This window comes from Roseofilum sp. Guam (assembly GCF_017746735.1).
GTDB lineage: Bacteria > Cyanobacteriota > Cyanobacteriia > Cyanobacteriales > Desertifilaceae > Roseofilum > Roseofilum reptotaenium.
On sequence record NZ_JAGHZN010000033.1, the window covers coordinates 1 to 55,000 of the forward strand.

General features: G+C 44.8%; 44 protein-coding genes and 2 pseudogenes. 31 read left to right on the forward strand and 15 right to left on the reverse strand.

Annotated features, from left to right (window positions below):
* The first annotated feature begins 31 nt into the window (after positions 1-31).
* Positions 32-2,299, forward strand: a complete 2,268-nt coding sequence (locus tag J7529_RS14355) for a hypothetical protein (protein ID WP_318729531.1) — start codon at positions 32-34, stop codon at positions 2,297-2,299.
* 250 nt (positions 2,300-2,549) lie between these two features.
* On the opposite strand, the gene recJ is transcribed toward J7529_RS14355, so the two are convergent.
* Complete coding sequence (gene recJ, locus J7529_RS14360) at positions 2,550-4,865, reverse strand: single-stranded-DNA-specific exonuclease RecJ (protein WP_318729532.1); 2,316 nt, start codon at positions 4,863-4,865, stop codon at positions 2,550-2,552.
* A 292-nt stretch (positions 4,866-5,157) separates the two neighbouring features.
* Positions 5,158-6,981 (reverse strand): threonine--tRNA ligase, encoded by a 1,824-nt coding sequence (thrS, locus tag J7529_RS14365; RefSeq protein ID WP_318729533.1) that lies wholly within the window; start codon positions 6,979-6,981, stop codon positions 5,158-5,160.
* Between the two features lie 345 nt (positions 6,982-7,326).
* On the opposite strand from thrS, the gene J7529_RS14370 reads away from it, so the two are divergent.
* A complete protein-coding gene (locus J7529_RS14370) occupies positions 7,327-7,647 on the forward strand; it encodes a DUF2973 domain-containing protein (protein ID WP_318729534.1) in 321 nt (106 codons plus the stop codon).
* A 181-nt stretch (positions 7,648-7,828) separates the two neighbouring features.
* Here the strand turns inward: J7529_RS14370 and J7529_RS14375 are convergent, their stop codons facing one another.
* Entirely contained in the window at positions 7,829-8,608 is a 780-nt protein-coding gene (locus tag J7529_RS14375; protein WP_318729535.1) for a hypothetical protein, read from the reverse strand.
* Positions 8,609-9,137: 529 nt separating this feature from the next.
* On the opposite strand from J7529_RS14375, the gene J7529_RS14380 reads away from it, so the two are divergent.
* Entirely contained in the window at positions 9,138-10,760 is a 1,623-nt protein-coding gene (locus J7529_RS14380; RefSeq protein ID WP_318729536.1) for an NAD(P)H-quinone oxidoreductase subunit 4, read from the forward strand.
* Here the strand turns inward: J7529_RS14380 and J7529_RS14385 are convergent.
* Positions 10,757-11,446 (reverse strand): response regulator, encoded by a 690-nt coding sequence (locus J7529_RS14385; protein ID WP_318729537.1) that lies wholly within the window; start codon positions 11,444-11,446, stop codon positions 10,757-10,759. The two genes, J7529_RS14380 and J7529_RS14385, sit on opposite strands and share 4 nt — an antisense overlap.
* Before the next feature lie 295 nt (positions 11,447-11,741).
* Positions 11,742-12,335 carry an RNA polymerase sigma factor gene (locus J7529_RS14390; RefSeq protein ID WP_271943455.1) on the reverse strand — a complete coding sequence of 198 codons (594 nt, stop codon included), beginning with the start codon at positions 12,333-12,335 and terminating at the stop codon, positions 11,742-11,744.
* Between the two features lie 689 nt (positions 12,336-13,024).
* On the opposite strand from J7529_RS14390, the gene J7529_RS14395 reads away from it, so the two are divergent.
* From J7529_RS14395 to J7529_RS14485, 19 genes are all read left to right on the forward strand, one after another.
* Positions 13,025-13,309 (forward strand): hypothetical protein, encoded by a 285-nt coding sequence (locus J7529_RS14395; protein ID WP_318729538.1) that lies wholly within the window; start codon positions 13,025-13,027, stop codon positions 13,307-13,309.
* A gap of 4 nt (positions 13,310-13,313) precedes the next feature.
* Positions 13,314-13,772, forward strand: coding sequence for a hypothetical protein (locus J7529_RS14400; protein WP_271943450.1), 459 nt, complete (start codon positions 13,314-13,316; stop codon positions 13,770-13,772).
* Positions 13,773-13,843: 71 nt separating this feature from the next.
* Positions 13,844-15,205, forward strand: a complete 1,362-nt coding sequence (locus tag J7529_RS14405; RefSeq protein WP_318729539.1) for a C39 family peptidase — start codon at positions 13,844-13,846, stop codon at positions 15,203-15,205.
* Positions 15,206-15,330: 125 nt separating this feature from the next.
* Positions 15,331-15,780: a helix-turn-helix domain-containing protein gene (locus J7529_RS14410; RefSeq protein ID WP_318729540.1), complete on the forward strand. Its 450-nt coding sequence runs from the start codon at positions 15,331-15,333 to the stop codon at positions 15,778-15,780.
* 2 nt (positions 15,781-15,782) lie between these two features.
* A complete protein-coding gene (locus tag J7529_RS14415; RefSeq protein WP_318729541.1) occupies positions 15,783-16,592 on the forward strand; it encodes an RNA polymerase sigma factor in 810 nt (269 codons plus the stop codon).
* On the forward strand, positions 16,559-17,254 hold the full coding sequence (locus tag J7529_RS14420) for a tetratricopeptide repeat protein (protein ID WP_318729542.1): 696 nt from the start codon (positions 16,559-16,561) through the stop codon (positions 17,252-17,254). The genes J7529_RS14415 and J7529_RS14420 overlap by 34 nt, the downstream gene beginning before the upstream one ends.
* 143 nt (positions 17,255-17,397) lie before the next feature.
* Positions 17,398-18,465 (forward strand): hypothetical protein, encoded by a 1,068-nt coding sequence (locus J7529_RS14425; RefSeq protein WP_318729544.1) that lies wholly within the window; start codon positions 17,398-17,400, stop codon positions 18,463-18,465.
* Between the two features lie 227 nt (positions 18,466-18,692).
* On the forward strand, positions 18,693-19,358 hold the full coding sequence (locus tag J7529_RS14430) for a hypothetical protein (RefSeq protein WP_318729545.1): 666 nt from the start codon (positions 18,693-18,695) through the stop codon (positions 19,356-19,358).
* A gap of 228 nt (positions 19,359-19,586) precedes the next feature.
* Positions 19,587-21,584, forward strand: a complete 1,998-nt coding sequence (locus J7529_RS14435) for a PatA/PatG family cyanobactin maturation protease (protein WP_318729546.1) — start codon at positions 19,587-19,589, stop codon at positions 21,582-21,584.
* Between the two features lie 49 nt (positions 21,585-21,633).
* Positions 21,634-21,786: a hypothetical protein gene (locus tag J7529_RS14440; RefSeq protein ID WP_318729548.1), complete on the forward strand. Its 153-nt coding sequence runs from the start codon at positions 21,634-21,636 to the stop codon at positions 21,784-21,786.
* Positions 21,787-21,942: 156 nt separating this feature from the next.
* Entirely contained in the window at positions 21,943-22,107 is a 165-nt protein-coding gene (locus J7529_RS14445; RefSeq protein ID WP_318729549.1) for a hypothetical protein, read from the forward strand.
* Positions 22,108-22,207: 100 nt separating this feature from the next.
* Complete coding sequence (locus tag J7529_RS14450) at positions 22,208-22,375, forward strand: hypothetical protein (protein WP_318729550.1); 168 nt, start codon at positions 22,208-22,210, stop codon at positions 22,373-22,375.
* A gap of 159 nt (positions 22,376-22,534) precedes the next feature.
* Positions 22,535-23,392: an SAM-dependent methyltransferase gene (locus J7529_RS14455; RefSeq protein WP_318729551.1), complete on the forward strand. Its 858-nt coding sequence runs from the start codon at positions 22,535-22,537 to the stop codon at positions 23,390-23,392.
* 39 nt (positions 23,393-23,431) lie between these two features.
* Positions 23,432-23,668: a hypothetical protein gene (locus J7529_RS14460; protein ID WP_271943430.1), complete on the forward strand. Its 237-nt coding sequence runs from the start codon at positions 23,432-23,434 to the stop codon at positions 23,666-23,668.
* A 378-nt stretch (positions 23,669-24,046) separates the two neighbouring features.
* On the forward strand, positions 24,047-25,201 hold the full coding sequence (locus J7529_RS14465; RefSeq protein WP_318729552.1) for a patatin-like phospholipase family protein: 1,155 nt from the start codon (positions 24,047-24,049) through the stop codon (positions 25,199-25,201).
* 220 nt (positions 25,202-25,421) lie between these two features.
* On the forward strand, positions 25,422-26,252 hold the full coding sequence (locus J7529_RS14470) for a dienelactone hydrolase family protein (protein ID WP_271943424.1): 831 nt from the start codon (positions 25,422-25,424) through the stop codon (positions 26,250-26,252).
* Positions 26,249-27,082, forward strand: a complete 834-nt coding sequence (gene surE, locus J7529_RS14475) for a 5'/3'-nucleotidase SurE (RefSeq protein ID WP_271943421.1) — start codon at positions 26,249-26,251, stop codon at positions 27,080-27,082. Before J7529_RS14470 ends, surE begins: the two co-directional genes overlap by 4 nt.
* 117 nt (positions 27,083-27,199) lie before the next feature.
* Positions 27,200-28,087, forward strand: coding sequence for an MBL fold metallo-hydrolase (locus tag J7529_RS14480; protein WP_318729554.1), 888 nt, complete (start codon positions 27,200-27,202; stop codon positions 28,085-28,087).
* A 59-nt stretch (positions 28,088-28,146) separates the two neighbouring features.
* Complete coding sequence (locus J7529_RS14485) at positions 28,147-29,082, forward strand: bifunctional riboflavin kinase/FAD synthetase (RefSeq protein WP_318729555.1); 936 nt, start codon at positions 28,147-28,149, stop codon at positions 29,080-29,082.
* A gap of 76 nt (positions 29,083-29,158) precedes the next feature.
* Here the strand turns inward: J7529_RS14485 and J7529_RS14490 are convergent, their stop codons facing one another.
* Entirely contained in the window at positions 29,159-30,583 is a 1,425-nt protein-coding gene (locus tag J7529_RS14490) for a B12-binding domain-containing radical SAM protein (RefSeq protein ID WP_318729556.1), read from the reverse strand.
* Positions 30,584-30,831: 248 nt separating this feature from the next.
* On the opposite strand from J7529_RS14490, the gene J7529_RS14495 reads away from it, so the two are divergent.
* Entirely contained in the window at positions 30,832-31,647 is an 816-nt protein-coding gene (locus J7529_RS14495) for a 3D domain-containing protein (RefSeq protein WP_318729558.1), read from the forward strand.
* A 457-nt stretch (positions 31,648-32,104) separates the two neighbouring features.
* On the opposite strand, the pseudogene J7529_RS14500 reads toward J7529_RS14495, so the two are convergent.
* Positions 32,105-32,450: pseudogene (locus J7529_RS14500) on the reverse strand (transposase).
* A gap of 167 nt (positions 32,451-32,617) precedes the next feature.
* Between J7529_RS14500 and J7529_RS14505 the strand changes: the two are divergent.
* The 3 genes and pseudogenes from J7529_RS14505 to J7529_RS14515 all read left to right on the forward strand — a co-directional run.
* Positions 32,618-33,013, forward strand: a pseudogene (locus J7529_RS14505) (zinc ribbon domain-containing protein); the annotation flags it as partial.
* A gap of 235 nt (positions 33,014-33,248) precedes the next feature.
* Positions 33,249-33,449, forward strand: a complete 201-nt coding sequence (locus J7529_RS14510) for a hypothetical protein (RefSeq protein WP_271943402.1) — start codon at positions 33,249-33,251, stop codon at positions 33,447-33,449.
* Positions 33,450-33,580: 131 nt separating this feature from the next.
* A complete protein-coding gene (locus J7529_RS14515) occupies positions 33,581-34,816 on the forward strand; it encodes an MFS transporter (RefSeq protein ID WP_271943399.1) in 1,236 nt (411 codons plus the stop codon).
* Positions 34,817-34,926: 110 nt separating this feature from the next.
* On the opposite strand, the gene J7529_RS14520 is transcribed toward J7529_RS14515, so the two are convergent.
* The 4 genes from J7529_RS14520 to J7529_RS14535 form a co-directional block, all read right to left on the reverse strand.
* On the reverse strand, positions 34,927-35,595 hold the full coding sequence (locus J7529_RS14520) for a PEP-CTERM sorting domain-containing protein (protein WP_318729560.1): 669 nt from the start codon (positions 35,593-35,595) through the stop codon (positions 34,927-34,929).
* A 288-nt stretch (positions 35,596-35,883) separates the two neighbouring features.
* Positions 35,884-38,964, reverse strand: coding sequence for a 5'-nucleotidase C-terminal domain-containing protein (locus J7529_RS14525; RefSeq protein ID WP_318729573.1), 3,081 nt, complete (start codon positions 38,962-38,964; stop codon positions 35,884-35,886).
* A gap of 386 nt (positions 38,965-39,350) precedes the next feature.
* On the reverse strand, positions 39,351-41,939 hold the full coding sequence (locus tag J7529_RS14530; RefSeq protein ID WP_318729561.1) for a CHAT domain-containing protein: 2,589 nt from the start codon (positions 41,937-41,939) through the stop codon (positions 39,351-39,353).
* Positions 41,940-41,958: 19 nt separating this feature from the next.
* Positions 41,959-42,492 (reverse strand): hypothetical protein, encoded by a 534-nt coding sequence (locus tag J7529_RS14535; RefSeq protein WP_318729562.1) that lies wholly within the window; start codon positions 42,490-42,492, stop codon positions 41,959-41,961.
* 156 nt (positions 42,493-42,648) lie between these two features.
* On the opposite strand from J7529_RS14535, the gene J7529_RS14540 reads away from it, so the two are divergent.
* Positions 42,649-42,879, forward strand: a complete 231-nt coding sequence (locus tag J7529_RS14540) for a DUF433 domain-containing protein (RefSeq protein WP_271943384.1) — start codon at positions 42,649-42,651, stop codon at positions 42,877-42,879.
* A gap of 5 nt (positions 42,880-42,884) precedes the next feature.
* A complete protein-coding gene (locus J7529_RS14545; protein WP_318729563.1) occupies positions 42,885-43,337 on the forward strand; it encodes a DUF5615 family PIN-like protein in 453 nt (150 codons plus the stop codon).
* 1 nt (position 43,338) lies between these two features.
* On the opposite strand, the gene J7529_RS14550 is transcribed toward J7529_RS14545, so the two are convergent.
* A complete protein-coding gene (locus tag J7529_RS14550) occupies positions 43,339-43,554 on the reverse strand; it encodes a hypothetical protein (protein WP_318729564.1) in 216 nt (71 codons plus the stop codon).
* 352 nt (positions 43,555-43,906) lie between these two features.
* Between J7529_RS14550 and J7529_RS14555 the strand changes: the two genes are divergently transcribed.
* Together J7529_RS14555 and J7529_RS14560 are read left to right on the forward strand one after the other, a co-directional pair.
* Complete coding sequence (locus tag J7529_RS14555; protein ID WP_318729565.1) at positions 43,907-44,749, forward strand: PP2C family serine/threonine-protein phosphatase; 843 nt, start codon at positions 43,907-43,909, stop codon at positions 44,747-44,749.
* Positions 44,750-44,794: 45 nt separating this feature from the next.
* Positions 44,795-47,197 carry a protein kinase domain-containing protein gene (locus J7529_RS14560; RefSeq protein WP_318729566.1) on the forward strand — a complete coding sequence of 801 codons (2,403 nt, stop codon included), beginning with the start codon at positions 44,795-44,797 and terminating at the stop codon, positions 47,195-47,197.
* 108 nt (positions 47,198-47,305) lie between these two features.
* Here the strand turns inward: J7529_RS14560 and J7529_RS14565 are convergent, their stop codons facing one another.
* Positions 47,306-50,881 (reverse strand): hypothetical protein, encoded by a 3,576-nt coding sequence (locus tag J7529_RS14565; protein WP_318729567.1) that lies wholly within the window; start codon positions 50,879-50,881, stop codon positions 47,306-47,308.
* A gap of 39 nt (positions 50,882-50,920) precedes the next feature.
* On the opposite strand from J7529_RS14565, the gene J7529_RS14570 reads away from it, so the two are divergent.
* Positions 50,921-51,940, forward strand: a complete 1,020-nt coding sequence (locus tag J7529_RS14570) for an Hpt domain-containing protein (RefSeq protein ID WP_318729569.1) — start codon at positions 50,921-50,923, stop codon at positions 51,938-51,940.
* Positions 51,941-52,227: 287 nt separating this feature from the next.
* On the opposite strand, the gene argS is transcribed toward J7529_RS14570, so the two are convergent.
* Together argS and nadC are read right to left on the reverse strand one after the other, a co-directional pair.
* A complete protein-coding gene (gene argS / locus J7529_RS14575; RefSeq protein WP_318729571.1) occupies positions 52,228-53,985 on the reverse strand; it encodes an arginine--tRNA ligase in 1,758 nt (585 codons plus the stop codon).
* 30 nt (positions 53,986-54,015) lie between these two features.
* Positions 54,016-54,879 (reverse strand): carboxylating nicotinate-nucleotide diphosphorylase, encoded by an 864-nt coding sequence (gene nadC, locus J7529_RS14580; RefSeq protein ID WP_318729572.1) that lies wholly within the window; start codon positions 54,877-54,879, stop codon positions 54,016-54,018.
* Positions 54,880-55,000 lie beyond the last annotated feature (121 nt).

Genomic DNA, 55,000 nt, shown 5'->3' on the forward strand with positions numbered 1-55,000 from the left:
CTCAAGCATCTGTATCCTGTTTTTGAGATGGATGACGAGTTCGATTCTATTGCCTCATTTTAGCTGTGTCAAGGCACTAGATGCAGGAATTGTGCAACAACCTCAAAATCCGGGTATCGAGATTGAGAAGTCAACCAACGGCGTAGATGCTGATACTCCAGAGGAGGCGGTAGAAATTACTGCTGGTGAGGCGGTGACTTGGACTTATGAAGTGACGAATACGGGTGATGTGTCCTTCGATGAGAGTGAAGTTGTTGTCACTGATGACCAAGAAGGCGCAATTACCAATATTGTTGACCAAGGAGATGGAGATAATATCTTGGCTCCTGGTGAGACCTGGATTTACGAACAGACGGGAGTTGCTCAACAACTAACTGGGTCAGGAGGAGCTGCTTATACCTTTGATTTCGGTGGCTCTAGTGGCTTAGATGGCCCAAATGGTAATGTTCGCACGTTTAATTCTGGTGCTCTCTCTGTTAACGCTAGTGCATTCAGCCGCGATCAGAATGGCAATTGGGATGAAGTCTTTTTGGGTAGTTTCTCTAGTGGTCTGGGAGTCACGGATAACTCAGAAGGTAATGGAGGCAATGGAACGCATCGGGTTGACAATGTAAGTGAAAAGAACTACATCCTATTTGAGTTCTCGGAAGAGGTTGTGGTCGATCGCGCTTTCATGAATTCTGTAATCAACGATAGTGATATCACTTATTGGGTGGGAACTCAGGATAATGCGTTCAATAATCACAATGTCCTCAGTGATAACTTCTTGAGCAATCTGGCATTTACAGAAGATAATTACACCAATAGTTCAAGTTCACGGTGGGCAGATATTAATGCTGGTGAGGTAAGTGGCAATGTTCTGGTTATTGCTGCTGCCACCTCTGACCCAACTCCGGAAGATCGCTTTAAGCTCGACAAGCTTGATGTGCAGACCGTAGGGGAGAGTGGCATTTACCAGAATATTGGTACTGTTGTTGCTGATGGTGTGGAAGATTCCGATCCGAGCCACTATGTTAATGGTGAGCCTGAACCTCAAAATCCGGGTATCAAGATTGAGAAGTCTACCAATGGAGTTGATGCTGACACTCTAGCCGAATCGGTTGAAATTGCTGCTGGTGAGACGGTAACTTGGACTTATGAAGTGACGAATACGGGTGATGTCTCTTTTGATAAAGCTGAGATTGAGGTAACTGATGACCAAGAAGGTACCATTAGCAATATCTCTGATCAAGGAGATGGAGATATCTCGCTTTTGAATAGCAGTATCTTGAACAGCTTCACCAAGGAAAATAACTATGGTGGTTCCTCTCATCGCTGGGCTGACATTAATGCTAATCAGTTAACGGGTAACACCTTGGTGATTGCTGCCCATAACGATCAAAGTGACGATTCCTTCAAGTTGGAAAAACTGGATATTTCTGTACCTGGTGACACAACGGTTGGTAATTATGTCAATATCGGGACGGTAACTGCGGGTTCTGTTAGCGATCAAGACCAGAGTAGTTACACCAATCCGGCTAGTACTGAACCTGAACCTCAACCTGAGCCTGAACCGAGTCAACATTCCTTGCTGTTCAGTCTCAAGCATCACGACACCCTAGATGGAATTAGTGTTGATTCAGCGGACATTATTGAATATAACCCAGGTGACCAGAGCTTCAGTAAATTCTTTGATGGTTCGGATGTGGGACTTTGGTATTCTACGATTGATGCTTTTGAGGCGATCAGCGATAATGAAATTCTACTATCCTTCGAGTCTGCTCAATATATCGATGGCATCTATGTAGACGATTCGGACCTCGTTAAATTCACAGCTTCATCCCTTGGAAACCACACCAGCGGTTCTTTCTCGTTATACTTCGATGGTTCAGATGTTGGCTTAACTGAACATGGCGAAGATATTGATGGTTTGAGTGTTGACCCAGTTACAGGGGATCTTCTCATTTCCACCAAGGGAAATGTTCATGTATCAGGAATTGACCGTAACGATGAAGATATCCTGCGTTTCAATCCTCATAGCTTAGGTTGGCACACCCGTGGAACTTGGTCGGTTGAATTTGATGGCAGTGATGTAGGGCTTAATAGCCATGATGAAGACCTGGATGCGATCGCCATTAAGCAAGAGCAATTGCTTCTGTCTACCAAAGGGAACTTCCATGTATCGGGTGCATCAGGTACGAATGAGGATATATTTGGCTTTAATCCGAATAGCCTTGGAATTCAAACCTCCGGTACATTTGAACCGTTCTTCAATGAGTTGAATGGCAATAATATCTCTGGTGTTGATCTCCTTGCATAGACTGTTTAGACCCTGACTCGAGCCAATTGAGCGGTTATGTAGCAGTGAATCAGTGGGTTAGGACAGTTAGGCTAGTGTTTAAGGCAATAGGCACGAATAGCAACACAAAATGTCCTAATCCCTCCTTTCACTGCTAGAAGCCATTTGAGGTCTTTTGCATGATAGGAAAATACAAGGAGCAGTCTATTCCAAAGCCAATGACCTAGTCAATCATGAAGCTTCCTTGTCACCCCTTAAGCTTTCCTATTATCTAGCGCAAAGCACTTGAGGTTCCCTGTTGCAGGGTTTCGAGGGAGATTTGGGCAAAATATTGGCGGCGAAACTGTTCTTCTTGCACAGCAGAGAGAAAGGTATAGATGAGGCTAACATCAGAGAACTTAGTTCTAGAATTGTAGCTCATATTTAAGCATTGTTCTTGTCGAGTAATACTAAACCCAATCTGAGATAAAGCATTTAATCCCAACTGCAAAGCTCTTTCCGTTACTTGAAGCCGATCTTGCAGAAAATTGAGAGATATGGACTCTTGAGTCCGACTTAAATATTTGGCAATACCGACTAACTTTTTCCAGACTTCAAGGGGGTTATGGGGCGTAAAAGAGTCATAGGCGATCGCGACCGGTTTTTGCTGTTGATTGGCTTGCTCTAACCATCCCTCAATTTCTTGCCAACTGACTGGATTTTCAGTAATTACCCAAGGATCAGACTCAGTAATCTTTTCCGGTTCATCAAGTTTCTGGGTACGCCAATCTAGAATCGGTGTTGATTCAGGGTTAGCTGTGGATAATGGCTCTTGTTTGGCGGGAACTAAATCAATGATGCGCACATGATATTTCTGATAGTCATTAAAATCCAACTCAACCACCACATGAGATTCACCAGGAGGAATATCTTCTTGATAATGTCCCCACCACAATCCCGGAATTCCCTGATTGCTGCTGGAGTCAGTTAAAATAAACTGGGTTTTAATATATTTAATCTTATTGCCTTTATTGTCTTTAATATTGGCATTAAACGTATTGGTAAACCGACAATTCTTAAGCAAAATGCGCGGTACGGGATTGCCCATGCCACAGGGTTCTAGAAATTTGAGTTCTTGAAAGAGTTCCTTGCCTAGATCGGCAACCGTTAATTCGAGGTTAATATCGAGAATGGGGGAGCGATCGCCAGATGCTAAGGTACGATTGAGTTCTTGATTAATGCCTTCCGTAAATAGAGGTAAATTTTCTAGGGGTAAGCTTAAACCGGCGGCGAAGGGATGACCGCCAAATCGATGCAGCAAATGGGATTGACTATTGACTAATTGATACAGGTCAATCTGGGCGACAGAACGAGCCGATCCTTGGGCAAATTTAGACCCAGCTTCACTACTTAATAAAATCGTCGGTTTATGGTATTCTTGGGCAATTTGAGAGGCGACTAAACCGAGTACACCAGCCGGCCATTCAGGTTTGTGTAGGACAATGGCTTGAGTTGTCGATAGATCTAATTTCGAGACTTCAAAGATGGCATCTTGAACAACACTCTGCTGAATTTCTTTGCGTCGAGTATTCGCCAGTTCAGCAGATTCGGCTAACTGATGGCAGGTTTTTAAGTCTCGATTGGTCAGCAATTCAACGCAAAAACTGGCATCACCATAAATGCGACTGACGGCGTTAATTCTAGGCCCAATACCAAAAGAAATATCCGTGGGGCGATCGCCCGTTTTTTTGCACAAGTCCAATAAACGCCCAATTCCAGGACGACGACGGGCTTCAGGAGGACGCAGATAATCGCGCTGTAAGCACTCAATTCCCCGTTGGGCTAAATAGCGACAATCTCCTTTAAGCTGGACTAAATCAGCGATTAATCCGATCGCCACTAAATCAAGCAGCTCATCTAAGGGAGATTGCGGAATATCAGGAAACTGTTGATATAGAGCTTCCACCAATTTATAAGCCACCGCTACCCCAGATAAATGGAACAGGGGATGATCGTCAGCCAGATAGCGGGGGTTAATAATGGCAGTAACAGGAGGACGCAGCACTGGTAAAGTATGATGATCGGTGATCATCACATCAATGCCTAAACGTTGCGCTAATTCCACTTCCACTAAATTCGTACTTCCCGTATCGCAAGTGACAATCAGTTGGGTTCCTTGCTCTGCCAAGCGTTCGATTCCAGGAGCATTTAAGCCATGGGATTCAGTTAAGCGATTCGGAATATAATAGTCTAAGTTTGCCGCCGCGAAAAATTGCCCCAAGCCGTCGAGTAAAACAGCAGTAGAAGTCACTCCATCTGCATCAAAATCTCCCCAAATAGTAACGTTTTCTCCCTGAATTCTTGCTTGTTCTAACCGCGCAACGGCTTGTTGCATTTCTTCGCCAAATTCAAACGGGCTAGTCGGGATATACTGCCCAGCAGAGAGGAAATGAGCTAAAGTCTCACGGTTTTGAATTCCCCGTTGCCACAAAATTTGTGCCAAGTGATGACATCGGGAAAGTTGGGGGGTGAACTGGGCAATTTCCTGCACAAACCAGTTGGGAAGCTGAAATTTAGGAGCAAGTTGCCACGTTGCAGTCGGTTTCATAGACATGGGAGGCTTAAAATCAAGATACGCCAGGGATTAACCTATAGCGCAAAGCGCTAGGGAATAGGGAATATAGCAGAGAAAAGGAGAGTTAGGACGTGTTCTATTGCCATTCGTGCCTCTTGCCTATTGCCTCAAACCATAACCTACTATTCTAACTAACGCCTTCTCTGCTATACCCTTTCTTGCTAAGGTTGTCACCCATCAATCTTCGCCAGGCAAGGGACTGGATACCCCTGATTCAGCGCCCTTGAGGATTTCAGTCTATAAACAGAAACAGGGGACAGGGTTTTTAAAAATCGTCTTTAGAGGCGATCGCCTCCACCATCCTCTGAATCACTTCTTTTACGGACATTTCACCCAATTCTCCCTTGGCGCGAGTGCGAATATTGAGGCTCTCAGCTTCCATTTCCTTCGCACCAACAACACTCATAATGGGAACCTTTTCTTTCTCTGCATTGCGAATTTGTTTACCCAACCGCTCTCCACTGCGATCCACTTCCACCCGGATATTGTAACTGAGCATTTGCTCGGCAACCTTTTGGGCAAAGGGGACTTGAGTTTCGCTCACCGGTAACAACCGAATCTGCACCGGAGCTAACCAGAGGGGAAAATCGCCTGCATATTCCTCAATTAAAATTCCCACTAAGCGCTCCAAAGAGCCAAAGGGAGCGCGGTGAATCATCACCGGACGTTCGCGAACCCCTTCCTCCGAAACATAGGTCAGATCGAAGCGTTCTGGTAAATTATAATCCACTTGCACCGTTCCCAACTGCCATTCCCGGTCTAGGGCATCTCGGAAAATAAAATCGAGTTTTGGCCCATAAAAGGCCGCTTCCCCAATGCCTTCAAAATGCTCCATCCCCAAGGTTTCTACTGCACGACGGATAGCATTTTGGGATTTTTCCCAAGCTTCGTCTGAACCAATATATTTATCTAAACTGGGATCGCGAAAACTTAACCTAGCTCTGAAATTGCTTAACCGCAAGGTCTTAAACACAGTTAGAGTTAAATCTACCACATTTAAGAATTCCCGATCCAACTGCTCCGGAGTCACAAATAAGTGCGAGTCATCTTGAGTAAATCCGCGCACCCTGGTCAGTCCGCCCAGTTCTCCCGATTGTTCATAGCGATAAACCGTGCCAAATTCAGCTAATCGAATCGGTAGTTCTCGGTAAGAGTGGAGCTGACTTTTATAGATTTGGATATGGAAGGGGCAGTTCATGGCTTTGAGCACAAAGCCTTCTGCTTCCGATTCTCCCATCATCGGGAACAAGTCATCTTTGTATTTTTGCCAATGACCGGAGGTTTTAAACAGGTCTACTCGCCCAATGTGGGGGGTAACCACTTGTTGATAGCCCCGTTTGAGTTGTTCTTGTTTGAGGAAGTCTTCGAGTAAGCTGCGAACGGTTGCACCTTTCGGTGTCCACAGGGGTAAACCCGGGCCAACTTGATCGGAAAAAATAAATAATCCCAGTTCTTTACCCAGTTTTCGGTGGTCTCGTCTGAGGGCTTCTGCTTTACGTCGTTGATATTCGGCCAGTTGTTCTGGGTTTTCCCAAGCCGTACCATAAATACGCTGAAGCTGGGCTTTGTTGGCATCGCCGCGCCAATAGGCTCCTGCAACACTTTCCAGGGCGATCGCCTTCGGGTTAATGTCTCCTGTATTCTCTACATGGGGCCCAGCGCATAAATCCCACCATTGATCGGCTAAATGATAGATCGTAATCGGTTCCGTTTGGATATCGTCAAGGATTTCCAGTTTGTAGGGTTCTTGCAGTTGTTCGATTCGCGCCTTTGCTTCTTCGCGACTCACCTCTTCCCGAAGTACAGGGAGTTTGCGGTTGATGATCTTGATCATCTCTTTTTTAATCGCCTTCAGGTCTTTTTCCGTAAAGGGTTCTGGACAATCAAAGTCGTAATAAAATCCATTTTCGATCCAAGGCCCAATCGTAACTTGGGCTTTGGGAAAAAGTTTCTGTACCGCCATTGCCATGATGTGGGAGGTCGTATGGCGGATTTTCTTTAAAGTTTCCGATTCACTGGTGCGAGGTAGATGGATTTGAGGCGCTTCTTGTTCCATAGGTTGGGCTAGTTTGGAGTCTTCTGGAGGCATGGGTCTACTAATCTATATCAATTATGTAGGGTTAATGCTCAATGTCAGAGCCATTGGATAATATCTAGAGTCAGGCGTTGATGGAAGCCATTCGCTTTCGCGATTCTTTTGGGAATCGGCCTCCATTTTACGAGAAAATGGCCCTTCTTGAGGGTCAAGAGTCTCACCGTGGAGTGAAACAATCTTAAGTTAAGCTTAAATTTCTAAATGTAAAGAAACGTAACTTACGTTAAGCTTATGATAGAGATGATCGATCAATACTGGATTGATGGTGATACGGGTCGGCCCCTTGCACCTGGATTTAATACCCCTTTTGATTAAAACTCAATTTGGAGATCTGTAATAATGCTACATCTGGTTTATGTCTTTGCGTTCACTACCTTAGCCTTTATCGCTGTTGGTAATTTAATCCGCAACTTGATGGTACTCGGTTCTGAAAGCACTCGCACCTATCCCCCAAAGTTAACGGATATTCCGGTAGAACCCAATCGCATCTCGTCCACTCAGGTTCCCCATCCTGAGTTTTTAGATGACACGGGAACCTTAATCAAAGAACCCTTATTAGTGATGCGATCGATTACGGTAGAAGATGCTCGCGAAAAGTTAGATGCCCTGTATAATTCTTCTCCTGAATCTTCCGCTAAAGACGATCGAGGAGAGGCTTAAAATTCTAGCACTACCTGCTGGTAATCGGCATGGAAGTTGCGATGGTTGAGATAAAATTCTTTATCGACGTAAACATAGGGTTAAGTTCCTGTGGAGCTTTATTGTGACTGAACTTAACCCCAATTCATCTCTGTATCAGTGGACTGAATTAACTCCATTTAGCTTCAATGTTTAACGGGGACTAAGCTAGTCGGAATTGGGGATAAAGCTTGAGTTCATCGGAATTAAAGGTTCTAGCCCAGTTGATCAGCTCTTCGGTAATCTGATAGAAATTCTCAGGTTTGAGCAACAGAGCAATATATTGATCTTTCTGTTTAACCACAATTGCCCGATATTTTTCAGAACAGGTGCTAGCGTAGTGAAATCCATCGAGTTGCAAAGAGGACATCAATAGCGATCGCAGTCCCAAAGCCTGAAACACCGTTTGTACCCAACTGACGTTATCCACTTCATCCGTCACTAAATATTCACGGGGTAAACCACTCAAGTCAAACACTGCTGCACCGACTACTGACGCTAAGTATAGGTCTTGTTTAGACAAATCATGGGACTCAGAGGGTGTAGGCTGAGAATCAGGAGTCATTGGAGACTGGCTTACTTGACATGAATGAGTAGAAAAACACGCTTTGGAAACATTCGGGTATTCATATACCCAATTGCAACTAGAAAGCTCCGCTTCTGTTTTCCCCAATACTATAATCCTTAGTTGTGGATAAAGGTCTTGCAATCGCCAGCAAAAACGCTGAGTTTGATGGGGGATGAAAAGAATATCTAAAATCAGCAGATCGGGCGCTTGCTGCCGCACACTGTGTAATAACTCTTGGGTATTACGGCAAATCTGGGTATGTCCTTCTTGGCGATCAATGAATTGACTGACACAAGTTTTTGCAAACCGAGTTGAAGCCAAGATAATATTTAGGGTTTGCTGTTCAAAAGTTGGAGTGATGAGAGATAGTTGCATATTTTCTCCTGTTCAGTTGATTTAAACGAATTAAGCTGGTTTTATTAAATGGATCTTCCTTAAAAAAAATAGACGGATTCCTACTAGGGGTCGCTTTTTTGACTATGTTTAACCGTAATCCTTAATTAAATTATATAGCGCTTTGGGCTAAGGGGATGTAAAAGACAATAGGCAATAGCTCATAGGGAAAAACCGGATATAGCCTGTAATACGACTAACATTAACTCTCCCTTCACTGTAATCATTTCGGGCTATACAACATTCGTGCTGTTATGAAATCCAGTAGATCTCTTCCATAAGTGAGCAGAAAATGAATTGCAATGCAGTAACTGTAAATTGTTATCCTTATTGCCTATTATCTTGTGCCTAGTGTCTTTTGCCTAACTCGGTTCAGGTTCCAGGGGTGAGCCACAATCCATAGACTATTATCTATGGATATGTCCGATAAATATAAGGCAATTCATTGTTTACAAATATTAACTAAAGTACATACAATGAAAGAGCAGGTAATGAGTATTTATTCTCAATCATGTTTGGCAATTCATTTCCTTGGTTAAGTGCAATCATAATTTTTCCCCTTGTGGCGGCTCTAGCCATTCCCCTAATTGGCGATCGCCAGATCAAGCTCGTTCGTTGGTATGCCCTAGGCGTAGGTTTAGTAGACCTCGTAATGACGCTCTACGCGTTCGGCTCCCACTATAACTTTCAACAATCCACCATTCAACTGACCGAAACCTATCCCTGGATACCCCAGCTCGGCCTCAACTGGTCTTTAGCTGTAGATGGCTTGTCCATGCCCCTGATCGCTCTGAGTGCCCTAGTCACTACCGTGGCGATCGCCGCATCCTGGAACGTCAACCACCGCCCCAGACTGTTCTTCAGCCTACTGCTGATCATGTACAGTGCCCAAATTGCGGTATTTGCAGCTCAAGATCTACTTTTATTCTTCCTGACCTGGGAGCTAGAACTCGTCCCCGTCTACCTTCTGATCTCCATCTGGGGTGGACAAAAGCGCCTCTACGCTGCCACTAAATTTATTCTCTATACTGCTTTAGCCTCCATTTTCATCCTGGTTGCGGCCTTAGCAATGGCCTTCTACGGCGACACCGTGACCTTTGATATGACCGCTTTAGCGAACAAACACTATCCCAGAGCCTTCGAGCTACTCGCCTACGCTGCCTTCATCATCGGTTTCGGCGTTAAACTACCTATCTTCCCTCTACACACTTGGCTTCCTGATGCCCACTCCCAAGCCTCCGCTCCTGTCTCCATGATTCTGGCTGGAGTGCTGCTGAAAATGGGAGGTTACGGCATCATCCGTCTAAACTTGGAAGCTCTACCCCATGCCCACGCTTACTTTGCTCCCGTCCTGGTTATCCTGGGAATTGTTAACATTGTTTACGGTGCATTTAATGCCTTTGCTCAAGGCGACCTCAAGCGCCGCCTAGCTTGTTCTTCTATCTCTCACATGGGCTTTGTTCTCATCGGTATTGCCTCCTTCGACGAACTGGGCTTAAACGGAGCCATGCTACAAATGCTCTCCCACGGGCTAATTGCAGCCGCTCTATTCTTCCTGGCTGGAGTAACCTACGAACGCACTCATACATTAGCTTTGGCAAAAATGAGCGGACTGGCTCAAACGATGCCCAAACTGTTCGCCCTATTCACTGCTGCATCCATGGCTTCCTTGGCTCTTCCAGGAATGAGTGGATTTGTGGGAGAACTGAGTGTCTTCCTGGGTGTCACCACCAGTGATGTTTATTCCTCTGGCTTCAAAGTGGTTGTCATTGGTTTAGCTGCTGTGGGTTTAATTCTGACTCCTATCTATCTGCTCTCCATGATGCGCGATATCTTCTACGGTGAAGAAACAGGGGTTGTCGTTGATGACTGGATGGATGCGAAACCTCGCGAAGTGGCGATCGCCTTCTGCCTCCTACTCCCCATCATCGGTATCGGTCTCTATCCTAAAATCGCCACCCAAACCTACGACATTAAAACCACGGCGATCGCCGAAGAAACCCGCGAAGTTCTCACCGTGGTTGCTCAAGAGCGCTCGCGCTTGTACTCTGGAAACTTCTATATTCCCAATGTTCCTGCGGCTAAAGCGCCTCCTCTGTTAGGCATTATGGAAAACATCTCCGGTTCTGCCTAAGCGACATTACTCGAACAGTGGTACTTAGATTCCCAATCTCGACAACAGTCCGATTTAGGACCATGAGGGTGAATCGCACAAACCAATAAATTGCCACCGGGACTCCCGCCATAGTAGTAGCGACAAGCGTCACAATGGCGGGATTTTTCGACTTCTCCCAAGGCTACAGCCTTGAGTTTTCCCGCTAGATCATGGTTCGGTTCGAGGGCTAAGGCCTTTTCAAAGGCTTGCACTGCCCATTCTTGATTCTCAAAATCCTGCAACCACATTAACCCCGCTTCAGTCCAATCATCGGCTGGGGTAGGATGAAAACAGGATTTTCCTTGTTTTAGGAGTTTGCTAATCAAGGTTTCTACCAGTTCCGGAGGTTGGAACGGTTTGGCAATATAACCATCGGCAATAGTGAGTGCTCGCACTCGATCGAGTTCATCATTTTTGACGCTGCAAAAAATAACCGGAATATGGCGAGTTTTGGGGTCTCGTTTCAGAGCTAAACAGAGTTGATAGCCATTGAGATGGGGAGAGATAATATCGGCAACCACCACATCAGGCAAATGCTGGCGGATTTGGCTTAATGCATCAAGTCCATCTCCAGCTTCTAAAATCTCAAAACCAACCGATCGCAGTAATTGGGCGATCGCTGCTCTTTGGGCGCTGCTATCCTCAAAAACAAATACGGTACTCATAAAAGGGGTTTATCCGTTGATTTAAGGGTGTTCCAATGGGTTTAAAATACCCCACTTGGATGACAAACCCATCAACCTCAATCGAAAGTCCGCAGCTCTACGGTTGACAAGATACATGAAACCTGATAAGAATCATCAATGAATGGCAATATGAAAGAGAAATAGTATTATTCATTGGAGTGGTCATTGCAATCAGAATGAAGCAATCACTAGGATGAGCGAAGTTGTCGAGCTTGCTTCATTCCACTGCTTTCCATTTGCAATGACCTCTTCTAACTGGTGGATCTTCTATCGATCAATCGAGAAAATAACCTCTCAATTCTGCCTTCAAGATCGAGCGTGCCTGAGAAATACGTTTGCGGACATTCGCATAGGAAATATTTTGTTCCTCTGCAATCTCCTGATAAGACATTTCAGCATAGTAATGCAAGATAAAAGTGTGATGAATCCGAGGAGGCAACTTTGCAATTGCACCTTCGATAACTTTCATTTCTTCATCTTTTTCAAGATGAATTTTAATATCTTGTTGAATTGGGTATAGCATCTTCGTTTCTACACCACTATACCAGTATGATAGCTTGCCTTGTATCCGGTTGTTTTTGCGCTGGATATCAATACATAAATGATATGTCAGCTTGTATAACCAAGCCTTAAAGTTATAGAAATTACCAGTATGATTTGCAGTCTTTTCCCAAGCTTTAAGCATAGATTGGGAGAGTAAATCTTCAGCATCCATAACATTACCCCTCATCCATTTGAGGCAACAAAAATACAGATAAGATTGATGTTTCTGCCATTGATTCCAAAACTCTATTTCTGTATCTACAGAGTGATTTGATTGCGAAAATTTTTCAGCCCAGTTAACGGCTAAATCCTGTGGTGTCTTCATGATTTATACCAAAAGCAACTTCATGTAATCAATGGATGCGATCCCACTGAATTGGAGAATTTTTTTTTGAATGTAGTAGTTAATTATTCAGTGCTTGATCAACACCATTTCGTCGATCCTTAAAAAATCATACCAAAAAATAATTGTTACAAGTATTACAATAATTTATACATATTTTATAACGTTCATTGGTTTAGAAGGGAGATATAGAAACATATAAGTTTTTAAAATGTTTATCAGGAAATCATAAATAAAATACTGTAGATTTCGTTGTTATGAGGTGCAATAAAATCCTGAAATATGTAGAAAAATAATACCTTTTATCAGAACGAAATATCAAGACTTGCAAATAGTATCGGAACATTATTTGAGTTTTGTTAGTAGATTGAGTGTTGTACTTCATAACAGAAAAAAATATTGAATTTCACAAATATATCTAGAATATCGTCTTGTAAGAATGAGCAATAGAATTTATGGAGTATCTCATAGGAGGAGAAAAAAGATTTCACAAATTAGGCTAAAGTATCGTCTTTATAAATAGCAATGCAATTTCCGAGTGATCAATCAAAAAACGTAGATTTTTAAGGTTTTTCCTTAAAAACGGATAATTCATGGCATCTCAGGATTAGCAAATATTGAAAAATATTAATTCTATGAAAAATCTAAAAAAATGGATCAAGAGTAGTCGAATGAGCACAACTTGGTATATGGTTCTCACAACCTATTTACTTTTATTTACCTTGATTGGATATACAACCTTCTTTTATAATAATGATTTCACGACTAGCCCTGAAAATTTCGAGAAAATAGTTAAAGATTATGGTAATAATGAAAAGCAAAAGCTGGTAAAAAGATTACTAAAAAGCGATGCTGAATCTTCTCAATTTTCAAATTCCCTAAGCTCCCAGTCATTTAATCTCCTTTTGGGTGCAATTGTTTCTTTCTTATCTTCAACTTTGATGTCTAAGAGGTAAAAAAGTGATCTCGGAAAACCAATCTAACGAGCCATCTACTCGTCCACCAACCGATACAGAACATGAAGATGAATATTCTAATAACCTAATCAACGAAGTCAAAACAAAGGCAGCAATAGATCCAAATATAGTTGGCCAACCGATTTGGTATATCATTCTATCTATTTATGCATTTTTGTTGACTTCCACTGGATTTGTAACATTTTTTCAGAACAATAACTTTTCCTCTCGGAATGAACATATTGAACAATTGAATCAGATCGAGACAAGTGAAGAATTACAGATATATGAGGAGATGATACTGGCCGAAGTGCAAAATATAAAAGAGGTCAACAATATAGCTAATCAAGCATTTAATGTTGTTCTCGGATCATTGTTAGGATTTTTGTCGGGAACGTTGACGACCTTAGATGCTGATGAAGAGCTTGATTCTTCTAGATCTATAAATATTCAAAAAGAATAAAACTGCTAGTTATTTTTCACAACTTATAGTATGAATTCGTTTAACTCTTAAGTTATTTGCACGACTCAAAAATGAAAAAAATCACGGCAAAAGTAAATACAAAGCTCAAAAAAAATCCGGCAGCTTCTTCTCACTTAGGCCCAGGACAGATGATCGATGTTCTGGCAGGCAAGTCCTATGGATATGAATGCCTTGAACCATCAGACAATGGATATCTTAAAGTCACCTTAGCCGCTAATTCTGGAACATTTTATGTTTTTGCAAAGCATTGGGAAGGATGGGTTGACAATTCTATTAAAGAGGCTACTGTATCCAGTTCTTATTCTACTTCAAATGGCGATCAAGTCCCGATCAGGAAAGAAGAAGCTGACAGTTTTTTTGGCAATTCTATCTACCTCCAAGAACTTCAAGATCTCAATGATTGCTTGAAGCTTTATCAAATTAATACGCCAGAGCGGATTAATCACTTTCTCAGCCAAGTTGCCCACGAGTCGGGTGGTCTTCAATGGTTAAAAGAACTTGATGATGGCTCATATTTAGAAGGAAGGGGTGATTTAGGGAATGTTCAGCCAGGAGATGGGCCAAAATATAAAGGTGCTGGTGTTATCCAATTAACGGGACGGAGTAACTATCAAGCTTTTTCTGATGCCATCGGCGATGCCAAAGTTATGGAGGGTTGTGATTATGTAGCTCAGACTTATCCATTTACCAGTGCTGGTTTTTGGTGGCACAATAACCGTATGAATGAATTGTGCGATCGCGGCGCAACAGTTGAAGAAATTACACGGGTTGTTAATGGGGGCTACAATGGTTTAGAAGATCGAAAAAACTACTATCAAAAAGCTAAGAAGATTTTCTCGGATTTAAAAGTCATCTCTACCCATTCTTCAGTCGGCTCTAAAAAAATCTCACTGGATGTTCCTTGGTTCCCTCAAACGGATAACTATCGAGATGCTCAACGGACCTGTAATTCTTCTTCCTGTGCCATGTGCTTAGAATATTTTCGGCCAGGAACTTTACCTGGGAAAAATGGAGATGATATCTATATCAAAGTTGTTTTTGAATATGGAGATACCACTGATCACACAGTTCAAGAGCAAGCTTTGTCCAGTTTCGGTCTCTCTAGCACTTGGAATACCAATCTAGATTTTGATGATGTGTATCGAGAACTCGCAGCTAGCCGTCCAATGGTACTGGGTATTTTGCATAGAGGGACAACTAAAAATCCTGCGGGTGGAGGACATATGATTGTGGTACGGGGATGCACTGAAAATGGTGATTTTATTGTTAATGATCCTTATGGTTCTCTAAATGATAATTATACCGGCCCAGTTAACAATGGCCATGGTGCTATCTACAGTAAGTATGAAATGGAACATCGCTGGACAGTTGAGGGCCAAGGAAGTGGTTGGGGCAGATTCTTTCAACCGTAAAAATTGAGTGCAGAAGACTGGAGATCAAGTCCAGTCTTGTTTGATTCTAGACTGTCACATTTATTGTTGTGATGTACAATGCCCAGTATAATACAACAACAAAACCGAATTAAAATTTATCACCAATGAAAGCTTATTCAGTGGATCTACGAGAAAAAATTGTCAAAGCTCACTTGGTAGAAAAAAGCTCAATTAGAGAAGTTGCTGCCAGATTTTCCGTTAGTAGAAGTCTCGTTCAAAAATTGGTCAAGCAACAAAAAACAGAAGGAAATGTAGATCCCAAACCCAGAGGAAAACCCCAATTCAGTTATCTCAGCAATGCTGAGGCTCAAGAACAAGTCAAAGATCTAGTTGCAAAACATCAAGATGCTACCTTGGTCGAGCTATGCGAATTATTTACACAGACTACAGGAAATGGGGTGAGTCCTACCGCTATGTGCCGCTGTTTACAAAAATTGGGGTTATCTCGTCGCCAAAGATTGCGTATTACAGCAGCAAAGCGACGACGAAAAGAGTTCAAAACGCAATCGTCAAGCAAAAAAAATCATGCAGTTCAACTCGAACTTGGTTTATAGTAATGCAGAGAAAAAGACTAATTCCCAACACATTTTCTGGGTCTAGAAGTGGAAATAAGGTTCTGGATAGTGTAGAAGAAAAAAAGCTGTTACAGAATCTTTCTGAAGGCGATATGAATGCCTTTTGGCCGCTCTGGCAAAGTCATCAAGAGTATCTTTATTTTCACTGTCTGCGTTGGCTAAACAATGATCGTCATGAAGCAGAAGATGCGCTCAGTTTAGCGATGCTCAAAGCGAGAAAGACATTGCCCGATTACGCCCATAAAATCACGAATCTCCAGGCTTGGTTAACTCGCTTAACTCATAATCTTTGTATAGATAAGTATCGACAAGCTCGTCGTAGAGCAATAGGTGTGGAGAATATTGATGAGATCGCAACAATTTCTCTGGACTCTCTTCTCATCAGTTATACTTCTCCAGAATCTACCCTGCTCTCTGAAGAGCTATCCCGGTCAATTGTTCAGGCAATCAATATGCTTCCTGAGCGACTGCGCCAGCTTTTTATTTTGCGTTACTACCACCAGGTTTCCTGTGCTGATATTGCTCAAGATTTGGGCATTTCTCAGGATAATGCGTACAAACGGATTCAGGAGGCTAAGGAGTGTCTTAAGAAACGTTTAAAGCATTATTTATCTGGGCAAAAGTATTCTGTGTTGCATTCTTCCAGAGATGGGGTAAATCATCAGACTTCGGTCGATAAATGTAGTTTGTCTGATGCTTCGAGTGCCAACAGTGTCAAATCTATTAATCCACCCATTAGTTATCATCTTACTGCCACATGCCTCGTCAAAGTGTCTCATCTGTCGCTGTAATTTCTCAGCCTTCGGGAATGGAGACTCCAGTTTATTTAGTTTTGGAGAAAAAGCCCATCCGAATTAACCAGAAACTGAAGACGTTAAGTCAGTATATTGAGAAATATCCATCAGGATGGAAAAAGCGATTAAAATTAGCTAATTTGCTCTATGAAACGGGAAGTTGGCAGCAGGCAATTGAGCAATATCGACGGGTTATTGAGCGACAACCTCAAGTGGTTGAGGTGTATTTGAGGTTGGGGAAAATCTTGCAGTTGATGGCACAACCTGTAGAGGCGGCAAGGGTTTACGAGCAGGGATTATCCCATGTTCGCGATAAACCGACGCAAGGGCATATTCGCGGATTGATTGCGGTGTGTAATCAGGATCTGGAGGGGGCAGTGAGGTTCCTCGAGTCAGCCGCTGCTTTGGAGCCGGAAAACCCATCTCACTGGCTGGCACTGGGGCGAGTGCAGATGGAGAGAAACCTTGCTGAGATGGCTTTGCAAGCCTACGATCGCATTTTGGCACGCTATCCTGACGATATTGTAGCGGCGATCGAGCGTTACGATACCCTGATAGCTTTGGGTAATGTCGGGGAAGCACGCTCGCAGTTAAACCAACTCATCGAACTTGCTCCTTATGATGTTCGAGTGCTGCAGCGACAGGACGAACTTCACTAGTCAATAGAGTAATCCAATCCCTAAATGCAAAAATTCAAAGATCTAACCTGAGAATCGTTTTAATAGCAGAGAAGCGAAAGCAATCAATTATTTTCCCTTCTCTACTATTACCAACAATTTTAATCGTAGAGGTAAAAGTTAAAATGGAAAGGATCTTGGTATGGTTCTGTGGTACAGGAACAAAAGAAAGCGAGCAAAAAAAAGAATTTGGAGATACTATTGATGGCTATAGTACATCATTTTTTATATCTGGAGTTGGCACCGATGAAATGAAAAATGATGTACTAGAACTAAACGATGAGAGCGGTTTTTTTGAAAGCATAAATCCCTGGAGGAAAACCAGACTCAGTACGACTGCTATGATAAAAGGCTATCAAGAAGAGGAGCATCTGATAGGTTCTCTCACTATATTCAAGGTCTTGGAAGTAATGAAAGACCAAGACAAAGTTGAACTGACAATTGGCGGACACAGCCGAGGCGCTGCTGTTGGAATAATTGGTTTTTTAACTACGTTATTAGCAGCAGCAGAGTCCGACAATTATACTCAATTATGGGCTTGTGTATCAAACATTCATATCATAGCTGTCGATCCCGTACAAGGCAGACAAGAAGAAAAGGACGATACCAATGACATGATGGGTCTACCTGCAAATTGGAGTGTAGATCGGGTTATTCAGCAAATTCAGGACAAACTTTTTGGAGGTAAATCTGTATTTACAGTAACAGTTTACACAGCCCGTTTTGATGTTAGAGAACAGTTTCGCTTAGACTACCGATGGGAGCAGTGGATTGAAACCAATAAAGACTCTATCTTACAAAATAAGGGTTCTGCCGAGCTATATATAGCTGGATTTCGCCACTCATCAATGGTATGTGCTGCAGACGAAATTACAGAAATCTATAGAGAGTGTACGCCGCGAGGGCTAATGAAACAAATCCTCAAGACAGATGTTACGCGTATCGAGCGCGAAGGATACTATAAAACCTTGAGGGATACAGAAAACTCGATGTTAAAAACATTGAAAGAAAATCCGAATGACCCAAAGTTAAAAAAATTAGTTGAACGAACTGAATTAAGCTCTTATAAATTGGGTAAAATATTTTCATGGTTAAAGAAATATACCGGAACTCCTTTAGCAGACCTTGTAAAGGATAACCCAATAGATCCAGACTTTAAATATGCACGAAGATATGTATTCTACAACAGGTAGGTAACTTAAAGTTATAAACTTAATTGGGCTTTAAGGATAATTGCCTATCTCATGCTAAAAACAGCAGGCGATCGCACATCTCACGAAAAAAAAGAGAGTGCGATCGCTCTTTTTGTGATTTTAAACTTACCTCAATTGGTCTTGTGATAAATCATGAAATTCAGAATCAACCTCTGGAAAACGTTAGTTAGACAGAACACAATCACAAAGAAGCAAGGAAAGTATTCATGACTTCTATTAACCAAGCTGTCTATGTTTCTGGCACTACTTCCTATAAGTTTTTACAGGATGATAGTGCAAACTTATCCATTACCAAAGTACCTGCGGATGCTAATTTGCGACGTTGGGCAATGCTCCATGATGGAGAGACCTATCGACTGTACTGTTTCCAAGGGAGTAGCCAGGATAAACTCTATCAATTTGGATGGACTGGTCGCGAATATGAATACGGTCATGATTCAGAACCCGAGTTAACCATAACCAACATTCCGGAAGATGCAGATACCAATAGCTTCTCAATGCTGTATGGAGAAAACAATTACCGCCTCTACTTCCGACAACTGGGCAACCCGACTAAACTGTATGAGTTTATTTGGGATGGAAAGGCCTATGCTTATGCTGCCGCCCATCCAGTATCGGGATTTCCCCATGATACTGACTGGTCTCGATGGTCCATGTTAAATGATGGCGACACTTATCGAATCTATGCATTTAAGCTGGGAAGTAATAGCGCATTCTATCAAGGTGCCTGGAATGGTAGCAAATACGAGTATGGCTATGGTGGCTCGTATAAGGAATTAACTTTGGAAGATACTCCACCCAATAGCGATTTTGCCAACATGGAACTCTTACATGATGGCAGTCAGTACCATTTTTATTTGCAAGCTCTATAAGACTAAGAAAATTCCTTTTCTCTTCACCAATAGTATAGGGGGCAATAGGGGAGATTGCCCTTTTTTGTCTCAAAATAATTGCACAAAACTCATAAATCAAAAAATTCAAAATCAGCTCGAACCGAACGTTGAATTAACAGAAAACAACCAAAGAGAATGAATTAGATTCTCTCTGATTCAAAATCAACCCAAACATCGATCGCGATCGTACGAGGAAGAGGCTTAAGAATGACCGATCTACAGACAGATGTTACCAATATTTCAGCATTACCCGGACTGAAAACCGTGTGGTCTCAAACCAAAGGCAACCCTGAAATCTGTGTCGCCATTCTTGACGGTCCTGTAGACCGATCTCATCCCTGTTTTGATGGCGCAAACCTGGAAACCCACTCCAATGTAGAAACCGCCAGCACCGGCATAATGTCGGGTCACGGAACCCACATTGCCAGCGTCATTTTCGGTCAGCATGGTAGTCCGGTTTCTGGCATTGCTCCCGGTTGTCGCGGCTTAATTTTGCCGGTGTTTTCCGATCGCAATCCTGGCTTGCTTTCCCAACTCGATCTAGCCCGGCAAATCAATCAAGCCGTTGCCCAAGGCACTCGGGTTATCAACATTAGTGGCGGTCAACTGGCTGAAGCCAATGCTGCCGACCCCATGCTGGCTAAAGCCGTGCAATCTTGCCACGACAGTGGGGTGCTCATTGTGGCAGCCGCCGGAAATGATGGATGCTCCTGTCTCCACGTTCCCGCTGCATTGCCTGGAGTTCTCGCCGTCGGTGCAATGAATGCCGAAGGCTTGCCCTTCGATTTCAGCAATTGGGGAGAGGCTTACCAAACCCAAGGCATCCTTGCCCCTGGCGAAGATATCTTGGGTGCCGAGCCGGGGGGAGGAACGACAACCAAAAGCGGCACCAGCTTTGCCACTCCCATCATCTCTGGAATAGTAGCTCTGCTCTTGAGCATACAGCTCGAGCAAGGCCAGCAACCCGACCCCCAATCCGTCCGCGATGCCATTCTCCAAAGCGCCGTGCCTTGCCAGTCGGAAGCGATTTCAAATTGCGATCGCTTCCTAGCTGGAAGGCTCGATCTTCTTAAAGCTTATGCCCTGATTACCCAAGGAGGAACCAACAAATTGTCTATAGAAAACTTACCAGAACCCATAGGGAATCCCAGCGAAGCGAACGAGCAAATATCGGCTGAAACCAGCACCGATATAGCTGTGGCAGAAGTCACGCCCTCTGAAGCTGTTTCCGAACCTATCCATCCTTTAGAAAATGTAGAAAATCCAATGACTGTAACTCCAAGTCAACTGGCAACTCCGTCCGTCACCCCCAGCAACGTAGTTCCTTCTGAGGACTGTGGTTGTAACGGTAGCAGCGCAAAATCCATCGTTTATGTCACAGGTACAGTGAGTTACGACTTTGGTACTGAGGCTCGTCGAGATAGCTTCAAGCAGTTGATGCCTATGGTTGAGGGAGATCCACCTTTTCCCGCCAACCCCTTTGTAGTCAGTCAGATGGCCGATTATTTGGAACAAAACCCTTATGAATCTAAATCGCTTATTTGGACCTTAAACCTAGAACTCACCCCAATTTATGCGATCGAACCTACGGGTGCGTATACCGCTCAGGTTTATGAGCAACTGATTTCTGCACTCAAGGGGCAGATCGAGGCGGAAGATGCTCCCGAATACGTTTCCAGAATTTCGGTTCCAGGAGTGTTAACAGGTAAGAGCGTCAGACTATTCTCTGGGCAAGTCGTTCCTGTCATTGCTCCAGAAATTCGCGGAATGTATGAGTGGAATGTCAATCAGTTAGTCAATCTCGCTGTTGAAGCTGCTAAAGCTGATGCTTCCGAGTCTGAGGCTGACGAACAGGAAGAGGCTACGCGAGCATCTCTGAAAGAATTTTTGCAGCGGATGTACTACGAATTTCGCAATTTAGGTCAAACCTCCCAGGAACGGGCACTCAATTTTGCCGCCACCAATGCATTCCAAGCTGCACAAGCCTTAACTGAAGCGACTGGTAAAGGAATGCAACTCGATCACATTGAGACCGAAAAAAGCCCCTTCTGTCGGATGGATTCCGATTGTTGGGACGTGAAACTGAAGTTTTTTGATCCTGAGAACGATCGCCGAGCAAAAAAGGTATTTCGATTCACCGTAGATGTCAGCGATACCATGCCAGTCACCATTGGCGAGATGCGGAGCTGGTCTATTGCTTCTTAAGCCTATTTTACGTTTCTACTCAATTAGTATCGCACTCCAAAGAATCAAGATGAAGAACCTACCCAAACAAACCCAACCGGTTATTCGCAATCTTAATATCAGTGCTGCTTGGTTGCAGCGTTCGGGAATCAATAGTTCTAACTATCAGAGCTGTTACAAACTCAAAGGTTTAGCCAGGAATATCTGCATGGCAGCCTTTTAGAACTCTCTTTGAGAGCAACCATACCAACATCACTATCAATTTAAAGGAGAACCATTCATGCAAGTTCCCATGCTTGCCGGTCACGTCCCGCGTTCCTAGCAAGATGCGATCGGCACCAACCCAAGTAAACCATCAACAAAATCAGGAGAAAAAATCATGAAAACGCCCAAACAAGTTGCTCCCGTAGAGCGCAGTCTGAATGTATCTGCTATTGCCGGCCAAGACGGTGTTGAAGCCAGTTTCTTCCACGAAATCTGGGATGGTATCAAAAAATATGGTCCCCAGGTCGTAGGTATGGCAAACCAACTGCTTAATTCCTAACTCGACGGCTGTAAGACAATGCCTTGTTCGGCAGTCACAGAGAACTACCGAACAAGGAGAACAAAGTAAACTCTCTCGCGATAGATAACGAGGAAAAATCATGAATACCCCCAAACAAGTTGCTCCCGTAGAACGTCCCCTGAATCTGAATGCATCTGCCATTTCCGGACAAGGTACTGTTGAAGCCAGCGGTATTATGGATGACGTTCTTGGCGCTGTCAAAACTGTAGCTCCGGTTGTTGGTCCACTTCTAGGCTCACTGATCTAAAGTCCCGCAATTGAGATGAGGTTAATGCGGATGGCAACCTCATCTCGATCGCAATGAGATGCAGAGGAGGATAACGATAGCTTGCTCGGTGGTTGTTTTGCTAGCAACCATCGAGCATTCCTCAAACTGCCCCAGAACTGCCATTACTTTCACAACACGATGACTCTGACTTCTTTACCTGTTGCATCTCTGTCCGATACGGCCTTGTTGACTGCTGCCTATCGTGCTCTGGAAAGCGATCGCCCAGATGCCCTCTTCCAAGATCCCTACGCCCAAATTTTAGCTGGGGAGCGAGGTCAAACCCTAGTCCAGGTAATGCCCGGAGGAACAACAGGAGCATCGGGCTGTGCTGTCCGTACTGCTGTCATGGATGAGTTGATTCTACAAATAATCGCAGCCGGAAAGGTCGATACCGTACTGAACCTGGGTGCAGGACTCGATACCAGACCTTATCGGCTGCCTTTGTCCGCTACTCTGTCTTGGAGCGACTGTGATGAACCAGTTCTCCTCAATTACAAAGTCAAAAAATTGGCTGCAATACAACCGAGATGTTTACTCGAGTCCATTGCTTTGGATGTGACGGACGCAGTCAGTCGGCAGAGATTCTTCCGAGCGGTTGGTCTGGTCGCAAAACAGGCACTAGTACTAACCGAAGGATTACTGATTTATCTGACTCCAGAGCAAGTAGCAGCACTGGCAACCGACCTTTATGCTCAGTCTCCCTTTGAGTGGTGGCTAACAGATTTAGCCTCGCCCCATGCGTTGCGCTATTTCCAAAACAGCATAAATGGTGCTGCGGATTCGAGCCAAGCCACGTTGCAATTTGCACCAGCAGCAGGCACGGAGTTCTTCGAGCCATATGGTTGGAGAGCTGTGGAATCGCGATCGCTTCTGGAAGAAGGGCAGCACTTGCACCGAGAAATCCTCCCCCCATCCTTACTCGCCCAATTACAAACGCCAGAAGATTGGGAAACTTGGCGACAGATGTCTAGTTTTGTGTTGCTCAAACGCTACTGAATGCGAACTCAGGTTAGAAATTTATTGCAGGAAAATCACATGAAAACTCCCCATCAGTCTCTACCGGTTAACCGAGCTGAAATTTTCCATCTTGACTTAGTATTAGTCTCTCATAAAGACAGTCAAGGAAAGTTGCGACAACAATATAAATTCGCGCGCGGTTCTAAACCCAATTGCAACGAACCGGCACAATTTTCAGAACCCATTGATTGCGGATGTCATCTTTTTGCTGGATTTTCCAGAGCGCGTTGCTTGTCTGCCTGTGGTCTAATCTAGACCACATATTGCAATCAATTTGCTAATCATTGTTAGCTTCCTGCCATCATTGAATGACAAGTTGAAGTGTAATTATCTAAATAATTAGGAGAACAAAATGAAACTTCCAATACAAGCTGACACTAAGGAAGACTGTTCTAGAGACTATCCAGGAGGATCTTTTTTTTACGGTTCCGGGTGTTCAAATTGTGAGTTGTCCCCTCCTCCCACTCCCCATTTTGCTCCTATAGCTCCCCGCTTTGCACTCTAAAAAACTAATCTGACAGTCAATCCACATTTAAAATGTTTAGATGTGGATTGAAGATTTTCTCACTCAAATCATACAGGACTGGATACATCAAGGATCTTTAAGTAACTTGTTATTGGAAGAAGACAACCATGACCTTCAAAATTCTAAGTTTAGATGGCGGTGGTATTCGCGGAGTGTTATCCGCACGACTGCTGCAAGAAGTAGAAACGGTAATAAGAGAGACTAAAGGACAAGAGTTACACGAATACTTTGACTTAGTTACCGGTACATCGACTGGCTCAATTCTCACTGCCGCAATTGCTTGTCAGATGAAGGCGCAAGAGATGATTGATGTCTACCTCGAAGACGGAAAGAATATTTTCCTCGACTCGGTTCGCAAACAGCGTAAATGGCGAGTATTAAGTCAAGCTATGGGCAGCAATATGTTATATCCCCACGAACAGGGCGAGCAAGGCTTGACAAAAATATTGCAGAAAAAATTAATTCACCCAGAGTTAGGTTCTCCGAAGATTAGCCAGATCGTGAAGCCTTATATTCTGATTCCAGCTTATGATGTGTATTCTCGTAATACCACCTGGTTTGCCAATAATCCTAGTGACTCTGGAGCCTGGTACGACAATATCGATCTCTGGAAGATTTGCACCGCTTCAGCATCAGCTCCGACCTTTTTCCCTCCCTACGAACTGCCTTATAACGATGAAGAAAGCTTGCCTCATATCGATGGTGGGGTCTCCGCTAATAATCCGACGTTAATCGCGATCGCCCATGCTCTATTAATCGAAAAACAGAATGGATTACAATTGAAGGATATTGCTGTCCTCTCCATTGGTACAGGGGATACAACTTGTCCCTACAACTATGAAGAAATCAAAACATGGGGATTGCTGGGTTGGGCTAGGCATTTAGCCGATATGTTCCTGAATCCTGGATCGCAAAACTCAGAAGTCATCTGCGAACAAATCCTTGATAGTGTAGGGGGAGACATTCTCCGTTTAGATTTCGATCTTAATAATCACTTCCAAGGTGACAAACGACCGGGTCGCTTACGGCCATTGCTGGATAAGCCCTATAATCAATACATTCTCAAACAGAAGAATGAATATACAGAAATCAGCGAAGATATCGACAATCCGGAAAGTTGTCCAAACCTCATTGAAGCGGCCGAATGTTATCTTGAGTGTGGTGAAGTCTATTATAAGAATAAGCGAGGTGTTCCAGTTCGGGACGCAATTAGGGGGTTTATCAATACCCATTCACCCTATGAGTCCTCTAAAGGTAACTAGGACTCTATAGGTGTTCACTAACCTTTTTCAAGCAAATGAGTAGATCGTTAGCGATTCTCTCGTCTAGGAAGTACAGCTTGAAGCCTCAAACTCTAAGTAATGCAAGCTATTGCCTAGCGCTAGGCAATAGCTCTTTTCAATGAGGGATTATAGGCGATCGCTTGTGTTTTGGCATTTCCTGTCTAAAATAAAGCAGCCTCCCTTTAAAACAAGTTCCCCTATGAACAAACTACGAAAACAACTCTACGCCCTCTTGCTGGCCTTAGTGTGTACCAGTGCCTTGCTTTTAGGAGGCATTACTTTAGGACAAGCGCAAAGTCCGATGGTAACAGATATTCAAACAGAAGTCGTGGAATATCAACAAGGCGATGCCGTTCTAGAAGGGTATCTAGCCTATGACCGGTCTAATAATAATCAACGACCGGGAGTGTTAATTATCCATGCTTGGAAAGGCTTAGGAGAGTTTGAAAAACAACAAGCCGAAAAACTGGCAGAAATGGGATATGTAGCGTTTGCTGCTGATATTTACGGGTTAGGGATTCGCCCAGAAACTACAGATGAAGCCAGGGAACAGGCCACCTATTATCGTTCTAATCGTCAATTATTGCGCGATCGCGCCCAAGCCGGTTTAGCCTATCTCAAACGACATCGCCTCACCAACTCCAAACAAACCGCCGCCATTGGCTACTGTTTCGGCGGTACAACCGTTCTAGAACTCGCTCGCAGTGGAGCAGAAGTATCGGGAGTCGTCAGCTTCCATGGTGGACTCGATACCCCGAACCCAGAAGATGCCAAACAGATTCAAGCCAAAGTTCTCGTCTTACATGGTGCAGACGATCCTGCCGTTCCCCCCGAAGAAGTAGCTGCATTCCAAGAAGAAATGCGTCAAGCTGGAGTAGACTGGCAACTAATTGCCTACGGCGGTACAGTTCACAGCTTTACTAACCCTAAAGCGGGCAATGATCCCTCTAAAGGATCGGCCTATAATCCAGACAGTGCCCGCCGTTCGTTTGTCGCGATGAAACTCTTTTTTGACGAACTGTTTGAATGAAACTCCTAGTCAGTAATGATGATGGCATCTTTGCCCAAGGGATTCGCACTTTAGCTAATACGTTAGCCAAAGCGGGCCACCAGGTGAGCGTGGTTTGTCCAGACCGGGAACGGTCTGCTACCGGCCATGGTCTCACCTTACATAAACCTATCCGTGCAGAAGAAATTGATTCCGTCTTCGATCCGAGAGTAAAAGCCTGGGCTTGTTCTGGCACACCCTCGGATTGTGTTAAATTGGCTCTGGCAGCCTTACTGCCGGAAAAACCCGATTATGTCCTATCTGGAATTAATCATGGAGCGAACTTGGGGACTGATATTCTCTATTCAGGAACCGTTTCCGCTGCGATGGAAGGATTAATCGAAAAAATCCCGGCGATCGCCTTCAGTTTGACCAGTTATACCATGCAAGACTTCAGCGTAGCCGCCAACTTTGCCGAATCCTTAGTCACTGCTCTAAAACAGAACGAACCCTTTGCTCCTCTGTTGCTCAATGTCAACATTCCTCCGGTCAAAGCTGAGGCGATTACCGGAGTCGCCATTACCCGTCAAGGGACTCGTCGCTATGAAGAAATGTTTGAAAAACGCATCGATCCCAGAGGAAAAACTTACTATTGGCTGGCTGGAGAACTAACTGAAGATGTGCTAGATCCCCCTTCTCAAAGCTCTTCAGCTTCTCCCCTGCTCACAGATGTGCAAGCGATTCGCAAAAACTATATTACAATTACTCCCTTACACTATAACTTGACTTGCTCTTCAGGCTTAGAAAATCTGAACCATCAAAGGCTGCATCTACCCTACCCTGTCTTCGGTACAGCCAACGATCTTGATTGAACCCTTTCTGATCGACTCAGGTTTGGCCAGAGCCGAAACATCACATCTCAGGTTACCCTAGTGAAAAACATGCAGGTGGTACATTAGCTCAAAGGTTGTGGAATCCGGTAAACTCTTATGTCTCTGACACAACAACAATTCACGGTTCATTTTTGGGGCGTTCGTGGTTCAATTCCCTGCCCCGGCCCTGAAACGGTTCGCTATGGCGGCAATACGTCTTGTATTGAAATGCGCGTTGGCGGTCATCGTCTAATCTTTGATGGGGGTACAGGATTACGGGTATTAGGCCAATATCTCTTAAGGCATATGCCCATTGATGCTCATTTATTCTTTACTCACTCCCATTGGGATCATATTCAAGGCTTTCCCTTTTTTACCCCAGCATTTATTCCTGGTAATACGTTTAATATATATGGTTGCATTGCTCCCAATGGAGAAACGATCGAGAACCGTTTAAATAACCAAATGCTACACCCCAATTTTCCCGTCCCCCTGAAAGTGATGGGATCGACCTTGGTATTTAACGACATACAGGTCAACAAACCGATTAAGTTCAATGATGTGATTATTGAAAATGCCCCTCTGAATCATCCAGGGGAAGCAGTCGGGTATCGCGTCAGTTGGGAAGGGCATACAGCGGCCTATGTCAGTGATACAGAACATTACCCGGATCGCATGGATGAGAATGTTTTGTTCTTAGCTCAAGATGCCGATGTGATGATTTATGATGCCACTTATACTGATGCTGAATATAATCATCCCAAGACTAGTAAAGTGGGTTGGGGCCATTCCACTTGGCAAGAAGCGGTCAAGGTGGCTAAAGCTGCCAATGTGAAGAAATTAGTCATCTTTCATCACGACCCCCTTCATAATGATGAATTTCTGGATAAGGTTGGTGAAGATGTAGCCCAAGCCTTCCCCGATAGCTTGATGGCTAGGGAAGGATTATCCTTAACTTTGATTGCTCCTGCCTCCGATCCCCCAGAAACTGAGAACTCTGATTAGTTTTGATCAGATTTCCCTGTTACGATGAGAGGGATGTTTCATATTGCGAAATGTAAAGCGTGTGGTCTATTGCTTCCCCGATAACGGCTCTAAAGCCAACGGCGATCGCCCTGGGCAACTTTGACGGAGTTCACCGGGGACATCAACAAGTGATTCAACCTATTGCCGGTTCTGGGCACTTTGGCCGTGACCTCTATTCCAGCGTGATCACCTTTTTCCCCCATCCCCAAGAAGTCTTAACAGGAGAAAAAAAGTTACTGCTCACCCCCCCAGAGGAAAAAGCAGCTTATCTGCATCAGATGGGGGTGGATCAATTGGTGATTGTTCCCTTTAACCAACAGCTTGCTCATCTTGGTCCTCAAGAATTTGTCAGCCAAATTCTGGTCGAATCTCTGCAAGCCAAGATCATTAGTGTTGGGGAAGACTTTCGATTTGGCTATCAGCGTCGCGGAAGTGTGGAGGACTTAACGGCGATCGCCACTCAATGGGGTATTAAAGTGATTATTACACCTCTGCAAAACTGCCAAGAAGGACGTATCAGCAGTTCCCAAATCCGATTAGCCTTAACTGATGGTGACCTCTTGCAAGTCAAACGGCTTCTTGGGAGGCCCTACCAACTTCAGGGTACAGTGATCAAAGGACAACAACTCGGCCGTACCCTCGGATTTCCCACCGCCAACCTCAACGTTCCTCCCCAAAAATTCTTACCTCGCTTCGGAGTCTACAGCGTCCGCGTTTATAACCCCCTCTGGACAGAGACTCAACCCGTGATGGGAGTGATGAACCTCGGCAACAGACCCACCGTGGATGGGGTGCAACCAACCCTCGAAGTTCACCTCTTGAATTGGTCAGGAGACTTATACGATCAAACCCTGCATGTTGAACTTGAATCCTTCCTCCGTCCAGAACAAAAATTTGCCTCCCTTGATGCTCTCAAAGCTCAAATTGCAGCCGACTGTGAAACGGCACTATCGGGAGTGGGGAGTTGGCAGTAGCCAATAGCTTGCATAAGGTCTAAGACTTCAAGCTGTACTTCTCCAGAAGAGAAAATTGCTATAGCTTGAGGCTCTATCAAGTTCTGAACTGTGCCGATTTCTCGAATTCTTGAGTATGGAGACTCTTCCAAGGCGTAGAAACGCGATCGAAACCTTGTAAAACCGATTCTAAAATCGGCATCATTTTCGCCAATTGGTGACCTCGAATCACCCAATCCCAGAACGGTTCTAGTTTTTTCCAACTGCCAGCATACACTAAATGGCGTAGGCGGTGATTTAGACTGGTTTTGGTTGCTGCTCCTTGCCAAATTGCACTCCACCGATAAAAGTCCTTATAGGCTTGCCAATAACCGGCTTCCAAGGTTTCTGGACTCATTTTTGCCGGTTGGAAGACCACATGACGAGTATCATACCTATCCCAATTTTGGGTCAAAATTCGTCCTTCTTTCAGCATTCGTTCATAGAGCGGTGTACCAGGATAAGGAGTAAGAATATGAAAAGTTGCCGTTTCAATCCCCTGGGAAATAGCCCACTCTACCGTCGTCTCAAAAACACTCTCATCATCCTCATCCATCCCAAAGACAAAACTGCCATTAATCATCACTCCCAAATCCTGTAAGCGCCGAATGGCAGCCGTATAATCCCGATTTAAGTTATGATATTTATGCTGTTGGCGTAAATTATTAGCATTTAAGGTTTCAAACCCGATAAATAAACTTCTCAAACCACTTTCAACCGCCAATTCCAACAGATGGGGTTGTAAGACAGCCTGAATCGTTCCTGCTGCTTGCCAAATGCGATTCATGCCCAGCATACCAGTAAATAAATCCCTGGCAAATTTGGCATTGCCAAACAAATGATCGTCTAGAAAAAATAAATAACGTCCAGGTAACCGTTCAATCTCTGCTAATGCCTGATCGACCGATTGAGTATAGAACGATTTACCTCCTTGGAAAAACGCATCTTTATAACAGAAATCACAATGATGAGGACAACCTCTAGAAACTACAATAGAATTGGGAACTAGATATAAATGGCGCTTAATTAAATTTCGACGAAGGGGAGGAGCGCTCAGTAAATCTCGTTCTTGAGAAACATATCTCTTTTGGGGATGACCGGCCCGAAAATCGGCTAAAAAACGCGGCCAAGTATCCTCTCCTGGCCCCAAAAATATTGTATCGGCATACTCTTGTGCTTCTTCAGGTAAGGCCGTGACGTGCAATCCTCCTAAAGCAATATACGTCCCTTTTTGACGATAGCGATCGGCTAATTCATAAGCTCGATAAGCCGAAGTGATATACACTTGAATAATGACTAAATCTGGCCGATCGTCTAAATTTAAGGTTTCCACATGCTCATCCTGTAAATCAATCTCATCTTCTGGACTAAAAAATGAGGCAATTGTGGCCAAACCTAAAGGGGGAAATAGGGAATATTTAATCGGCCGCCAATGGGGACTAAGGGCTTCGGTTAAAGCCGGTAAAATCATTTTAACTTTCATGGATCTAAGCCTGATAAATTAATCGGTAATGAAGGGACTGAGGAGCCTGAAGTCTTTTTGAGTATGAACGAAAAAACTTAGGTTGTGTAAAGATTGTGATTTATTGATATTTTTGGAGTTACTTTGTAGGAAAAATTAAGATATTTTAATAAAGGATTTTCTTTCCTGTGAGAACTGCTGGCGATCGCCCGGAATCCAACCTTGAGTTACCGTAGAATCTTCACATCAGCCGTCTTAGTCCATCCCTCATGAATATGATTCGTAAACTGACCCCTCTGACTTTAGCTGTCACCTTAGCTTGTACCTCCAACTTGATGCGTCCAGCCTGGAGTAGCCCCCAGTTTACCCATTCATCGGAGCGATATGCAGCTCAATCTTCTTTCTCTAGCTCAGATTGGGTGACTCTCAACCCTTCCGTCCACCCGACTACTGGCCGCGCTGTATCTTTGTGGTCTACCTATTACCATATTTATCAAGCACAAGAAATCACAAACGGTTATCCTCTGCTCGATCCATCCGGTCGCCCTCTAGCCTATCTTTCTCATCGAGATTGGTGCTATGCTGCCCTCCAAGGTACAGTTCAAGTCCAAGACCGATGGGGACGATTAACCACTTATAATTTTGCTGGTCGAGGGCAGACGGTACAAATGGATTGTTCCGCCTATTTTAAGAGTCTTTCCCCTGCAACCCTACGAAAGACAGGGCGAGTACGTTTTGGTTTGGCTCGTGGCCCCCATGGAGATGGGGCTGGTGGATATCGTTTAGTCCCTTATCGGACTATAGCAGTCGATCGCCAACGAATTCCGTTAGGCTCTGTCATTTATATTCCTGCGGCCAGAGGACAGCAGATCCAACTTCCCAATGGAGAGATGATTCTCCATGATGGCTATTTCTTTGCGGCAGATGTAGGCAGTGCCATTAAGGGTAATCAGATTGATGTGTTTGTCGGATCGCACAAACGTAGTCCTTTTCCCTTTATTACCAGTAATCCTAGAGGCACATTTGAAGCCTTTGTCGTCCAAGATCGTCAGATTACCGAAGTGTTGACTCGTATACATCGGTAAGGTGTGGGTGTAGGGGCATGGGGAAGCGAAGACGCGGGGAACGAGGAAACTCACCTTTCTCAAGGGGTGACAAGGCAGCTCAAAATTCGCTATAGCCACCTTTTTCGGTGGTATTTTGCTGAAAACTTCAACTGAAAGCTCGCGATCTCATAACCATAGCATCAGGTTAGAGGGTTACTTGCCCAAAAAATCTCTGGCTTTTTTTTGACATCCTAAATGCTCAAAGCCAAGCGTAGCTTAGATTCAAGCCTGTTGTCACCCCCCTGAGAAACTCACCATTAATTCTGTGAACTTGCCCCACCCCTATGAAAGTGAAGGCCATAATTACTGCACAAAGCGCTGTAATGGGTAATCGGAAAACCATTTTTCACACTATAGTGACCATTCTTCACGCTTTTCATGGGAAGGCACTCTCAAGGAGAATTTCGGTTAGCATGACGGCAGGAAGCCCCGCGCTCTACCGAAGGCAGAGCGTCGGGATGAGAGACGGGAGAAGGAAGGGGTACTCTTCGAGAAGCTGCTTCGCGTCTACGATGCCCCGTCCTTCTCCATCTTTGTTCTGACCTTGTTGTTCAATATATCGTTTCAAAGTTGAAATAGTCGCCCCTCCGCAACTAGCAATAAAATAAGATTCATTCCACAAAACAGACTTTCTGTAAAACTGACCAATCTTTTCGGCACACTCAGATCTAAGCTTCCGACTAGAGACTGACTTCAAATTGGCAATGAACTTGGGTTGTCAGCACTAAATGGGCTTTAAGGTCAGAAACCGCTCTGCCACTTGAGATAAAGTCGTCTTTCATGATGACTCTATTCTATAATCAGAACAGTCACTCAATCCTGAATATTATGCTCAAAAAAGAGATCTAGTCAACCTGAAGAAAGAAAAGCCTGAGTATAAAGAAGTTCACTCTCAAGTCCTTCAGGACATGGTGAAAAGAGTAAAATTGGTTTTTGATCGCTTTATCAAGTGATCTTTATGGAAGATCTGAAAATCGCCAATCTGTCTCGGAAAAACAAGCCCAAGAAAGCTGAAGATGAGACATATCTTCCCAATGGACAATCAGCAAAATCGGGATTGAATAAAAGTTTCGCCGATGCTGGGATAAGTCGATTCCTAGACAATATCCTTCTGCACTCAGCCGCAAAAGCTGGGCGGAAAGTTGTGAAAGTTAATCCTTCTGGAACGTCTCAACATTGTGCGATTTGTCTCAATCGAGTTCCTAAAAAATTGTCAGACCATTGGCACAATTACCTCTATTGTCAGGCTTCAATGCCAAGGGATGTCAATTCTGGGGTTTTGATTAAAAAAGTGGGGTTGGGTATCGCCTCACTAAAAAACGCGAAGTCTAGTTTTCAAGACTAGATGGAGAAGCCCGTGCTCTACCTGAAAGGTAGAGCGTCGGGAGTATGTCACTATATAACATCGAAAAGTGCTGTAAGGGTTTGTTGAGGTTGTCCCTGAGATCTAGCATTACAGTTTGTAACGAAACTTGGCGGCGATCGTTAAGCTTCATTGCAAAAGGTTCACTGTAAAAATCAAGCCATGGTAGGCTCTATCGTGTTGGCAAACCCTAAGAGCATAACGGCAGGAGAACACCTTGACTTCAGAGCGGAACCTAACCCAAAACTCTTTGCATCGTGAAGACTTCAGTGAGTACGTGGCCCATCTCCAGCTTCACATGGCGCTACAAGCTCGTAATCTCCTCCCCAACTATAAACATGCTGCTGATAGTCGCGAACAGCTCCTTCAAGAAACGCAAGCTGATTTAGAAAAGCTAGTTTCTCGCCAAGTTGTCTAACAAGATTTTGTAGTTTCCATCGTTTCCAACTCCATCTTCACTCCCAGGGCATGATTGCCCTGTTTTTTTCTTTTCCCCCCAGGATAGGGACTCCATGATTATACTAAGAAGGGTTGATCCTAGGGGAATATATGAAGGTCTTTCTAACCCTGAGCGCCAGTGAACGAAGAAACCTGCTGTTGATGTTTGCAGCGGGTTTGCTGTTTTGGTCAAGTATCGGCTCTTTGTTGCCTACTTTACCGCTTTATCTGCGATCGCTAGGGATAGCGGATCAACAATTAGGCTTTGTCATGGGAGCTTTTGCCATTGGTCTATTATTAGCTCGGCCTTATATTGGAGCGATCGCCGATAGCCACAGTCGTAAACGAGTGATCCTCATTGGTACAGCCGTTTGTGGTCTGGCTCCCCTCTGTTATCTCTTAGTACACTCTGTTCCCTCCCTGATGATGGTGCGGAGTTTCCATGGCATTAGTTTAGCCGCTTTTACCACCGGATATATTGCTCTGGTGACCGATCTGACCCCCCCTAAAAATCGGGGTGAAGTTCTGGGTTACATGAGCTTGATTAATCCGGTTGGTGTGTCCTTTGGCCCAGCTTTAGGGGGATTTGTACAGCAAGCCTTTGGTAATGAGTATCTGTTTATATTAACTGGTAGCTTTGGATTCCTGGCCTTTTTAATTATGACTCAAGTCCAAGAAAACAAGCGAACCGATGATTCACACAAAACAGACTCTTCAACGGCTATTCAACCTGGATTATGGCGCTTACTCCTGAGTCCCCGAATTCGGATTTTAAGTCTGGTTCTTTTGCATGTGGGTCTAGCGTTTGGAGCCATGACTGCCTTTATTTCCCTCTTAATTCAGGAAACCGGAGTCAACTTTAATGCTGGATTGTTTTTTACCGCCGCTGCAATTACCAGTTTCGGCATTCGTTTGGTAGCTGGCCCTTTGAGCGATCGCATCGGCCGAGGTATCTTTATCACCCTCAGCATCTCCCTCTACGGGATCTCCATGTTTATGCTCACCTTCGCCGATACAACCTGGCTCTTTTTACTTTCTGGGTGCATCGAAGGAGCCGGTTTTGGTCTCTTAATTCCCACCACTTCCGCCATTGTCGCTGATCGCGCCTATCCCCATGAACGAGGGCGCTTATTTGGTCTGTGTTTAGGAGGTTTTGATCTAGGAATTGCCCTCGCTGGACCCATCGCTGGCATGATTGCCCAAGCCTTTTCCTATCAAAGCATCTTTATCTGTATTACCTTCATTCTCATTTTAGGTTTATTGCTGTTCTTAACCCAATCGAGCAAAGACTTACCTCACTCCCTACGCTATGCCTTGGGACGAGGACGAGATATCTATGCACTCTAATCCATTGCATCATTGAATCAATAAAAAACCCTGCTAAAAGCAGGGCACACAACACAGAAAGGAGCAAACTTAACAAACTTATATCAGTTCAGGAAATCAGAACATAGACTTTAGGCTAACCGCTTGCGGAGCATGAAGGAAGCCATTCCTGCCACTGCCAGTAATCCAACTGTAGTGGAAGATTCCGGAACAGGTTGAGCGGTAAATGCAGCGCCAGAGAAGGTAATGCCCGCAAAAGTTTCGCCGTCCTCTAACCGACGTTGAAAACTTTCAACAGTAATCCCAGCTTCAGCCAACTGGAAGGTGAGAACTCCTGTTCCCAAGGAAGTTTGATTATCGTCACTGGTGAAAAGTCCAGAAAACCCGAAGTTGATACCTAGAATACCAGAAACAGTTTGACTAACTTGTAATCCCGAATGACTGGTTAAATCAAAGGTAGAGATCCCATCAGCACTATTACTTCCAGGTGCACCCGCACTTAAATCTAGAAAGTTTTCGATGCTGCTCTCAGAGAAGTTGATATCTTTAATAAAAGCACTACCAAAGTCCTCAAAGCTTCCAGTTGCAGACGTGATTCCAACTTCCCCTAGGGGATCGGTTAACTCATTCGTGAAATCAATCCCTTTATTATTTAAGTTGATTGTCGTGTCAGCATTATTGATTTGGAAACTTCCCTTGAGTGCCGCCGCTTGTGCCGTATTAGGATTAAATAAAACACCCGAAGTAAGGATAACAGCCGAAGTGATCAAGGTGGATTTAATGGTAGATACAGCAGACATTGATGAACTCCTAGAGTAGTAGTGAGGTATTTCCCTCTCGACACTTTTATCATCGCTATTTTTCCTAGAAAAAGGAGTGATGCAGATATTTTTTTGATGTGAAACTTATCACGATTAGAAGTGTCTGATGTCCGTTTATTAAGTGACTCAATAGGTAGAAATAGGTGAAGTAAATTACAGAAAAAGAGGATAGAGATCAGTCCATGGGGGTGATCTCTATCCTTAAGAGCCTGAACCCAGTCAGCTCCTGGCCGCGATCGCAAGATTATAGAGTTGAATAGTGCCCTCTTACAGAACTACAATTTGACTCGCTGCTAAAGCTGGAGAACCCGTTAGCGTTGCTAGAGTCTGCGCTGCCGTTGCCCCCGTACCATCAGAATCGAAACTGAGAACTCCGCCAGTGTAAAGGAACTGAGCCGTCGTTCCCACAGGGGTTCCAGACAGGGTTAGCGTGGGAGTCGCACCAGCAGTCAGTCCCGTAAATTTAGAAGCAAAGACGCGGATGGTATCGGAACCGTTACCAAAATCAGTAATGGTATCACTGCCATCTCCAGGAGTCGCAAACACGAAGACATCATCACCACCACTTCCGGTGAGATTATCATTGCCTAAGCCACCAGCAATGATATCGTTGCCTCCATTGCCGGTGATATTATCCACACCAGAGTGACCGACCAACACATTGGCATTCGCATCGCCGTTAATCGTATTGTTCCCATCTCCAGCAATGCCGATACTGGTTCCATTGAGAACCGTATCAGCAGCAACTCTTGCGATATCTTGAATCCGGGTATCTCCAGAAGCAGGAGTTTCAGCAGTATTGAAGGAAGTGGTGTCATAGTTGGCCGCTAAATGCTCTGCTAAGGCATCTTGTTCCCGGTTATCTGTGGTGAAGGTAGCGTTGCCTGTGGTGGCTTCAGGTAAGGGAGTTTGATTGCCTTGAGGGAAAGGATAGCCATCGCCTCCACCCGCCAGGAAACCAAGAGTCGCCACCTTAATAGTGCGGCTAGCGTCTCCCACAATGCTGCCATTTTCGACAACTACATCCACTGTATTCCCCTGGTCATCTTTAATGGCGAGAGAGCGGACTCGACTGTTGACAGCTTGAGAGGCATCGAAACTAAACGCCATGCCAGAAATTTGGGGAAACCGTCCGGGAGTATTTCCTGGTGCAGTATCAGAAACTCCATGTTCGGCGATTTCTTTGAGTTGTGTTGCGGTTAGAGGAACAATGGTCAGACTATTGTTAAACCGTAAGGTATTCTCGATATCGAGTTGGGAGACATCCCCTTCTTGCTTATTGGCGAGGGGATTAGCAGGAGGAGGAGAAAATTCTAATCCTCCAGTTCCTCCTGGGGGAATAATCGCTTGTCCGATATTATCGCGAATGCCTCCCCCATTTTTCAGAGAAGCCACTACCGTGGGGTCAGTTTGGCGAGCGACAATTAAGTTGGCATCAGCCGTTAAACTGCCTAGGTTCGTTTCTTCTGTCCGGACTTGAGAGCGCCGTCCTTCTAAGAAAACACTCGTATTACCAAAAAGGTTACTGTCTTTAGCTGTGGCAATGCCATTGATCGCCTGAGTGACCGCCACTACAGTGGGGTCAGCCACATCTTGAGGATTGACCGTTCTACCATAAACTCGGTTCACTCCTGCTGCATCCGTTGCATACGCACCACTTTCATCCAGCACTTGGCTGATAATTCCGTTGGCATCAAACCCAGCAACTAAACGACCTACATAACGATAATTCCCATCGGTGTTAATCACATAAACTGGCTCACCACTAGGAGAAGTAAATGGCTTGGGATAGACTCCGGCACTGGTATCTCCAGCACGCAGGGGATCGTCAGCATTGGCAAGAATGGTGTTAGAGCCACCAGCCATAACAATATCAACGTTATTGAGCAAACCAGCCAGTTGTTCTTCAATACTAATCTGCTGCATGTGAGCCAGTAGGACAATTTTGTTAATGCCTTGTGCAACTAATTCATCAACGCTTTGTTGAATAATGGCAGCCAGAGCGTTGATATCATTAGCGTTAGCTGGGTTAACACCAACGCCTCCGGGAGAAGAGATAGTGCCGAGGGTGGGGGTGGTTGCACCGACGACTCCAATGCGCTCTCCACCGACGTTGAGCACGACGCTTTTACTGATGCTATTGGGTTGGGGAGCTTGGGCTGAGGAAACGACTAAACCACTGAGAGTGGCTTCAGTACTGAAGTCCAAGTTGCTACTCAAGTAGGGGAACTGTGTCCCCAGGTATCCATTGGCTCCTATACCTGCACCTGTGGTAATGGTGTTGTCGGCTTGGACGAGGGTTTGTACCGTACCAGGGCCAAAATCAAATTCATGGTTTCCGAGTGCAGCAGCCTGGAAGCCGAGAGCGTTATTAATCAGGATATCTCCAATTCCTCCTTGACCATCTCCATTGCCATCTCGGTAAATTTCAGCACTGGTGCTAAAGAAGGGCCCGGGAATATAGAGATCTCCAGACGTGAGTTTGAGGGTGTTGGGGAAGTCGTCGGCGAGAGCATTGAGGACGGCTGAGAAGTTTACAGCATCCTCAATAGCCGGTAAACCCGCTTCTTGGTCTGCTGTGTGCAACAGTTGTAAGGTAAAGGTCACCGGGCCTCCCACTGGCCCAGGGGTCGGAGTCGGAGAAGGACTAGGACTGGGAGTGATGATAGGGGTTGGAGCTGGAGAAGGAACAGGAATAGGGGTAGTGCTGGTGGTGAAGTCGCTGCTGTCAATTTGGTCAGCATTTACGCCTTGAATAGTGGCGATAATTTGTCCGCTAGTATCACGAATAACGGTACTGGTTCCGCTTCCTTGAGCAATAGTTAAGTTGCTAAACGATACTCCACTGGCTAACCCAATTCGGTCTGAACCATTGCTAAAATCAATCAGAGTTTGTACGCCAACGCCAACAACAAAGATATCTTGACCTGCCCCTCCCGTTAAGCTGTTGTTGCCTAAATCGCCGTATAGAACATCGTTACCAATATCACCAAAGACTGCATCGTTTCCTTGACCGCCCCGAACCACATCATTCCCTTGTCCGCCGTAGACTGCATCATCGCCAGTATTGCCGTTGAGTTGGTCATTGCCTCGGTTCCCAATTAGGCTATCATTTCCGCTTGCACCGAAGAGAACATCGCTATTTTGGCCGCCAAAGAGGAAGTCATTGCCTGCTCCCCCGATTAAGGTGTCGTCTCCTCGATTCCCCACTAAAATATCAATGCCTTCATCACCAGAAATGAAGTCATTACCGTCTAATCCGAACCCTAGATCGTTGCCAGCTAGCAGATTAATACCATCATTCTGTGGAGTTCCGATAATAATGTCATTGTTAACCGTCCCATTCATGAGTCCCACGAGTTAATGCTCCTAAAGTTAATTCCTTGTCTAAGAAATTAAGGGGTTAAGGTTAATGGGATATTATGCTTACTTTAACGATCGGAAAAATTTTGGGGGTTTAATACAAACTAGGAGCGTTTTCTAGTCCCTTAAATATGGAGAATATACCCGATTTGGATTCGGTATTTTTATTTTTGGAAATAGCACACGAGTTAATTCAAGATGCTTACGATTTCAGTATTTTCTTGAAGAGAAAAAAGAGTGGTTTTCGCATTTTATGTAGCATGTTTTTATCGTTCAAAACACCTTAGGAAGGGCAGCAAAAATCCACTTTCTAAGGGAAATTTAGAGGAATTTTTCTGACTGTTTCTCAATTGAGTTAGAGGATCATAGATTTAAATCCAATTGCCGACCATTACGAAAGGTGCCCAGTAGATGGGATGATGATATTCGCTATGCAATAGGTTAATTTGAGCTTGTTGGAGGGCCTTGGCTTTACTCATTCCCGGTTGATTTAAATGTTGGTAAAAATGAACCATAAACTCAGCAGTGGATCGATCGCGGACAGCCCATAAGGTAGCCAGAGTACTTCTAGCCCCCGATCGCAAGGCAACCCCTGCTAATCCTAAAATTGCCCGCTCATCTCCTTGTGCTGTTTTGCACGCACTCAGTACGAGTAATTCAATGGGGTTTTGCAACGGTTGCGATCGCGACTTGACCAACGTATCGAGTTCTCGAACATTAATCTGACTATCCCAGGTTAAGATAAACGTCTCTTCTGCATCGCTGCTAAACTGACCATGCGTGGCTAAATGAACGATGGGAAAGGGAGTATCCTGAATTGCTTTTTTCAGTTCCTCAGCCGTAAATGTCCGATCGAGCAACACACGAGTATTAATCTCATGACCAATTTGTTCCACTTCTGAAGCAACACCGGGAAGTGAGCGAAATCCCTGGCGAGCTTCACTGAGTCCAGCAGTGAGGGCTTTTAACTGGTTTGGCTCTAGAGGCGGAGATTGGATCAGTTTCAAGCTTTTCGTCAGCGCGATCGCATAATCTTCAATTAAATAGTGATCTCCATTATGGAGCGCAGCCATGGGCAGATTTTGCAACTGGCTATCAAGAACAAACACCAAGGTTTCAATCTTATGTTGTTTTAAGGCACTCTCTGCAGGTTGAATCAGCCAATGGTAAGCCTGTTGATAAAGCTTAAGCCGTTTTAAATTGCCATAAGCAGGATGCAGAGCTTGACGCATTTGGTGTAAATGCTCCTCTAATTCTGGTTGGGGAATGGAGGTAGAGTAGTGTTGCTGGATATTACCAGGAAGAGTGAGAATGACTTCCAGGCGATCGGGTAAAATAATAGGATAAATAACGGCTGCTTTCGGGTCAATTTCACCAATGGGCTTCGGTCGATTCGCTCGACACGCTTCACGGAAAAAATAATCTAATTCTGCCAGTTGCAGAGATTCGAGCATGTCACGGGCTTCTTGTACATTCTTCAGCTCGAGTTCGCTATCTTCATCCCCTTGGAGCAACAGACCAATTAATCCTCGATAGAGTGGATCGATATCTTCCGTAAAGGAGAATTGAAGTTCTGGGTTTGTCGCTACTACCTCACCCCGAATCGATTCTAGGCTATCAACTGCGGAGCGATAGGCAACCAGGGCAGAGTCGCGATCTTCTTGTTGAACCAGGAGTTGTCCGTGTTGCCAATTGGCTCGCGCTTGTAAGTCAGCCGCACCTATGTTTTGCGCCATAAAGAGGGCTTCGTGGGTTAGTTCTAGGGCACTCTCCCAGTCTTCCTTTTCGGCAGAGAATTTGCCCAGTTGCAAAGTTGCCCAAGCTTGCGCTCTAGGGTCTTTGAGGGTAATACTCTGTTGTCTAGCCTGGGTCGTTAGTTGGGTAGCAGTTTCGAGAAGCGTGGGGTCAGATTGCGGTTGAAGGTCAAATAGTCTCCAAAGGCTTTCGGCAACGTTGAGGGTAGCGTGAATGCTGCTGTGGCTGAGGGGCAGTTGGGCAAGATCCGCTTTCAAGGGTGGGATCAGTTCTAGGGCTTCAGCAAAAGCTTGTTGTTGGATATGAAGCCGCAGCAGATTCGCGGTTGCTTGGACTTTGAGCAGGAGATGATCTTGAGTTCTGGCGATCGCCTGTTGATAATAGTCTAGTGCCATTTGGGGATGGTTGAGATCTTTGGCCAGATTCCCCAGACTCAATAAGCTTTGAGCGGTTTCAGAAGGAGAGTTAAGATTCTGGCTTTGATTAAAGCTCTCTTCGAGTAATTGTTTTGCATTTCGCCACTGAGCGCTGAAATGCAAACTGACCCCCAACATTCTCAATGCTTGTACTTTCAGGAGGCTATTCGGTTGATTTTCTAGGCGTTGGAGGAGAGAATGGAGACGTTCTTGCGATCGCCCATTCAGCCCTAAATGTTGCAAAACTGAAGCTTGATTGAGTTGGCTACCGATGACTCCTTCTGCATCTCCTGCTTGGCGATAGGCGTGTTCTGCATTTTCCCAAGCAGATAGGGCCGCTTCAAATTGTCCCTGACTGTGATACAGTTGCCCTTGGGTATTGAGAACTTGGGCAAGAATACGAGATTCTGAAGGGAATTGCTCTAAGAGTTTCAGGGCATTATCAATCCGAGTTGTGGCACTCTCCCAGTTGCCCAAACCTTGATCGGCGAGGGAAAGATAATTGAGGGCAATGGCTTGGTTCGCACTTTCACCGTTATGCTCAGATTGGTTCAGAGCCTCTTGCCAAACGGCGATCGCCTCTTCATACTGTTGTCGTTCATACAATTGACAACCCTGCTCGATTAAATCAGTCGTCTCGGTCGTTGCCAACCCTATCCTCGGCGGCTGTTCCCCCAGTGCTGGCACTCCTATGATAACGAGCAGAGCCACAGCCAGGGCGATCGCCAGGAAGCGTACCCAACCGTTATAGCCCTGAAATAGTTTATTTCGACTCCAAAATCTAACCATTTCTTTTTCCTCTAATCTTCTATTGACAAGGCTGGGAAGATATACCCAATTGAGCCGGAGGAGAGAGTGAATCAGCAACTAATTCTATATTGCCATGGTGATTCACGATCCATCGTTGGGCTTCTAAAATGGGTTGAGGTCGTTGAAAAGACGTTCGAGAATCATCGGGATTGGGTGGATTTTCTGCGGGCAAATGAAATCGTAAATCTGACCAAAGGGTCGATGGACTTAAGGTTTGGGTTGGATCTTCCGGTAATCCTCCCCGTCCTTTGACTACAAAAACATTGCCCTCATCTCCAGAACAACCAACCGTAATCCATTGACTTGGATCGGTGAAGGTTTGGGTTGACTCAATGGTGAGAATTTGATCGTAAAGATGGGGATTTCTTAAGGAACTGACTCCATCAATAGTCAACTGGAGGTTTTGGGGAAGGTTCAGGGGAGGGGTAGGGTGCATTTGACCCAGGGTTGGACTTCTATCGGTCAGCAGTCCGAGTAAAGTGAAGCTATAGAGAGACCAGTTGCTCAAGCGAGTTGTTAAGCGCAATATCATGGAAGTCAGCGGATAGGGTGAGCAGGAGTAAGACCACAATATGATTTAAATTCCATGCCAACAATATCCTTAACGTTGTTTTTGGATGCGATCGCTCCCCAATCTAGGCTAAGATCTCTCAGGAGACGATACGGCTGTATAGTGAGCCAAACCCTTATGTTACCAGCAAACCTTGCAAACCGCATCACCATTGAACCGGGGAAACGGGGAGGGAAACCCTGTATTCGAGGCATGAGAATTACGGTTTATGATGTCCTGGAATATCTTGCTTCTGGGATGACCTATGAAGAGATACTAGAGGATTTTCCTTATCTGACCCAGGAGGATATTTTAGCTTGTTTAAGTTTTGCGGCTCAACGGGAGCGATTGATGGTAGGCGTTGAATAATCCTGTTGTTATTTGACCAAAATATCTCGCCTCGATTAGTCGATCGTCTGGCAGATATTTATCCTAATTCTATGCATGTCGATAGGCTTGAATTAGCCTCTGTGCCCGATCGCGAAGTTTGGGATTATGCTGGTCAACATAATTATCTGATTGTGACTAAAGATGCAGATTTTAGCGAACTAAGCATCTTATTAGGGTTTCCACCCAAGGTGATTTGGATAAGGCGTGGGAATTGTTCGACAAGAGATTTAGAAGAGTTACTCCGAGAGAAGGAGGCAGTCATTCATGTGTTAGCACAATCTTTGGATGCGAATCATACTATAACTGAACCCGTACCTGAGATGGAGTCGATGTCCGATATTTTGCACAGAATTCGCTCTCGTCCTAGAGTTAATCCAGAGGAGTTTGGCTTGAGGGATAGCATGGTGTTAATTCGAGAGGATCGCGATCGCCTATAGTTTAATCTGATTGAGTATCGGAAAGAGACTGTTTTTGACGCTGGTGAATATCCGCGAGGATATCATCCATACTCATTTCATCGAGCCATTGATGACGCTCTGCGGTATAATCTCCATGGCCTGGGTCAAAGAGTCTCAAAAATTTTACGGAATCCACATAACCCAGGTTATCGACTAACACCTTAAAGCCTTTTCTAGCAAGTTCAACTGGAGTCATATAGCAGAGAGGGAGTTGGTTAAGACAGTTAGGTGATTGTTTAAGGATCTGATTACTGGTTCCATGGCAGATACAATAGCCATCGCAATCAGCAAGAGCCACACTCCTGACTTCCAGGGCTTGCGCCGTCTCTTTGAAATGCTGTCTTTAGGAGCGGCAGAAGGAGATTGGTGAGAATCAGAACTTACCATGGTAGAAAGGCTCTTGAACGACGTTTTATATCTCTTTTATACTCCAGTTTTAGGGAGAGCGGATAGGGTGAGCAGATAACTCATTACTCATTATTTAGTTATTGCTTCCCTGCCTTGAGAATGACAGAATTAGGGGTAACTATCCAAAACTGAACCAAGCGATGACCATGAGTACCCTTTCTGGAGATCTGCAAACCCCCATTCCCCACGATCCTGACCATATCTTATCCCCTTTGAATGGGTGGCAAGCGATCGCCAGTTCGGTTTTAGGAACCAGTCATCAAAAGCGAGGACAACCCTGCCAAGATGCCCATGCTTGGGATATTCTAGGGCCAGGACTGGTGGTGGCAGCCGTGGCAGATGGGGCAGGTTCGGCATCGTTGTCGGATGTGGGAGCGCAAGTGGCGACGAGGACTGCGGTAGAGCAGATTAAGCGCCAATGGGATCGATTAGCGGCAGAACAGTCAGAAGTCTGTTGGGAAGCTCTGCTGGGAGAGGTTTTGGAACATGCCCAAAATGCGATCGCCGCTGAAAGCTTAACCCGTGATGTAGAGGTGCGTCAGTTAGCAACTACTTTGTTAATTTTGGTTGCCAGTTCCCAGGAGGTGGCTGTAGCACAGATAGGAGATGGAGCTGTGGTGATTGGCGATCGTCAAGGCCATATTACTGCACTGACCCAGCCGGAAAACGGAGAATATGCGAATGAAACCACATTTTTAATTTCTCCCAACGCCTTAGAAAGCGCCCAAATTAAGGTTTGGGAAGGAGAAATTGCCCATTTTGCCCTCTTCTCGGATGGTCTACAACGATTAGCCTTAAAATTACCAGAAGGTACGCCCCATGCTCCGTTCTTTACTCCTCTGTTTCGGTTTGTCGATCAAATGGAGGATTCTCAAGCAGCCGAGAGTGAACTTCAGGGTTTTCTCTCTCATCCGCGTATTACGGAACGGACAGATGACGACCTGACTATGGTTTTAGGTAGCCTGAAGTCAATTAATAATTAACCATTAATGATTAATTATTTTTCCTTTTCTTAAGATAAACGGATTATGAAGCTTCAACGCCAATCAAATCAACAATGGATAGATTTACAAGCGGCCACAGAATTAGGGGTTGGTGGTGAAGCTAAAGTCTACGGAATCAGCGAAGATCAGACCCTGGTGGCCAAGGTTTATCATAAACTCAAACCGGAATATGGTCTCAAGTTAACGGCCATGTTAGAAAATCCGCCCAATAATCCCACGGCGAACCAAAATCATCTTTCTTTCGCTTGGCCAGAAGACTTGCTATTCAATCAGAAGCAACAGGTGGTGGGATTTCTGATGCCGCGCATTAGTGAAATGCGACCCATTATTGATTTATATAATCCCAAAACTCGACGCACCCAATGGCCTTGGTTTGAATATTCCCGTTTACATCGAACCGCGAGAAATTTGGCGGGCGCTCTGAAGAGTTTGCACGAGCGGGGTTATGTGATTGGAGATATCAATGAATCGAATATTTTGGTCACGGAAACGACCCTAATTACGCTGGTGGATATGGACTCCATTCAGGTAAAACATCCAGAAACGAAAGAAGTTTATCGCTGTCCAGTCGGTAAGCCAGAATTTACGCCTCCAGAGTTGCAAGGTCAAGCGTTTGGCAATTTAGACCGGACTCCAGAACAAGATTGTTTTGGATTAGCAGTGTTAATTTTTCAGTTATTGATGGAGGGAACCCATCCCTTTGCCGGGGTGTATAAATTACCAGGAGATCCCCCGGCGATCGCCCAACGTATTGCTCAGGGTTATTTTCCCCATGGCAGGCGATCGGTTCCCTTAACCCCCATGCCCGTATCTCCCCCATTTACTCTGTTACATCCCAAACTGCAAGTGTTGTTTCGGCGCTGCTTTGAGGAGGGGTTTGATAATCCCCATGTGCGACCGGATGCCAAGGTATGGCAGTTGGCGCTCCAGGATGCAGAACGGGATTTAATCACCTGTAGTAAAAACGACCAGCATCGCTATGGCAGTCATTTGGATCGCTGTCCTTGGTGCGATCGCACTCAACGATTAAAGGGTCGCGATCCTTTTCCCTCTCAAGGCGCAGTACAGCGAGGACTGCACCTCAAACCGGTAAACCGCAAGAAGATTCCCATTCAACCAGCACCTTCCCATCATTGGGGATATAATCGGGTCTCTAATGCGCCTTCAACAGCTCCAGGATGGTCTAATTTTACGCCACTCCCTCCCTCCACGTCCGGTTATCCTCAGAATACAGGAGGAGGTACAATTCCGGTGATGCAAGCCTCTTGGCGGGATCAACGGCGACCTTCTTTGCATCCTCTATTGGCAGGAGTTTTTGTCTTAAGTTTAGCGGTAGCCGGGGTTTGGTATGGGAATCAAACCCGGATCGGCGAAATGGGGTTTCGCGCCCCCCAGAAACTGGAACTCAAGCAAGGAAATCTGCATATTCATCGTCTACATACCATTGATTCACAGAAAGAACCCATTACCGCGATCGCCATTAGTCCCAATGGTCAAGTTTTAGCAAGTAATGGTATGGAAGGTACGGTTAGACTGTGGGAATTACCGAGTGGAAATCCAACCCAAACCCTGGAAGCTCATCAGGATCAGCGCGGTTCCTATGCCGTCAGTGAAATCGCCCTCAGTCCAGATGGCAAACTCTTAGCTAGTGCCAGTCGTAGCGATAATGGCTTGAAGCTGTGGGATCTTACGAATAACCAACAATGGCAAATTAAACCTGAGGAAGGATTGCAAGGAGTAGTGACCTTGGCAATTAGTAGTCAATATAATATTTTAGCCACAGGCAGCCGCGATCGCACGGTCAAATTATGGGACTTATATAATGGCTTTCGCCGCTTAACCTTTGCCTGGGAAACCGGATGGGTAAACCGTTTAGCCCTCAGTCCCGATCAGAAAACCTTAATTGCCGGTACAGATACAGGCAATCTCTATCAAGTGAATTTGGTGAATCTTCAGGATAAGATGTTGCCAAGAGTTACTCACTCCGCTGTGGGAGCCTTAGTCTTTATGCCCGATAATCAACGGTTTATTGTCGGCCAAAGTAGCCAAATATTCATCCGTGACTTAGCTTCAGGAGCTGTACAACTGACTCTACTGCATCCGGGAGAAGTCAGAGCCTTAGCAGTGAGTCCCGATGGTAAGATTTTAGCCAGTGGTGGCGGCGATCGCACCATTCAAATCTGGAACCTAGAAACCCAAGAAGTTATAGGCTTACTCCGAGATCATCAGGGTGAAGTCCTATCCCTTGCCTTTAGTCCCAAAGGCGATCTTTTAGTCAGTGGCGGAGCAGATGGCAACATTAAGCTCTGGGAAGTCAGTTCAATTAATAATATAAAATCTGGAAAAAGAATCATAGAGATGAGTGAACTACTCTCAAGAGCTGTAGCCCTCCAAAGAGGATGGGATGATCTACGAACTCTAGAATAACTGTTTGCAAAGGTCTACACCTCAGCGACTCCGAAGAGCAACAACAAGGGAAAAAGTTCGCACAGAGTCGCTGAGGTCACAAGAGATCCTCCGGTAGAAAAGGGATGATTATCCCAAGCCAAAATCTGTGGGGGCAACTGGTTCAATATCCGGATCAAAGCCTCCTACTTGATTTGTGCGTAGCATCCAACAGACTGCTCCTTGATCCAAAAATGTTTTCGTTACCACATCATGGGCGAGTTTCGGTAATAAAGAACGCCAACTGGCTAACGTGCTATAAATCATTTTTGCCGGTTGCTCGATCGCAAATTGTCCCAGCGTTGCATCATCCGATTGCCAATCTTCCCGTACAATCCTTAAAGGTGCCAATTGTTGCCTTAAGTGTGGCCCCAATTCAACGAGCTGCTCAAACCGTTGGGTTTGCTCGTGATTGGGATTTGCTTCTAACCACCGTTGAATTTCTGGATTAGCTTGAAATTGCTCCACTGTCCGTTCAATCGCCCGATATAAGGCTTGGGAAGAATCTTGAACGCAGGAATTAATCGGCGTGACAAACGTGGTACCTGTACCATCCCCGATACGGTAACGAGCCGCCATAATGTCTAATTCAAGGATGATATTGTCAAGAACCGAAAAGCGTAGACCATCAAAATTATAGTCATCCGTCAACGGACTAAACTTAATCAACGTATCGCCAATGGGACGACATCCCATCCATCCCCATTGGCGATCGCCACTATAGCGTTCCCAAGACAAAGAACCGGCAATGATGCCATCAGTATTATGGGTATAGATTTGCCGATATTCAATCTCAAATTTCAGCGAACCTGTAAATGGATCTTCGACTACATGGGCAATTCCATAGGAAAAATGACCGAAGAAAATCCCCATTGGTGCAAATTCCGCCTTTTGGCCGCCAATGCCACCATACATATGAATGAGTAAGAGGCGATCGCCCGCGTAAATACCGCGATTGTTTAAACTAGCTTGATTGGGGTCATTCACTAATAGCACTTTGGAAATCGTACCTTTTTTCGCTGCTAAATTAGCCCAACAGTCTCGGTCAATATAGCGTTGGGTATCCCGTTTCCCTTCAATCATCTGATCCGGAGTCACCCCAAACAAACTCGCTGGAGCAAGGGAGAGAACCACAAATTCTCCCTGCTCGTTTTTCATTCCTGTAATTCGCCATCCCTGGGGATTCACCGGAGACTGTTCAAGCTGATAATTAGTAGAAGGAAATACCCCATTGCGATCGGCCACCACAGAAGGAATATATACCGGTTCCTCTACCCCATCAAAGTGTCTGGACTGAGGATTATAATGGCGCACCTGGAAGCGATCATCTCCTAAAGGGCCCAAAATGGTGACTAATCCTTGGAAGCGACCGGAGATTTGTACTGGTTCCCGACGAATCACCAAGGTCGGTCGTAATCCCACCTCTTCTAGGACAATCACAGGCCCTGCTAACTTCACCAGCACATCATTTACCGGTCTGGCACCAGCCAAAGATTCCAAAGGAGTAACGGCTAACCAATGATTTAGGCGATCAGGATGCACATTTCCCTCTTGTTTACTCACCTGCACCTGATCGACAAAATGCACATCTTTAGTAACTTCTTGTATCAAGGCAGTATCGGCCGGATCGTCACTCCAGCGCAAATTGATCACCTGACCCACTAAATATTGATATCGCTCATCCGTATGGTGAACTTCAAACAAAACCCCACGCAGACGCTGACGTTGATTCGATTTTGGCAGTAGTAACCGTCCCATCCAAGTCCCTACCGGTTTATACAATCTTGGATTAATCGTTTGCTCAATTGGGTAATAGAACGGATAACTTTCTGGTTGATTAAACAAAACACTGCGATAGCGCTGATAGTTACTGATCGCTAGTTCGTGGGGATTAACGCCCATTGTCCAATCTTCCAAGAGGATACCGGTCATTAAATCCACCGTTTGATCCATGTAACTACGCCCATCTGGTAGGAACGTATAATCATCTAACGGCCCAGTTGGCCCATCATGACCTACAGGCCCCAGATTAATTAAGCTAATTTTGCCGCGACGTTTAGCCTGATTCCAGTTGGAGTTCACCTTAATGGGCCAGCGTCCAGGAAAGCAAAGTGGCCCTAAGCGTTCAACGTTATCATTTTCACCCACTAGATGATAGAGGTGTTCAACATCCATCGCTCCTGTATTCCCACTGATCACGCCAGCTAGGGAAATTACTTCGATGGGTGCTCCTGTCGCTCGATAGAGATAGGATACAGAAGCCATAGACATCTGTCCGCCACCGCTATAGCCAATTAATGTAATTGGGGTTTGGCTCTCCACTTGGTAGCCAAAGTTAATGAGACTCTCGAATAGAACTTGAGCTAGGCCTTGGTTTTGAATCGGGCCATAACGAGGATCGGCTGCCACAGCAACCGCAATCATATTACGGATATTGATAATAAAGCCAATCGGATGATCCGGTGCTTTCAGTTTGATCGAATCAATAATGCGCCACAAGAAAGCTAAGGGTCGGTCTTCAGTTAAGGGACGATTGGTTACTGAATAGGGAATAATTCCTTTGACGATCAGAATATTATCAGGAACGGCATCCGCTAGACGATTAAGCAGCAGTTCTACATCGGGTAAGTATTCGTGGCTTCCTTGGGAAATCCCATCTAAGTAGATGACGTAGCGGGAAATTTGGGTAGAACTGGAGGCTTGACGAACCGGTTCACCCGGATAGCTCAGGTCTTCATCTCCATACCATCCAGCCCACCATCCCAGGCTTTCTACTGGAGTAAGGACAATGGCAAACAGGAGCGCGAGTGAGCTAATCAAGCTCAGATCTACAATCAGATCGAGGGTTTTGGTTAAGGACGCATACCAATTTCCCAAGCTTTGATAGGATGACGGGGAAAAGAGGAAAGCAAGGATCATACCGATCAAGACGGCAATTACAATTTTGACAGAGCCAGGAAGGGACGAGCGCCCAGTGTTGGCTTGCGCTTTTTCTTTGACCCAAGCTGGTTTTTGCCGACCTCGATCTCCTTGATATCCGGCTCTCACCCGTTCTTCAAGTTCTGCTTTGCTGAAAACCAGTTGGGTTCCAGCTACAGTATTTATCAACCAATGTCCCAAGGCAGTAATAGGCCGACCAATAGTACGCTGGCACAGTTGTAGGAATACCCATCCTAAAACAGCACAGCTAAAGGCTACCCAGGTGTCGAGTTGGGTTAATACTTCAAAGCTAACAATGACAGCTAAGAAACTCCAAATGGAGAGAATAACCCCTATTGGTACACCCAGATAAGGGATGGCCACGAGGAAGCCCAGCATTTGAGGAGCGTAGCTGAGTCCAATAATGCGGGCAACATCCCCAAATTGGGTGTTGAGGTTAAATAAGACGTTCCCGACAAACCAGACACTCAGGGCCCAGAATCCATAGGCGATCGCAAATAAAATGGCGGCACAGGTTAAACTAAACCCAAAGCGAATGGGTTTAACTTGATTAATATACAGAACAATCGATTGACCGATCGCCTGAGCCATCCCCGCTGCTAAAACCACAATCAGGGCAACACTGCCCCCTAACGGTAAGGTGTTGATCAGTTCAAAGGCTTCAGGGCTGAGGGTTAATGCACTACTAACGAGATGCCAAAATTGATCGAGGGCAGTATCAGTCATGGGTTCTTAGGGGGGCAAACGATTGCATCCTGAATAGTTTTGGCTCGATTGTACACTGACTTGGTAACATGGAAATACCATATTGGACGACTTCAGACTGATTCGACTGTTTTGGGGGCGATCGCGATGACGGATAATTCGCAAATTATTGGTTATTTTCTCGAAGAAGCTAAAGAGCATCTCGATACCATTGAACAAGGACTGTTAGGCCTTCAGGCCGCGATGAAAGACCAAGAAAGTCTCAATGAGTTATTCCGAGCCGCTCACTCGGTTAAGGGGGGAGCTGCGATGTTAGGATTTACCAGTATTCAGAAAACCTCCCATCGCCTTGAAGATAGTTTTAAGATTCTGAAAGAAAATCCTCAAATTCCAGTCGATCACAAGCTGGAAAATTTGTTTCTCAGTGGCTTTGATGTCCTACGAGACTTACTCGAACGAGTTCAAGGGCCTTTTGGACTTCGGGATGATGAAGCCAAAACGATTCTAGATGAAGCTGAACCTCGATTTGTTCAACTCCAAGCTCATCTAGAAAGTCTCAACAGTGGAGGCCCGGGTATTGCCGAAGAGGTGGCTCCTCCCCCTGCCAAGAAATCCCCTACTCCTGCTCCTGCACCAGTATCCAACAGTTCCGATTTCCCGCACCAAGTGACCCGCGTTTTGCGAGAAATGTTGCAAGTCTTTAAGCAGCCAACCACCCCCACCAACCGCCAACAGTTAGAGGAAATTTGTGCTGGACTTTTCAATTTAGATGAACAGTCTGCGGAATGGATGAGTTTGGTAGAAACAGCTCAAACCGCAATTAGTAATCCTAAAGCCTCCTATGAAGCTTTAGCGCCTTTGGTGATTAAGGAGCTAAAAATAGCAGCCGAGTTAATTAATGCGGGACGCACTCAAGAGGTCAAACCTTCTAGTGAGTTGGCGAAATTAGCTGAATCTGCGATCGCTAAACGAGTAGCGATTCGTCTAGAACCTCAAGCAGTCGCTCAAGTTTTGAGAGCTTCATTTAATCAAAAGCAGTTACAACAGTTAGTGGCTGCTTTGAAGAAAGGCGCTGCTTGAACAATTAACAATTAATAATTAATAATTAACAATTACCCTCCCTAAAAGGGCCTAGTGGACTGTTTCAGCTAATTTGATGCATTAGAAAAAGATGGGGGAGAGGGGGAAGAAGGGGAGGAATCAATCCATACCCTTTCATTCGTTGTTGCGCTTTAGCGCTAAAGCGCAACAACGAACCGAGTTTTCTATTGCCTCTTGCCTTTTGCCTGACTTCTGCAAGAAGTCTATTTGACATCAGACTAATGTTGAATATTTAATTGAAACAACGCTTCTTCCGTTTCATCGCTCTACATCCGCTCCAATACGGATATCCCTAACAAGGATAATCCTAACTTGAGCGTCTTGGCAGTTAAGTTGGCTAAAACCAAGCGGGAAGTCTTGTGAGGTTCTTCAGCTTTTAAAACTGGACATTGATCGTAAAACTGATTGAACTTTTGACTAGCTTCAAACAAGTAACTGCACAAGCGATTAGGAAGTAAATCTTCCTCAACTTGTCCAACAATATCATTCATTTTCAGCAAGAATCTGGCTAAGGCAAGTTCTGCCGTTTCTGTGAGTTTTACTGTCACTTCTGGGGGCAAGTTTTCTAAATCAATACCGCCTTGACGACTAATTCCTTGTACTCGCACATAAGCGTAAAGCAGATAGGGCGCTGTATTGCCTTTCAGAGATAGCATTTTGTCATAGCTAAATCGGTAATTGCTGGTGCGATTTTGACTCAGATCGGCATATTTTACTGCACTCAATCCTACTACTTGAGAGACACTTTGCTTGAATTCTTCCGTTTCTGTGCGATCTTCTAGCATCAATCTTTGATCTAAAGCTTGACGAGGTATACGAATGGCTTCTTCTAATAGATCTCGTAATCTAACGGTTTCTCCTTCACGAGTTTTCAGTTTTTTCCCATCTTCTCCTTGTACTAATCCAAAGGGAACATGAATCACTTCTACGCTATCTGGAAGCCAACCCGCACGTTGCGCGACTTGGAAAATTTGGGCAAAATGATTCGCTTGCCCTGCATCCGTAACGTAGATGATGCGATCGGCATCATCCTGTTTAATCCGATACCGCAGTGCAGCTAAATCTGTGGTGGCGTAGTTATAGCCCCCATCTGATTTTTTCACAATCAATGGGAGCGGATCGCCGTCTTGATTGGTAAATCCGTCTAGAAAAACACAACTTGCGCCCTCATTTTCTTCCAGTAATCCCAACTCTTCTAAATCTTTAACCACATCAGGGAGCAAGTCATTGTAAAAGGATTCTCCCCGTTCCGTAAGCTGAATATCCAGCCAATCATAAATAACCTGAAATTCTTGCCGAGATTGCTCACACAATAATTTCCAAGCTTTATAGCTCTGTTCATCCTTACTTTGTAGTTTCACAACTGCTTGGCGTGAGGTCTCTTTAAACACTTCGTCTTCGTCAAAACGTTTTTTGGCTTGTTTATAAAAGGCTACTAAATCGCCTAACTCTAAAGCATTAGCAGTAATTAGTGCTTCTGGATAAGCTTCTTGAAGATACGTGATTAACATCCCAAATTGAGTTCCCCAATCACCTACATGATTGAGGCGCACAACTTTGTGACCCCGAAATTCTAAAATCCGAGCAATAGAATCCCCAATAATTGTAGAGCGTAAATGTCCGACATGCATTTCTTTAGCAATATTCGGACTGGAGAAATCCACAATCACGGTTTGTGGTTCAGCAATAGAAGCCATTCCTAGGCGAGGATCGGATTGCAGTTGAGCCACTTGCTGCTCTAAGTAACTGGGTTTCAGCCTAAGATTTATAAATCCTTGTTTGGCAATTTCGGGAGTTTCATAGGCTTCTCCCAAGTCCAGATGATTGATTAGGGTTTGGGCAATATCTTGGGGTTTTTGTTTAAGTTTTTTGGCTAGGGAGAGACCTAAATTACACTGGTAATCTCCAAATTGAGGATCGCTGGCAATAAAGACGAGAGGATCGGTATGGGCAAAATCATCCCCAAATGCAGCAACGAGGGCGGTGGAAAATTGGGTTCTGAGGCTATCTAAAGTTGAGTTCATAGTCGTAATGGTGGATGGCAAGTGATGACCTTACCCTAATTTCATACTTAAGTCTAGCCAGGGCGATCGCGTAATAGGAGCACTGCTGGAAATATAGTCTACTCCGGTTTTGGCGATCGCTCGAATAGTATCTAGAGTGACATTGCCAGAGGCTTCAATTTTGACGAGATCGCCAGAGTGGCGGATGATTTGGACAGCTTCTGTCATCAATTCAAGGCTCATATTATCAAGCATGATGATATCGGCTTGGTGTTGAAGGGCTTCTTGGACTTGTTCAAGGGTTTCGGTTTCAACCTCTATGGTAAGAGGGTAAGGCATCTGTTGACGAATTTGGGCGATCGCTTCTCCAATTCCCCCCGCTACAGCAATATGGTTGTCTTTAATCATCACTGCATCATCAAGTCCCATGCGATGATTCACTGCTCCCCCAACTTGGGAGGCATATTTTTCTAAGATTCTTAAGCCGGGTGTTGTTTTACGAGTATCTACAAATTGAGTGGGTAAGTCAGCAATCTGCTCTACATACTCACGGGTGGCTGTGGCAATACCACTCAGCCGCATTGCCAAGTTTAGGGCGACTCGTTCCCCCATTAGCAAAGCTGCTAATGATCCGTTGAGTTCGGCGATCACTTGTCCTGGACTACAGGATTCTCCCTCTGAGAGTAGAGGTATCAGACGAGTATTGGTATCTAGGAGTTGGAAAACTCGATTGGCGATCGGTAAGCCTGCCACTGTACCCGTTGCTTTTGCTGTCCAGCGACCCTCCATAACATGATGGGACTGAAGACTTAAGCCTTGGGTGGTGCGATCTCCCCGACCAATATCTTCCATCAACCAATCTTTTAACCAAGCATCCAAAGCAATCTCAACAGGCATCAATACAGTTGAACTCATAACCAACTCCCTATCCTCACTACCAATCACCAGTTTTGGCCAAAATCCCAAAAACCTCAAATCTTGTCAAGTCTTACCCTACATAGGTTGTAGCGTTTGGGGTCAAAAGGATTTGAAGTTT

Coding starts and splice junctions, on each gene's coding strand:
- J7529_RS14355 (WP_318729531.1), top strand. CDS start 32: ATGACGAGTTCGATTCTATTGCCTCATTTTAGCTGTGTCAAGGCACTA.
- recJ (WP_318729532.1), bottom strand. CDS start 4,865: ATGAAACCGACTGCAACGTGGCAACTTGCTCCTAAATTTCAGCTTCCC.
- thrS (WP_318729533.1), bottom strand. CDS start 6,981: ATGCCTCCAGAAGACTCCAAACTAGCCCAACCTATGGAACAAGAAGCG.
- J7529_RS14370 (WP_318729534.1), top strand. CDS start 7,327: ATGCTACATCTGGTTTATGTCTTTGCGTTCACTACCTTAGCCTTTATC.
- J7529_RS14375 (WP_318729535.1), bottom strand. CDS start 8,608: ATGCAACTATCTCTCATCACTCCAACTTTTGAACAGCAAACCCTAAAT.
- J7529_RS14380 (WP_318729536.1), top strand. CDS start 9,138: ATGTTTGGCAATTCATTTCCTTGGTTAAGTGCAATCATAATTTTTCCC.
- J7529_RS14385 (WP_318729537.1), bottom strand. CDS start 11,446: ATGAGTACCGTATTTGTTTTTGAGGATAGCAGCGCCCAAAGAGCAGCG.
- J7529_RS14390 (WP_271943455.1), bottom strand. CDS start 12,335: ATGAAGACACCACAGGATTTAGCCGTTAACTGGGCTGAAAAATTTTCG.
- J7529_RS14395 (WP_318729538.1), top strand. CDS start 13,025: ATGAGCACAACTTGGTATATGGTTCTCACAACCTATTTACTTTTATTT.
- J7529_RS14405 (WP_318729539.1), top strand. CDS start 13,844: ATGAAAAAAATCACGGCAAAAGTAAATACAAAGCTCAAAAAAAATCCG.
- J7529_RS14410 (WP_318729540.1), top strand. CDS start 15,331: ATGAAAGCTTATTCAGTGGATCTACGAGAAAAAATTGTCAAAGCTCAC.
- J7529_RS14415 (WP_318729541.1), top strand. CDS start 15,783: ATGCAGAGAAAAAGACTAATTCCCAACACATTTTCTGGGTCTAGAAGT.
- J7529_RS14420 (WP_318729542.1), top strand. CDS start 16,559: ATGCCTCGTCAAAGTGTCTCATCTGTCGCTGTAATTTCTCAGCCTTCG.
- J7529_RS14425 (WP_318729544.1), top strand. CDS start 17,398: ATGGAAAGGATCTTGGTATGGTTCTGTGGTACAGGAACAAAAGAAAGC.
- J7529_RS14430 (WP_318729545.1), top strand. CDS start 18,693: ATGACTTCTATTAACCAAGCTGTCTATGTTTCTGGCACTACTTCCTAT.
- J7529_RS14435 (WP_318729546.1), top strand. CDS start 19,587: ATGACCGATCTACAGACAGATGTTACCAATATTTCAGCATTACCCGGA.
- J7529_RS14440 (WP_318729548.1), top strand. CDS start 21,634: ATGAAGAACCTACCCAAACAAACCCAACCGGTTATTCGCAATCTTAAT.
- J7529_RS14445 (WP_318729549.1), top strand. CDS start 21,943: ATGAAAACGCCCAAACAAGTTGCTCCCGTAGAGCGCAGTCTGAATGTA.
- J7529_RS14450 (WP_318729550.1), top strand. CDS start 22,208: ATGAATACCCCCAAACAAGTTGCTCCCGTAGAACGTCCCCTGAATCTG.
- J7529_RS14455 (WP_318729551.1), top strand. CDS start 22,535: ATGACTCTGACTTCTTTACCTGTTGCATCTCTGTCCGATACGGCCTTG.
- J7529_RS14460 (WP_271943430.1), top strand. CDS start 23,432: ATGAAAACTCCCCATCAGTCTCTACCGGTTAACCGAGCTGAAATTTTC.
- J7529_RS14465 (WP_318729552.1), top strand. CDS start 24,047: ATGACCTTCAAAATTCTAAGTTTAGATGGCGGTGGTATTCGCGGAGTG.
- J7529_RS14470 (WP_271943424.1), top strand. CDS start 25,422: ATGAACAAACTACGAAAACAACTCTACGCCCTCTTGCTGGCCTTAGTG.
- surE (WP_271943421.1), top strand. CDS start 26,249: ATGAAACTCCTAGTCAGTAATGATGATGGCATCTTTGCCCAAGGGATT.
- J7529_RS14480 (WP_318729554.1), top strand. CDS start 27,200: ATGTCTCTGACACAACAACAATTCACGGTTCATTTTTGGGGCGTTCGT.
- J7529_RS14490 (WP_318729556.1), bottom strand. CDS start 30,583: ATGAAAGTTAAAATGATTTTACCGGCTTTAACCGAAGCCCTTAGTCCC.
- J7529_RS14495 (WP_318729558.1), top strand. CDS start 30,832: ATGAATATGATTCGTAAACTGACCCCTCTGACTTTAGCTGTCACCTTA.
- J7529_RS14515 (WP_271943399.1), top strand. CDS start 33,581: ATGAAGGTCTTTCTAACCCTGAGCGCCAGTGAACGAAGAAACCTGCTG.
- J7529_RS14520 (WP_318729560.1), bottom strand. CDS start 35,595: ATGTCTGCTGTATCTACCATTAAATCCACCTTGATCACTTCGGCTGTT.
- J7529_RS14525 (WP_318729573.1), bottom strand. CDS start 38,964: ATGAATGGGACGGTTAACAATGACATTATTATCGGAACTCCACAGAAT.
- J7529_RS14530 (WP_318729561.1), bottom strand. CDS start 41,939: ATGGTTAGATTTTGGAGTCGAAATAAACTATTTCAGGGCTATAACGGT.
- J7529_RS14535 (WP_318729562.1), bottom strand. CDS start 42,492: ATGATATTGCGCTTAACAACTCGCTTGAGCAACTGGTCTCTCTATAGC.
- J7529_RS14540 (WP_271943384.1), top strand. CDS start 42,649: ATGTTACCAGCAAACCTTGCAAACCGCATCACCATTGAACCGGGGAAA.
- J7529_RS14550 (WP_318729564.1), bottom strand. CDS start 43,554: ATGACTCCAGTTGAACTTGCTAGAAAAGGCTTTAAGGTGTTAGTCGAT.
- J7529_RS14555 (WP_318729565.1), top strand. CDS start 43,907: ATGACCATGAGTACCCTTTCTGGAGATCTGCAAACCCCCATTCCCCAC.
- J7529_RS14560 (WP_318729566.1), top strand. CDS start 44,795: ATGAAGCTTCAACGCCAATCAAATCAACAATGGATAGATTTACAAGCG.
- J7529_RS14565 (WP_318729567.1), bottom strand. CDS start 50,881: ATGACTGATACTGCCCTCGATCAATTTTGGCATCTCGTTAGTAGTGCA.
- argS (WP_318729571.1), bottom strand. CDS start 53,985: ATGAACTCAACTTTAGATAGCCTCAGAACCCAATTTTCCACCGCCCTC.
- nadC (WP_318729572.1), bottom strand. CDS start 54,879: ATGAGTTCAACTGTATTGATGCCTGTTGAGATTGCTTTGGATGCTTGG.